Genomic DNA, 55,730 nt, shown 5'->3' with positions numbered 1-55,730 from the left:
CGGAACGACGACGTGGGCGCCCGCCTTGGTGAGCGCGCGGGTGGTCTCCAGGCCGAGCCCCGAGTACCCGCCGGTGACGATCGCGAGCTTCCCGGTCAGGTCGACGCCTTGGAGGACGTCGTCGGCGGTGCTGTGGGCGCCGAACCCCGAGCCGATCTTGTGCTGTGCAGTGGTCATGTTCCGACGCTACGGATTGGAGAGCACTCGAAGTCAAGCGGAGGCGGCCGCCCACGGCGGGGGCGGCAGGGCAGGGCGGCAGCGCACGGCGGGCCGGGCCTGGCGCCGGACATGAAAAGGCCCCGACCGGACGGGGGAATCTCGGTCGGGGCCGTCTGTGGTGGGCACGGATGGCGGTCACCTCTCGGCGAGAGGCTCCACAGGGCTTCAGCCGAACGATCGTCCCTGTGGGCAAAAGGTGAGGCCCGGGGACACTGTCCCATCCACACCCACGGTTGGTTTAACGGGGAACTACCGAGGGGTGTTCCCGCGTGACCTGGGCAGGAGCGGTGATCTGCGTCACCCGGAGGGGGTCAGGGGGCGGACGGTTCTCGGGTCGCCGTGCGCGTCACGTCTCGGCTCGCCGTACGACTTCACGCGTCCGGGGGCTCGGGCGCGGGTTTGCTCTCGCCGTCCAGCCTACGCCCGTCAGGTGCTGGTCACACGGGTCGGCGCCGTCCGCGATTGGGTCCAGGCCAGCAGCTCGTCCTCGCTCCAGGTGGTGATCACGCGCTCGGCGGGCACCCCGCACTCCTCGGCCCGCGCGCAGCCGTGGATCTGCCAGTCGAGCTGGCCGGGGGCGTGCGCGTCGGTGTCGATCGAGAAGAGCACGCCCGCGTCGAGCGCCCGGCGCAGCAGCGGGCGCGGTGGGTCGAGACGTTCCGGGCGGCAGTTGATCTCCACGGCGGTACCGGACTCCGCGCAGGCGGCGAAGACCGCGTCCGCGTCGAACTCCGACTCGGGCCGCCGCCGCTCGGTGAGCAGCCGGCCGGTGCAGTGCCCGAGCACGTCCGCGTGCGGATTGCGTACGGCGGTGCCCATACGGCGGGTCATCGACCTGGCGTCCATGCGCAGCTTGGAGTGCACCGACACCACCACGACGTCCAGCGACTCCAGCAACTCCGGCTCCTGGTCGAGCGATCCGTCGTCGAGGATGTCGCACTCGATGCCGGTGAGCAGCCTGAAGGGGGCCCACCGGCGGTTGAGCTCCGCCACCACCGCCAACTGCTCGCGCAGCCGCTCGGGGGACAGGCCCCGTGCCACGGTCAGCCGCGGCGAGTGGTCCGTGAGCACCGCCCACTCGTGCCCGAGGCGCGCGGCGGTCCGGCCCATCTTCTCGATCGGGCTGCCGCCGTCCGACCAGTCGGAGTGCAGATGGCAGTCGCCGCGCAGCAGCGCCCGCAGGGGTGCACCGCCCTCGGCGAGGGGGCCCGCGGCCTCCTGTTCCAGCGTCTCGAGATAGCCGGGCGGCTGACCGGCCACCGCCTCGCGCACGACGTGCGCCGTCTTCGGTCCGATGCCCTTCAGCGACTCCAGGGTTCCGGCGGCGACGTGCCGTTCGACCTCCCCGGCGGGCAGCGCGGCCAGCACGGCCTCCGCGGTGCGGAAGGCCCGTACGCGATACGTGGGGGCCTGGGTGCGCTCCAGCAGGAACGCGATCCGGTCCAGGGCCTCGACGGGATCCACCGGCACCACCTTCCGTGAGCTTTTCGCCCCTTTCAAGCCCTTCAAGCCTTGTCCAGCCGCCGTCGGTCCGCACGGCGGAGTGTCACTCGCCTGGACCCGCTCGCGGGAATCGATCTACGTTCTAGTACGCTCTAGACATGACCGAAATCTCGAGCCCCCACATCACCTACCCGCGGGTCATGGTGCTCGGGGTGCAGCCGTCCGACCCGCCCTTTCGGATCGTGGAGATCGACGGGGAAATGGTCGGCGAGGCGAAGTCGATCACCGATGTCCTGACGTTCGCCGGCTCCCAAGGGATCCATATCCACGATCTCGACGACCCGGACGTGGTGCGCTGGGTGGGCGGCGACAAGTTCACCTGGGCGGCGCGCCAGGGTCTGTCCGGCGGATCAGGGCACTAGCCGGTCCGGCGGATCAGGGCGCCAGAGCCGGTCCGGCGGATCAGGCCGCGGCGCCGGACGGCACGGCCGAGGCGCGGGGAGCGCGCGGACCTCGGGGTTCGCGCCGGTGTGAGCTGTCGCGGGAGGAATGACCCCGCACCCCAGGAAAGATCGGCAAAGGGCGGGAACCCGGCATGGGCCGATGCCCGCGAGGGCACGGTTGATCTTGCCGGGTGATCGCGACCGCCCCGGCGCCCCCTCTTCCCTCCGGGAGTCGTCATGCCCCGTGGCTTCGCCGTGCCCGCCGCCGCCCTCCTCGCCTCGACCGGTCTGCTGGCCTCGACCGCCCTCCTCGCCGCCGTACCGGCGAGCGCGGCGACGCACGGCGCGTCGCGGGCCGGAGACGTGTGCTTCTGGACCGCCTCCGGACAGCACGGCTCGTCGTGGTGCTACACCCCACCGGGCTATACGGACGTCCCGGAGTTCCTGCACGACAAGGCCGCATCCTTCAGGTCCAACGCCGATTCCGCCGTGTACGCCATCGACTGGGGCCGCGGCACCTGCTACGCCCGGCTGATCCGGGCGCACGACCTGGCCGACAACTGGCCCTGGGGCGCCCGGCTCGACGGCGTCGCCGACACCATGATGGGGTGCGAGGTCGGCTGACCCGTGCGACTCCTTCGCGCGTTCGCCGCCGCCGCGCTCGCGGTGCTGGCGTTGGCGGGGTGCTCCACGGCGACGGCGCAGCGGGCCGTGCCCCCGCTGCCCAGGACCGAGCGCGACCGCGACGACCTCATCGACGCCGCCCAGCAGGTGCTCGTCGACCGCTGTCTGGCCAGGCAGGGACTGACCCTCCCGAACGCCTCGGCCCCGCAGGACCACAGCGCCTCGGCCCCGCAGGACCGCCGACTGCAGGGCGCCCTCTTCGGCCGCGGCCACCCCGAGCTCTCCGTCACCCTCGCCACCGGCTACACCGTCACCGCGCACACGGACGGCTGTCTCGCCGCCGCCGAGCGCGATCTCTACGGCGACCAGCGGCTCTGGTTCCGTACTCGGGTCGTGGTGAACAACCTGCGGGCCGAGGCTCAGCAGCGCATGAAGCGCGACCCCGACTACCGCGCCGCGACCGCCCGCTGGACCCGCTGTGTCACCCCGGCGCACGGGGCCCGACCCGGCCGCCCCGACCCCGCCGTCTCCTCGCGCTGTGCACGTGAGAGCGGCCTCACCCGGCTGCGGGCGCGGCTGGAACCGGCCCTGCTGGCCCGGGTCCGCGCCGAGCGGCACGGACAACTGACCACCTACCGGCAGCTGCGCACCCGTGCACTGCGCCGCGCGGCGGACCTGTACGCCGAGCGGACCGTCCAGGCAACCATGAAGAAAGGCAGTGACCCTTCGTGATCACCCAGCGTCTCGCCCTCTCCGCCGCAGCGGCCCTGCTCGCCCTCACCGGCGGTCTCGCCCTGGCCACCCCCTCCGGCGCGGCCGACTGTCCCAGCGGCAACTTCTGCGTCTGGGAGAACGCCAACTTCGACGGCCAGCGGGCCAACTGGTCGGGGGACGACGGGTGGTGGGAGAGCTGGATCGCCGACACCGACTCCTCCTGGGCCAACCACGGCATCTCGGGCCCCGGCGTCAAGGACCACGTGAAGGTCTACGAGGACGCCTGGCAGGGCGGCGCCATGACCATCTGTCTCGGACCGGGGGAGGAGGTCGGCTACAACGCCGTGGCGAACGACCGCGGTGACTCGCACACCTGGTCCATGGGCTGCTGAGAGGCCGCCCCCAGTCGATCGCCCCCAGTCTCGACTCCGGCCGATCAACGCCGTCCGCCCGCGGTGGGGGCCGCGGGCGGACGGTCGTGGCGTGCGGTCCCTCATGCCTTCGGGGCCCCGCGCCGATTGCGCCGGCCCTGCCGACGGCGCTTGGGATGCACCGCCCGGCCGATCCGCCGCCCCAGCAGCAGATAACCCACCAGCGCTCCGGACGTGTTGAGGATGACATCGTCGATGTCGAAGGCGCGTCCGGTGATCAGCGTGCCCTGGACCAACTCGACCAGCAGCATCACCACCGCGGTGAGCAGCAGAACGCGCAGGATCCCCCGGGCCTTGGGAATCAGCACGGGTACCAGCACGCCGAACGGCACACCGAGCACGACGTTCCCGCCGATCTGCTTCACGGCGTCGCGCAGCGCCGGCTGGTCGAGATAGGCCCGCAGAGAACTGCCGGGGTGCAGATTGGTGTGGATCAGCGCCTTCGACGCCGGTGACGGCTCCAGCGTCAGGCGGGCCAGCGCGACCGCGAACGCCACCATGGCCACGAAGGCCAGCAGCATCACGAGCAGCCGCACGGGCAGCGGGAGCGCCTTGCGCTCCTGCGCGGGTACCGATGACCGTCGACCGGATTTCGCTGTACCGGTGGTGCGCAGGGTGCTCATGAGTGACGCCGTACGGACCATTCGATTCTCCCGGTTTCAACTGTTCTGCAGGTAAGGGCGGTTACCCGCGAAGCGCCCTTCGATGCCGAGCCCGTCCTGTTACGGAACGGTCTTCTCCGGGCCCTGTGGGGCGACGGCCTCGCCCCACCGGACCCTCGCCGGAGTACGGCCCGGCTCAGGCGCCGTAGCTCACGCTCACCTCCTTGAAGCCGAGGGAGCGCAGCAGACCGTCGAGCATGCCGGTGGTGTTCGCCTCGGCCCGCGTGGTGAGCTCGCTGTCCTTCGCCGCGTCGCCGATGTGCTTGACCGCGAGCTTCTGCACGGCCTGTTCGCTGTCCGGGTTGTCTGAGAAGAAGTCGCCGAGCCGGTCGAGCAGACCTCGCTGTTTGGAGACGGCGTACGAACGGTTGGGGTCGAGTGCGGGCTTGCCGAGGAACGCGTGCGGCAGCCGCAGGGTGGCCGTGGTGCGGTCGGCGTCGACCGTCACGTCCTTCTTGGCGAGCGAACCGAGGTCGACATACGCCTCGACCGTGCCGGCCCCCACGTACAGCGTGCGGGTGCCGCGGATCGCGTCGGGCAGGTACTTGGCGTCCTTCTCCAGGTCCACCACCACCTGGAAGTTGCCCGAGGCGGCGTCGTAACGGCTCATGTCCTGGATCGACTTGAGGAGGGCTGGTCCGGAGCGGTCGTGCGTCTGGGTGCCGAACAGGTCGCGCAGCCCAGGCAGAACGGCCAGGCGCAGCCCGGCGAACAGCACCACGAGCACCAGCACGACGGCAGTGATCGCCTTGGCCCACGCGGGCATGCGCTTGGGCAGGCGCTTGATGGACGTCGTCATTCGACGGTCCTCCTTCCTGCTCACCGGATGCCCCCCAAATCACCTACTAGGCCGCCCTGTTGGCGGATTGACGTCGCTGACGGGGAGTGCGGGCGGGAGCGCGTCCACTCCGGCGGCACCGGTCACCACACATCGCCGTATGCCGAGTGAGTGCAGCGTCCGCCGGCCGTACCGCATCCGCCGCACTACACGCGGCGGTCCCCCGACGGGCGGGACCACCAGACCCCTTCGCCGTGGGTGAGCCCCGGCAGCCGCAGCTCGACCTCCCGTACCTGCCGGGCCGGCAGCTCGCCGGTGACGAGCCAGCAGGTCCGGCCGCCGGTCGTCTCCCCGAACCGTGCGCCGTGCGCGGCGAGCCGAGCCGTGACCGGGGCCAGCGCATCGAGCGGGAGCTCCACCTCGAAGGCGTGGTACGGCTCGTACACCCGCGTGCCCGCCCGCTCCAGCGCGCGGCGCAGCACGACCGGGGTGAGGCCGCGGAAGTCGGCGGCCGTGCTGAGCGGCGCGACGAATCCGGAACGGACGAGCGTCACCCGGTAGTCGGTGACCGGCCGGCCGTGCCGACCGGAGAGCAGGGTCGCGTGGACCGTGTCCTCGATCGCCTGGTGGAAGGCCCGGGGCAGGGCGCCGAGCTCGGTCTCGTACGTGAAGACGCCGCCGGAACCGTGTGGTCCGGGCTCGATCCGCAGCCCGATCGTGGCCCAGAATCCGGCGTGCCCGTGCCGCTGGATCTCCTCGCAGGCCTCGCCGGTGCCGTCCGGCCGTTCCAGGAACCGCACCCGGCTCGGCTCGAACTCCGCCTCGATGCCGAAGTCCTGGGCGAGCGTGGCCGCCAGGACCTCCTTCTGCACCTCGCCGTAGAGGAGGAGCGCGGTGCTGCCGGACGCGGCGGGCCTGGCGTGCATCAGCGGGTCCTGGTCGGCCAGCGCGAGGAGGGCCGAGCGCAGCGGGGCCGCCTGGTCGGGGTGCCGGGCCCGGACGAGGGTCTCCAGGGTCGGCGCCGCGAACTGCGGCGCACGGCCGGTGACCTCACCGAGCCGATCGCCGACGCGGATGCCGACGACGCCCCGGAGCGCGGCGATGTTGCCCGCGGTCAGGGCGGCGGCCCCCGGCCGCCCCACGACCTCCAGTTCCCGGGCCCGGCCAGGGACCTGTGTGGTGCGCCCGTCGGCCTCGCGCCGGGTGAACACGAGCCGCTGACGATGCGTCACTTCACCGCCGTACAACCGCAGATACGCCGTGCGCTCGCCGCCGGGTCCGGGGCGCACGGCGAAGACCGTGCCCCGTGGCTCGGCCGAGGCGGAGGCCGTCGGGCGCGGGACGAGCCGGCTCAGCCCCTCGACCAGCTCGGTGACCCCTTGCCCACCCAGGGCGGACCCGAAGAAGACCGGGTGGAGGGAGCCGTCGGCGGTGCGCGCGACGAGCGCGGCCGCCAGGTCGTCCGGGGTCGGCGCGGGGCCGTCCACGACCGCGGCGAGGACGTCCGTGTCCACCTCCGCGAGTGTGCCGGCCGCCGTCTCGTCCAGCGGACGCGGGACGAGACGGGCACGCGCGGTGCCGAGGCCGCGCACACCGACGAGCGGGACGACGTACGGCGTGAGGCGGCGCCGGATGTCGTCGAGGAGCCCCGCCTCCCGCGCACCCGCCCGGTCGATCTTGTTGACGAAGATCAGGGTGGGCAGCCCGAGCCGTCGCAGGGTCTTCATCAGGACGCGGGTCTGTGCCTGTACGCCCTCCACGGCGGACAGGAGCAGCACGGCGCCGTCGAGGACCTCCAGGGCGCGCTCGACCTCGGCGATGAAGTCGGCGTGCCCGGGGGTGTCGATGAGGTTGATCTGGACGTCGCCGGCGGTGAAGGCGGCGACGGCCGAGCGGATGGTGATCCCGCGCCGGCGCTCGATCTCCCCGTCGTCCGTGCGGGTGTCACCGGCGTCGACGCTGCCGAGCCGGTCGATGGCGCCGGCGTCGAAGAGCAGCCGCTCGGTGAGGCTGGTCTTACCCGCGTCGACGTGGGCCAGAATGCCGATGTTCAGAGTGTCCATGCGTGGTCGAGTCCTCGGGAACAGTCGTCCGGTGGGGGCGCTGAGAAGTTCCGAGGAATCGGCGCATGTCGTTCTCCCATGGGTGGGGGGCGCTGGCGGGACCATCCTGGCGTATGCCCCGTGACCGTGCGCAACCGAATTTCCCCCGGTGGGAGTACCTGGGCTGGGCCCAGTAGCATGAGGCACGCATCCCGGGTCGATCATGCCAACCGGCGGCGCACCCGGATCGATCTTGCGAGGAGCGGTCGTGCGTGACATCGCCGTGTTCAGCGGTAGTGCCCATCCCGAGCTGGCGGCAGAGGTCTGCGCCCATCTCGGCGTGCCCCTCAGCCCGACCCGGGTCAGCCGGTTCGCCAACGACTGCCTGGAGGTCCAGCTCCAGGCCAACTGTCGCGAGCGCGATGTGTTCCTCGTGCAGCCGCTGGTCACCCCCGTGCAGGAGCACCTCGTCGAACTGCTGATGATGTGCGACGCGGCGCGTGGTGCCTCCGCAGGGCGGATCACCGTGGTCATGCCCCATTATTCGTATGCCCGTTCGGATAAGAAGGACATGCCGCGGATCTCCATGGGCGGTCGGCTGGTCGCCGACCTGCTGGTGGCGGCCGGGGCCAGCCGCGTCCTCGCGATGACGCTGCACTCCCCGCAGGTCCACGGGTTCTTCTCGGTGCCGGTCGACCATCTGCACGCCCTGCGGGAGCTCGCCGCGCACTTCCGCGGTCACGATCTGTCGCGTACGACGGTCGTGTCGCCGGACCTGGGCAACGCCAAGGAGGCCGCGGCCTTCGCCCGGCTGATCGGCGCCCAGGTGGCGGCCGGTGCCAAGCAGCGGTTCGCCGACGACCGGGTGAGCATCAGCTCCGTCATCGGTGAGATCACCGGGCGCGATGTCATCGTCCTCGACGACGAGATCGCCAAAGGCAGTACCGTCCTCGAACTCCTGGAGCGGCTGCGGGAGTTGGGGCCGCGGTCCATCCGGGTCGCCTGCACCCACGGGCTGTTCGCGGCAGGCGCGCTCAAGCGGCTGAGCGAACAGGAGGACGTCCTGGAGATCGTGTGCACCAACACCGTGCCGGTGCCGGACGAGGAGCACACCGAGAAGCTGCGGATCCTGTCCATCGCCCCGGCGCTCGCCGAGGCCGTGCGCCGCATTCACAACGGTGAGTCCGTCAGCGCCCTGTTCGACGCGCCCCCGAGCGAATAAACAGGAAGAGCGACCCTTCCTGACCTCGTTCAGCGTTCGGTACCTCGCTCGCCCCCCGCCAGGAAGCGGCGCAGCAACGCTCGGCGTCACCCAGGCGATCAGGAGGGCTCGCAGTGGCGAAGGCGAAGTTCGAGCGGACCAAGCCGCATGTCAACATCGGCACCATCGGGCACATCGACCACGGGAAGACGACACTCACGGCGGCCGTGACGAAGGTTCTGCACGACCGGTTTCCCGACCTGAACCCCTTCACGCCGTTCGACCAGATCGACAAGGCGCCGGAGGAACGCCAGCGCGGCATCACCATCTCGATCGCCCATGTCGAGTACCAGACGGAAGCCCGGCACTACGCGCACGTCGACTGTCCGGGGCACGCCGACTACATCAAGAACATGATCACCGGGGCCGCGCAGATGGACGGCGCGATCCTGGTGGTCGCGGCGACGGACGGGCCGATGCCGCAGACCAAGGAGCATGTGCTGCTCGCCCGACAGGTCGGCGTCCCGTACATCGTCGTCGCCCTCAACAAGACGGACATGGTCGACGACGAGGAGATCCTGGAACTCGTCGAGCTCGAGGTGCGTGAGCTGCTCACCGAGTACGAGTTCCCCGGCGACGACGTTCCGGTCGTCCAGGTCTCCGCGCTCAAGGCGCTGGAGGGCGACCCGAAGTGGAGTGCCTCCGTTCTCGAACTGCTCGCGGCCGTCGACGAGTTCGTGCCCGAGCCGGTCCGGGACGTCGACCGGCCCTTCCTGATGCCGATCGAGGACGTCTTCACCATCACGGGTCGCGGCACGGTCGTCACCGGCCGGATCGAGCGCGGGGTGCTGAAGGTCCACAACGAGGTCGAGATCATCGGCATCCACGAGCAGAAGACGAGGACGACCGTCACGGGCATCGAGATGTTCCGCAAACTCCTCGACGAGGGCCGGGCGGGGGAGAACGTCGGCCTGCTGCTGCGCGGGGTCAGGCGCGACGACGTGGAGCGGGGGCAGGTCGTGATCAGGCCGGGTTCGGTCACCCCGCACACGCAGTTCGAGGCGCGGGCGTACATCCTGTCGAAGGACGAGGGCGGACGGCACACGCCCTTCTTCGACAACTACCGGCCGCAGTTCTACTTCCGCACGACGGACGTGACGGGTGTCGTGACTCTTCCCAGGGGCACGGAGATGGTCATGCCGGGCGACAACACCACCATGAACGTGCAGCTCATCCAGCCCATCGCCATGGAGGAAGGCCTGAAGTTCGCCATCCGGGAGGGCGGCAGGACGGTAGGGGCGGGGCAGGTGACCAAGATCCTGAAGTGAGCGAGGGGGAACCGGCCGAGGTCACACCGTCCGGTCGGCAGGGGTTATAACGTGCCCGACGTGGCTTCCGGCTGACCCAGGGCCGCGTCCAGCGACGCCGAGGGCGGCAGGAGCTTGGCCAGGCCGGTCACCTTGAGGACGCGCAGTGTCAGCGGCCGGGTGCAGACCAGGTGCAGCCGGCCGCCCCGGTCGAGAACGCGGCTCCTGGCGCGGTAGAGCAGGCGCAGCCCGGAGCAGTCGAAGAATTCCACGGGCCGCAGGTCGATCACGATCTGCGGCTCCGGATGACCCGTCAGGGCGTCCAGGTACGGCGTGATCTCCAGCGCCGCGACGATGTCGATCTCCCCCTGGAACTCCAGCACCGTGTGACCCCGGTCCAGGCGGACGCGCAGATGGCGGGTGGGCGGTGCGGGGTCGTACGTCACGGCGACATCGCCTCCAACCGGCTGCTGACCCACTCCTGGTGGCAGGGCCCGCAAAACCGTTCCCTGCTCTGCAAGTTACCCTCGTTGGAGTGAATTCCAGCATGTTCGATTGACATATGTCTGCGATTTGGAGGGTGAGTCGCCCCTCGGGTCGGCCACGCGGATCACGACAGAGCGTGCCACGCCTTGGACAGAGCCTGGCGGAACTGATCCGTCTGGTGTGCGCTGAGCTCGCGCACCATGCGTTCCTCCAGCTCACGTACCGCGTCGGTGTACCGCGCGAGGAGCTCGCGCCCCTCGTCGGTGAGCAGGATCAGCAGCTCGCGCCGGTTGTGCGGATTGCGCTCGCGGCGGATCAGTCCGCGGTTCTCCAGTGAGCGCACCAGGTCGGCCATCGACTGTGCGGTCACGAAGGAGTCCCGCGCGAGCTGTGCCGCCGAGAGGCCGTCGTGTCGTTCCAGCACGGTGAGCGACGTGTACTGCAGTGCGGTGATCCCCGCCGGCTTCACCAGTTCGTCGAGGTGGGAGCGCACGACGAGCTCCACCTGCTTGACCATGTAGAGCAGGGATGGAGGTGCCTTCGTTACCTGGGTGCCGACCATGGGTTCAGCCTAAGGCATTGACAGGAAACCTGTCCGTAATGAGACTGCGAACCAACAGGAATCCTGTTGGTTGAAATCTTGCCGATCAAGGCTGAGGAGTGGGCAATGACGACCACCTTCGAGAGCGGGCCCGGGCGGCTGTTCATCGGCGGACAGTGGCGCGAGGCGGCCGACGGAGCGCGTACGGACGTGATCGACCCGTCCACCGGCCAGGTGGTCACGACGGTCGCCGAGGCGGGTGCGGCGGACGTGGACGCCGCCGTACGCGCCGCACGGGAGGCCTTCGATCACGGCCCCTGGGCCGGTCTGAGCGGACGGGAGCGGGGCAGGGTGCTGCACCGCGTCTCGGAGCTCATCCGCGAGAACGCCGACGAGCTCGCCGCCCTGGAGAGTCTGGACGTCGGCAAGCCCATATCCCTGTGCCGCCCCGTCGACGTGCTCACGGCGGCCGACGAGTACGAGTACTGTGCCGCACTCGCCCAGACCCTGGACGGCGCCACCCGCGACACCCCGCTGGGCGCCCTCGCGTACACGCGCCGGGGACCGCTCGGCGTGGTCGCCGCGATCACGCCCTTCAACTTCCCGCTGATCCTCTCCAGTTCGAAGCTCGCCCCGGCTCTCGCGGCCGGGAACACCGTGGTGCACAAGCCCGCCGACGAGACCCCGCTCAGCGCCCTGTACATGGCCCGCCTGCTCCAGGAGGCCGGGGTCCCGGACGGTGTGGTGAACGTCGTCACCGGCACCGGACCGGTCGCGGGCGAGGCCCTGCTGCGCAACCCCGGCATCGACAAGCTCGCCTTCACCGGTTCGACCGCCGTCGGCCGGCACGCCGCGAGCGTCGCGGGCGAGGCGCTCAAGCCGGTCACCATGGAACTGGGCGGCAACGCGGCCCACGTCGTCTTCGAGGACGCCGACCTGGAGAAGGCGGTCGGCGCGGTCATCAAGGGATTCGTCTTCAATACCGGACAGTTCTGCATGGGCGGCCCGCGGCTGCTGGTGGCACGTTCGGTGTACAGCACCCTGCTGAACATCCTCGCCGACGCCGTCCCCGGCGTCCCGGTCGGCGACCCCCGCGCCCCCGAGACCGTCGTCGGTCCGATGGCGGGGGAGAGGCACCTCCGGAAGGTCGAGGAGTACGTCGAACTGGCCCGCAAGGAGGGCGCCCGCATCGTCTGCGGCGGTGAGCGGCTCGACCTGAACGGCGGCTACTACTACAAGCCCACGGTCCTCGCGGGCCTGCCGAACGACTCCCGCGTGATCCAGGAGGAGATCTTCGGCCCGGTCCTCACCGTCCAGCCCTTCGACAGCGAGGACGAGGCCGTCGAACTTGCCAACTCCACCCCGTACGGCCTGGCTTCGGGCATCCAGACCACCGACCTCACCCGCGCGCACCGCGTCGCCGACCGGCTCCAGGCGGGCATCGTCTGGATCAACGACTGGGCGATGCTCGACCCCGCGGTCCCCTTCGGCGGGGTCAAGGACTCCGGTTTCGGCCGGGAGTACGGGCCCGAGGCCCTCGCCTCCTACACCAAGGTCAAGTCCGTCGTCGTCTCGCTCGGCTGAACCGCGCACCATCACCAAAGGGAGTTCGTACGATGTCCACCCCCACCCGCGCGGCCGTGGTCGAGTCCTCAGGCGCGCCGTTCACGCTCGCCGATGTCCACCTCGACGAGCCCGGCTCCGGTGAAGTCCTCGTCCGTATGGTGGCGACCGGCCTGTGCCACACCGACCTCGGTGTGGCGAGCGGCGGTCTGCCCTTCCCCCTGCCCGGCGTCCTCGGCCACGAGGGAGCGGGCGTCGTCGAGGCCGTCGGACCGGACGTCACCGGCGTCGCCCCGGGCGACCATGCCGTCCTGTCCTTCACCTCCTGCGGCGGCTGCCACAACTGCCGTGACGGACACCCCGCCTACTGCGCCACCTGGCTGCCGCTGAACCTCATCGGTGGCCGGCGCGCCGACGGCACCAGCACGATCAGCCGCGCCGGGACCCCGCTCGGCGGACACTTCTTCGGGCAGTCCTCCTTCGCCGAGCGGGCGCTGGTCGACGCGCGCAGCCTGGTGAAGGTCGACCCCGATGTGCCGCTGGAGTCCATCGCCCCCCTGGGCTGCGGGGTGCAGACCGGGGTCGGTGCGGTCTGGAACGTGCTGAAGCCCAGGCTCGGCGACGCCCTCGTCGTGCTGGGCGCCGGTGCGGTCGGCCTGTCCGCGGTGATGGCCGCCGCCCTGACCCCCGCCACAAGGATCATCGCGGTCGACCGGGTCGCCGAACGCCTCACCCTGGCAAAGGAGTTGGGTGCGACGCACACGATCGACGCGGGTGAGGCCGACCTCGGCGAGGCCGTCGCGCTGCTGACGGACGGTCACGGCGCCGACGGTGTTGTCGAGACCACCGGCAGCGTCGCCGTACTGCGCCAGGGCGCCGACGCGCTCGCCGCGCGCGGCACCCTGGTCGTGGTCGGCGCCCCGCCCTTCGGTACCGAAGTCGCCCTGGACGTCAACGGGTTGATCCCCGGCAGGCGGATCGTCGGCCTCACCCTCGGGGACGGCGAGACCCAGACCTTCATCCCCGCGCTGGTCCAGCTCGTGAAGGAGGGGCGGCTCCCGCTGCACCGCCTGATCAGCCCCTATCCGTTCGCGGACATCGAGCAGGCGGTGCGGGACATGAAGGCGGGCAAGACGATCAAGCCCGTACTGACCTTCTAGCCGACGACCTGTAGTTGCCTTCTGGTCGACGACCCGTACTCGCCTTCTAGTCGACCGTGAGCACGAGCTTCCCCGTGGTCCTGCCGGTGTCGCCGAGCGCGTGTGCCTCGGCGGCATCGGCCAGCGGGAACGTCCCGGCGATCGTCGCGCGCAGCTTGCCCGCGTCGACGAGGTCCGCGACCGCCCGCATGCCCGCGTGGTCCGCCTCCACCAGCATCCGCGCCGCCCGCACACCGAGCGCCGCGGCTTCCTTGTAGAGCTCCTCCGACCCCATCGGCAGGATCGACACCACGATCCCGCCCTCGCGCAGTACCCGCAGCGAACGGAAGGTGTTCTCCTCGCCGATCGTGTCCAGGACGACATCGACGTCGCGGACCGCCTCGGTGAAGTCGGTCTCCCGGTAGTCGATCAGCTCGTCGGCGCCGAGGCCGCGCAGGAACTCGTGCTTGCCCGCGCTCGCCGTGCCGATCACATATGCGCCGCGCGCCTTGGCGATCTGCACGGCCACATGCCCGACGCCGCCGGCCGCGGCGTGGATCAGCACCCGCTGCCCCGGCCGCAGATCGGCCGTGTCGACCAGCGCCTGCCAGGCGGTCAGCGAGACCAGCGGCAGGGCGCCCGCCTCCGTGTGGTCGATCCCGGCCGGCTTGGGCGCGAAGGAGCGGGCGGGCGCGGTGACGTACTCGGCGTGCGAGCCGTGCCCGAACGGGTAGGGCAGCATGCCGAAGACCTCGTCGCCGGGCTCGTACAGGGTGACGCCGACGCCGACGGCCTCCACCACTCCGGAGACGTCCCAGCCCAGGACGAAGGGCGGCTGTCCCAGGAACCCGCCCGTCGCCCGGTGCTTCCAGTCGGTCGGGTTGACCCCGGCCGCCCGCACCCGCACCAGTACCTCGCTCGGCCCGGGGGTCGGCCGCTCCGTCTCCACTTCCTTGAGTACCTCGGGCCCGCCGAGGACGTCCTGACTGATCGCGCGCATCGTGTTCGTAGTGCTCATGAACACAGCGTGCCGGGCCGGCGCGCTCCGCGAAATGGCAAGATTGCCAACCTTCGATAGGATCGTGCCATGAGTCGAGTGGAGCGTGTGGAGCGCGTGGCCGTCCTGGCACTGGACGGCGTCTACCCCTTCGAGCTGGGCATCCCCAGCCGGATCTTCGGCGCCGCGGACGGCCGGTACGAGGTGCTGACCTGCACCGTCGACGGTCGCCCGGTGCGCTGCAACGCGGACTTCTCGGTCACCGTCGAGCACGGCCCCGAGGTGTTGGGCACGGCGGACACGGTGGTGATCCCCGCCATCGACCCGGCCGCCGTGACCGTGGAGCTCTCCGCCGAGGTCACCGCGGCGCTCGCGCTCATCCGCCCGGGCACCCGCATCGTCTCCATCTGCACGGGCGCTTTCGTGCTGGCGGCGGCCGGTCTCCTGGACGGGCGACGGGCGACCACGCACTGGCAGGTGGCCGACGAGTTCCGGCGCCTGTTCCCGGGGGTGCTCCTGGACGCGGACGTGCTCTTCGTGGACGACGGCACGATCCTCACCTCCGCCGGTGCCGCCTCCGGCGTCGACGTCTGTCTGCACATCCTGCGCAATGACCACGGCAGTGAGCTCGCCAACAAGGTGGCCCGGCGCTGTGTGGTGCCGCCCTGGCGCGACGGCGGTCAGGCCCAGTACATCGAGCAGCCCGTGCCGGACGCGGCGGCGACCAGCACGGCGGCGACCCGTGGGTGGGCCCTCGCCCGACTGGGTGACCCGCTGACCCTGGCCGATCTCGCCGGACACGCCCGCATGAGCCTGCGCACCTTCGCCCGCCGCTTCAACGACGAGGTGGGCATGAGCCCCGGACGCTGGCTCATCCAGCAGCGCGTCGTCAGGGCCCGCCATCTGCTGGAGTCCAGCGACCTCTCGGTGGACCAGATCGCCGGCGAGGTCGGTTTCGCGACGGGCACCTCGCTCCGTCAGCACCTGCACGCGGCGATCGGCGTCTCGCCGGGGGCCTACCGGCGCACGTTCCAGGCGGCTCGCTGAGCGACGAGCGCCCACCGTCCCTCGTAGGAGCGCTCACCGTCCCTCGTACGAACGATCAGGCTCCCTCGTGCGTCGGAGGAGGGACAGCGGGTGTGCGTCGAACAGGGGGCGGGATGCGCAGAGGGATCGTGGCGGCGGTGGCGCTGGTGGGGCTGGCGGCGGTGGGGTGCGACGACGACGGGGTGCGCGAGGACCTCGTCGTCACCGGTACGCCCCCGGCCACGCCGTACGCGGGGCGGCTGGACCTGCCGTTCAGGCAGAGCGCGGACGGCAGTGCCCGAGAACTCGAGGAGAGCTCGGGCGCGGCCGGCCGGGCGTTGGAGTGCGACGGCGCGATCTACTCGGGCGGTGGGGGCGACGGGTGGGCCGAGCGTGACGGCGGCTCGACGCCGGAGGAGGGCCTGAACGCGTACTTCGACATGGACCAGCCCGAACTGCCCGATCACGGCTACCGGGTGGAGCGCAGAGCGACGGGCCGCGTCCTGTTCTCGTACGACGTCGACGGCAGGACCAAGGTCGCCGTTGTCGTCGCCAAGGACCAGCCGCACCGCCCCGGTTGGGGCCCGGAGACCTACGCCTCCTGCGACCCGGCCGAACTCCCCGCGAGTTTCACGGACAACAGGTTCGAGATCTGGACCGACCGGGACGGCCGTCGCCTGCCCACCACGACGGTGAGCAGCTCGACGGGGCAGGAGCACTGCGACTGGGAGAGCGTCCACTTCCTCGCGCTGGGCGGGCGCAAGGACGTCAGGCAATACGCCCGCGATCCACGGGGGGTGCTCGGGAGCCACCTGCTCACAGCGGCGTACAGGGGGGACGTCCGCATGCCCGCCCTCGCGCACGACACCGGATACCGCTTCCAAGGCTGGGCGCTCTGGCTGACGGACGACAAGGCCACGGCGTACGTACGCACGAACCACGGGGTGGAGGCATGGCCCGCCACGAAGGAGCAGGCGGCCTGCAGGTGAGAGTTCAGCGGCTCATGTGCAGGGCGACCAGCAACTGCCATACCTGGTCGGCGACTTCGTCCGGGGTGCCCTCAAGGAGTCCGTGCAGCCAGTCGGCGAGCACCCCCGCGAACGTGGCGGCGACCGCGGAGGCCACCAGCGGGGCGTCCGCGGCGCCCGCGAGGGTGCGCTCGGCCAGGCTGCGGGCGCGAAGGTCGCGATGGAGGACGTGCCCGAGCGGGCCGCCCCCGCCCGGGCTGAGCAGCGCGCGGTAGAGACCGGCGTGCGGGGCGAGGTCGGCGAAGAACGCGAGCAGGGCGGGCGGTGCGGACACCGGGTCGGGTCGCCCGCGCCACGCGTGCAGCGCCTCCACGGCCTCCCGTACGACATCGGCGCAGGCGTCGACGGCCAGTGCCTCCAGGTCGGCGTAGTGCACATAGAAGGTGGCCCGGCCGACCCCGGCCCGCCGCACCAGCGCGGCGACGCCGACCTCCTCCAGCGGGTGCTCGGCGCACTCCGCGAGGAGCGCCCGGCGCAGCTTGTCGCGGGTGCGGGCGGCCCGCGGGTCCTCGGGCGTCACCGCGCGAGCAGGACGGCGGCCAGGGCGAGCGCGCCGGGCAGGGCCTGCGCGAAGAGGATGCGGCGGTTGGCGGTGAGCGCCCCGTACACCCCGGCGACCACGACGCACACCAGGAAGAAGACCTGGACGCGGAACCCGGTCGGATCGGCGGCGATCAGCCCCCACACCAGGCCCGCCGCGAGAAACCCGTTGTAGAGCCCCTGGTTGGCGGCCATCGGCGCGGTCGCCCGGGCCATCTCCGGGTCGAAGCCGTGCAGACCGCGCCCCGGCTTCTTCTCCCACAGGAACATCTCCATCACGAGTATGTACGCGTGCAGCGCGGCCACCAGGCCCACCAGCACGTTCGCGACCGTCTCCATCGTCAGCAAGCTCCCTCGTACACGGCTGTCCACGGTGTTCCTGGACAGATGTCTCCTGGACAGATGTCCACTATAGCTGGACGACTGTCCAGGAAGTCACGCGGCGCTTCAGGTTGCCCCGTGCGCTCCTTGGGGTAGCGATGCCGCGTTTTCCGTCGGTCCGGGCGTCGGTGGTGCGCCGGCTGCTGCTCGCACCGCCGCCCGCCGAACCGGGCCACCTGCCGAGGCTCAGGCTCAGGGACGTACGGATCACCGGGCGACTCGACCTGGCCGAGGCGGTCGTCGCGGGGACGCTACGGCTGCGCTCCTGCCGTTTCGAGCAGGTCCCCCGCCTCGACGGCGCCTCCTTGGGGGCGCTGGAGCTCCGCGACTGCGAGCTGCCCGGGCTCTCCGCGGTCGGCGTCACGATCGGCCGGCAGTGCGAACTCACCCGGTGCCGGGTGGCGGGTCCCATCGATCTCTACGGCGCCTCGATCGGCGGCACCCTGCACCTGGAGGCCTGCGCGTCGACGGCTGCACCGACCTGCGGGACACCTCCGTACTGGGCAGTGTCGTGCCCAAGCGCGCCGAGCTGCGCAACCCGTCCGGGATGGCGCTGAAGGCCAACCGGCTGCACATAGGGGGCGACCTGAACTGCCGCGGCGGCCTCGTCGCCGAAGGCACGGTCGATCTGTGCGACGCCCGGGTGGGTGGCGGCGCGCTGTTCGAGGACGCCTCGCTGACCGCGGAGCACGGGCCCGCGCTGCGCGCCCACGGCATAGACGTCGGCGCCGAGTTCAACCTCTGCGACGGCTTCACCGCGCGCGGCCGGCTCTCGATGAGCAGCGTCACCGTACGCAGCCGGTTCTGCTTCAAGGACGGACTCGTCGACGCCCCCGTCGGACAGCCCGCCCTCCTCAGCCGCCGCTCCACCGCCTCCGAACTCGACATGCGCTTTCGCGCACCCGTACGCGGCACGGTCGACCTCAGCCACACCCGCGTCACCGTCCTGAGCGGCACCCCCGAGAGCTGGCCCACGGCGCTGCGCAGGGAGGGCGTGGTCTACGACAGCCTGCTGTCCCCCGAGGGCTTCACCCCACAGCTCTACGAGCAGTTGGCCGCCGCCTACCGCCGGCACGGGCACGACGGCGACGCCCGTACGGTCCTGCTCGCCAAGCAGCAGCGGCTGCGCACCACCCTGCCGTGGCCGGGGCGGGTGTGGAGCGGCCTCCAGGACATCACCGTCGGCTACGGCTATCTGCCGATGCGCGCCGTCTGGTGGCTGTGCGCGATCGTGCTGAGCGGGATCCTGCTGTTCACCCGCTGGCCCCCGCAGCCCGTCGACCCGGGCAAGCCGCCCCGCTTCCAGGCCGCCATCTACACCTTCGACCTGGTACTGCCGCTCGTCGACTTCGGACAGGAACAGGCGTTCAGCCCACGCGGCGGCCTCCAGTGGGCGGCCGCGGTCCTGGTCTGCCTCGGCTGGCTGCTCGCGACGACGGCCGCCGCGGGCGCCAACCGCACACTCCGCAGGGCGTGACCGTCACCGGGCCCCGGCGGCCCGCCGCAGCGCCAGCGCCCGCAGCGCGAGCTGCATCTCGAACTGGGCCGTCGGATCGTGGAGCCGCTCGCCGAACAACTCGTCCAGCTGCCGCATCCGATAGCGGACCGTCTGCGGGTGCACGGCGAGCCGCGCCGCCACCTCACTCGCGTTGTGGCCGCTCTGCAGCCAGGTCAGCAGCGTCTCGGCGAGCCGCTCCCGCTGCGGCGAGCGCATCCGGTCCAGCGGGCTCAGCCGGCGTTCGGCCATCGCGTCCACCAACGCCTCGTCCCGGAAGAGCAGGAGCGTGGCCAGGTGCTCCTGGCAGCGCACCATCTCAGTGTCGGGCAGGATGCCCCGCCGCACCAGCTCCAGCGCCTCGGCCGCCCAGCGCAGTGACCGGGCGCCCTCGTGCAGCGCCACGGTGGGCCCCATCGCCGTACGCAACCCGTGCAGCGCCCCGCAGACCGCCCGCGACCGCCCCGGCCCCTCCGGATCGGGCACGACGAGGACGGCCGGCTGGACGTCGAACCGGGCGAGGAACTCCGGCGGCACGATGGGCCGGCCCGCCGCCGTGGGCCGCGGGCCACGGTCGATCGCGACCACCGCCAGCGCCCTCGGCACCGGCCACCCCGCGGTGTGCGCGAGTTCGCTGATCGCCTCGGCCGACGCCGGCGGATCGGCGGTGAGCAGATCGAGGAGACGGGCCCGCCGCTGCTGCAACTCGCCCGCCCGGTGCAGCCGTGCCTCCGTGTAGCCCGCGGTCGTCGCGGCCGCCATCTCGTCCAGATGCAGGAACAGCGCCTCGCCGAAGGCGGCCAGCACATGGCGCGGCAGCAGTTCGGCGTCGACCAGCGCGTTGATCCGACGCCACGTCACCCGCGCGCCGAGCCGCAGCGCGGACTGGAACGAGTCGAGACTGCGCCCCTCGTCCGCCTCGCCCCGGCCGATGCGCCGATAGGTCTCCTTCACCGGCTCCCAGTCGGTGTCCGGCTGCGCCATCCGCTCCAGGAACCCCTGCAGGGCGTGCTCGACACCCCGCTGGACGACCTGCATGTACGTGTCGTCCGTCGGGCGCGCGTACTCGGGGATCTCGGTCCTGATCGCCCGTACGACCTCTTCCCTGATGTCGGTGAAGAACGGCCGGAGATGGTGGTGCAGGCCCGAAGGGATCGCCTTGAAGGGGCCGTTGGGCTCGTCGCCCGTCTCCTGGGCGGCCCCCGCGTCCGTCGCGTCCACCACGGAGTCTGTCGCCTCGACGGCTCCGCGGTCCGCGTCCTCGCTCTTTGAGGTGGGGAATCCGTTCATCGCTGCGGCTCCCTTCTGCGGGCGCGGTCGGGGGCTCGGAGACGATACCGGCAAGTAACGAGCCGCGCCCCGTCAACGGCGGACAGACGTGGGTGTGTGGATTGTCACTCGGCGACAACGGGGACCCGACGGCACGGACGGTCGACGGCCCGGAGCCCCCGTGACATGGCCCCGGACGCCGCATTGAGGCCCGGTCTTTGTCAGCCGACTGACAGAAGCCGGGTGACGAACTGTCAATACGTCGTCTAACCCGACCGGCACCCCTCGGCGGACGCTGGGCCCGTCCCCCTTGCCTGCCAACCCGCCGGGCAACAGCCCCACGGCCCACACGAGTTGGAGCCACCCCATGACCCCCGCCCGGCCGCCCGCCGACGCACCACTGACGGACCACCTGCGGCACTGGGCCCGCCACCGCCCACAGCAACGCGCCTTCAGCCACGTCGACTTCCCCGACACGGCGTCCCCGGGACAGCACCGCACCCTCGGCTGGCGGGCCCTGGACGCCCGCGCCCGCGCCGTCGCCGACCGGCTCGTGACACTCGTCGCCCCCGGCGACCGGGCCGCACTGCTCATGCCCCAAGGACTCGACTACGTGGCGGCCTTCCTCGGCTGCCTCTACGCACGCGTGATCGCCGTACCGCTCTTCAGCCCCCGGCTCCCCGGTCACGCGGGCGGACTGGCGGCCGTCCTCACCGACTGCGAACCCGGCTGCGTGCTCACCGACTCGGCCACCGTCACCGCGGTCGACGCCTTCGTCCTGGACCACGCGCTGCCCGTCGTACCGGTCGTCCCCGTCGACCGGCTCCCCCTCCAGCGCTTCGCCTTCGACGAGGTCGAGTCCGCGCCGGTCCCCGACGACATCGCCTATCTCCAGTACACCTCGGGCTCCACCCGGGACCCCGCGGGCGTGATCATCAGCCACGCCAACGTCGTCGCCAACGCCCGCCAGGCCATCGACGCCTTCGCGGGCGACCTCGACGATCCCGGCGCCACCACGACCGTCGGCTGGCTGCCCCTCTTCCACGACATGGGCCTGGTCCTCAGCGTGGCCGCGCCCGTCCTCGGCGGCTTCCCCTCCGTCCTGATGGACCCGGCGGCCTTCCTGGAGAACCCCTCACGCTGGCTGCGCCTGCTGAGCGCGTACGACGGCACGATCAGCGCCGCCCCCAACTTCGCGTACGACTACTGCGTGGCCCGCACCGACCCCACCGTGGCCGACGAGCTGCGCCTCGACCGCGTACGCGCGCTGATCAACGGCGGCGAGCCGGTGCGGCCGGGCACCATCGACCGCTTCCGTGCCGCCTTCGCACCCGCGGGCCTCGACCCGGCGGCGCACTGTCCCGCGTACGGACTGGCCGAGGCCACCGTGTTCGTGACGACGGACGCGCCCGCGGCGGAGCCCACGACGGTGGCGTGCGACGCGGGCGCGCTCGCCGAGGGGCGGATCGAGAGCGCACAGGACCTGGCGGGCGCGGCGGCCGTGCTCGTGTCCTGCGGCGCGCCCGTCGGCCAGGAGGTGCGGATCGTCGACGCCGAGGGCGCCGCGCTGCCGCAGGGGCGAGTCGGCGAGATCGAGCTGCGCGGACCCAACATCGGGCGCGGCTACTGGAGGCGCGCCGATCGGACCTTGCGCGACCCCGGGGGTTGGCTGCGCACGGGCGACTACGGCGCTCTGCTCGACGGACGGCTGCTGGTCACCGGCCGCCTCAAGGACGTGATCATCGTGGACGGACGCAACCACTACCCCCAGGACATCGAGGAGACCGTCCAGAGCGCGATGCACCTCGTCCGCAGGGACCGGCTGGCCGCCTTCGGTGTGACCCGCGCCGACGACACGGGCGAGGAACTCGTCGTGGTCGCCGAGCACCGCCACGAGATCGACCCCACCGAGGAAGAGACCCGCGCGAGGGAACGCGACGTACGCGCCGCGATCTTCGCCCGCCACGGACTGCGGCTCGCCGCACTGCTGCTCGTCCCGCCCGGCTCCGTGCCCCGCACCAGCAGCGGCAAGGTGGCCCGCGCGGCCTGCCGGGCCCGCTTCCTCGACGGCGGGTTCGATCCCTGGTGAGCCCCAGGCGTACGGCGTACGGCCCGGAGACCGGACCGCACTCGTACTGCCGCAAGGGGCGTCAGGCTCCCGGCGCCGTGTGGACGCGCTCACCCCCCACATAGGTCAGGGCGACCTTCGCGGACGCGATCTCCTCCGGCGGACCGGCGTACGGGTCACGGTCCAGCACCACGAGATCGGCCAGCGCCCCGGCCCGTACGCTCCCGGTGTCGTCGAGGTGGTTGGCGTACGCCGAGCCCGCCGTGTACGCCATGAGGGCGGCCGTCAGGTCGATGCGCTCGGCCGGCAGGAACACCGGCCCGGTCCCGTCCGGGGCCACCCGGTTGACCGCGACGTGGATGCCCTGAAGCGGGTCGGCGCTGCTGACCGGCCAGTCGCTGCCCGCGGCGAGCCTCGCCCCGGACCGCAGCAGCGCCCCGAACGGGTACTGCCAGGAGGCCCGTTCCGGCCCGAGGAAGGGCAGGGTCAGCTCGTCCATCTGCGGTTCGTGCGCCGCCCACAGGGGCTGGATGTTGGCCGTGGCACCGAGACGCGCGAAGCGGGGTACGTCGTCGGGGTGCACCACCTGGAGATGGGCGAGGTGCGGACGCGTGTCGCTTCGCCCGTTGGCCCTCCGCGCCGCTTCCACGGCGTCCAGGGCGTCGCGTACGGCCCGGTCGCCCAGCGCGTGGAAGTGACACTGGAAGCCGAGCGCGTCCAGCTCGGTGACATAGGACGGAAGCCGAGCCGGATCGATGAAGCTCTTCCCCCGATTCGCGGTGGCGCAGCCGCACCGGTCCAGATAGGGGTCGAGCAGTGCGGCCGTGCCGTTCTCGGCGACCCCGTCCAGCATCAGCTTGACGCTGTCTGCGCGGAACCGGCCCTGGCTCAACGCGGCCCGCCGTTCGACGAGTTCGGGTATCTGCTCGGCCCCACGCTCCCGGTCCCACCACAGCGCGCCGACGACTCGTGCGGTCAGCGAACCGTCGCGGGCGGCCGTCAGATAGGCGTCCGACGGGTCCTCCATCCCCACGAACGCGCCGACCAGCGCGTCCTGCCAGGCGGTGATGCCGAGCGCGTGCAGCTCCCGCTGGGCACGCAGCAGCGCGGCGAGCCGGTCCGCGGCAGTGACCCGGGGAGTGTGCCGGCCGACGTGGTGCATGGCCCCTTCCTGGAGCATCCCGTTCGGCTCGCCCGAGGCGTCCCGCTCGAAGCGCCCGTCGGCCGGGTCGGGCGTGTCGCGGGTGACGCCCGCGAGCTCGAGGGCGCGGCTGTTGACCCAGGCGCCGTGGTGATCCCGGTTCGGCAGATACACCGGCCGGTCCGGCACGACCGCGTCCAGCAGCTCCTTGGTCGGCGTACCGCCCGCGAAGGCCTCCATGGACCAGCCGCCGCCCGTGATCCACTCCCGTTCCGGGTGCGCGTCGGCGTAGGCCCGTACGGCGGCGAGCGTCTCCTCGGCGGTCTTCGCCCCCGTGAGGTCGCACTGGCTGAGCTCCAGCCCCGCAGGGATCGGGTGGACGTGGGCGTCCTGGAAGCCCGGCAGGAGCAGCCGTCCCGCCAGGTCGACCACCTCCGTCTTCGGGCCGACCAGGTCGTGGACCTCGGAGTTTCCGACGGCGGTGATCCGGTCGCCGGTGACGGCGACGGCTGTCGCGCCGCGGCCTTCGGGGCGCCCGGGACCCTCGTGGTTCCCGGGGGTGAGGACCGGGCCGCCGGTGAAGAGGAGATCGGCGTGCATGTGCATCTTTCCTTAGTTGGATGTGGCCAGCAGTTGGGGCGCGTCGGCGTCGGTGCCGTGTCCCGTACGGAAGTAGGGGGACTTACGGACCCACTTCGCCCACGCGGCGGCCAGGAAACCGGAGGCGATCATCAGGGCGGGGGTGAGCAGCAGGAACCAGCCGTTGTCCGCGCTGACTTCGAAGTGGTCGGTGGAGGTGTAGAAGGACCAGGCGAGATAGCCGCCGAGCGCGAGCAGGGCCGCCGCGCTCAAGGAGGGCAGGACCACGGCCCGTATCCCCTGCCGCCAGTCCTCCCGCAACAGGCCCCGGAAGCGGGCGGCGGCCGCGAGGGCGGTGAGCGCGTAGGACAGCGCGACGACGATCCCGACCGCGTTCACCGTCGCCATGATCATGTCGGCGAGACGGGGAATCACCAGGGCGAGGGCGGCGACCACCGTGGCCAGCGCGCCGATCAGCAGCGTTCCGATCGCCGGAGTCCCGTACCGCACGCTGACCTTGGACCACACCGGTCCGAGCGTACGGTCCCGGCTCATCGCGAACATCCCGCGAGCCGTCGGGATCACCCCGGCCTGCAGCGAGGCGACGGCCGAGAACATCAGGGCCACCAGCGGCAACGCGGCCAGCGGCTGGGAAGCGAGCCGGTCACCGAAGAACGCCAGCCCCTGCGCGCCGTGCCCGGCCAACTCCTGCTCGGACAGCACGCGTTGGAAGGCGATCGAGCCGAGGAGGAACAGACCCAGCATGGTGACCAGCGTGATGAGCCCGGCCCGTGAGGCGTCACGCGGATCGCGCACCTCCTCGTTCACGGTGAACGCCGCCTCGAAGCCCCAGTAGCAGAACACCGACAGCAGCAGCCCCTGCGCCAGCGCCGACGCCGAGGGAATCGCGAACGGGTCGAACCAGCTCAGCCGGAACGGGTGCGGACCGTTGACGATGCCGTAGCCGCAGAAGCCCAGCAGCACGACGTACTCGAAGACGAGCAGCCCGCTCTGCAGCCGGGCCGCGGTCCTGACCCCGGTGACCGCGGTGAGGGTGACGGCGACGAGGACCACGATGCCCACCGCGGTCGTCTGGGCGGTGGAACCCGGGTCCAGCGCCAGCCCCGCCACCGTGTGCAGCCCGGCCTCACCGGCCAGTTGGAGCATCGCCGAGCCGGTCACGGCCGTGGTGTACGCGAGGAACGCCACCGTGGCCACGATGTTCACCCAGCCGACGAGGAAGCCGAGCCAGGGGGTGAGCGAACGGCCCACCCACACATAGCCGTTGCCCGCGTTCGGCTCGACCCGGTTCAGCCGGCTGTAGGCGCCCGCGATCCCGAGGATCGGCAGGAACGCCAGCAGCATGATGGCGGGCAGATGCAGCCCGACCACGCCGGCCGTCACGCCCAGCCCGATGCCGATGCTGGTGGTCGCCGCCGTGCTGGAGGCGGCGATGGCGACGCCGTCCACGACGCCGAGCGATTTGCGCAGGGACGGGGGGTCCTCACCGTAGGGCTGCTGCGTCATGGCCTGCTCCGATCGCACCCAGGGGGCCTGATTCCGGCCCGATGACCGGAAATGAAACTGCCCGAGGCCTTAACAGGTCAACGCTGTTGACATAAGGTGCCCGCACCGGAGGGAGAGTCCATGACGTCCATGAACGACCGCGTCGTTCCGCCCGCCGCCCGGCGGCGCAGGCGCCCCACCAAGACCGGAGTCGTGCTCTCCGAGGACCTGATCGTCGAGACCGCGCTGCGGCTGCTCAAGGAGCACGGCGCCGACGCCCTCACCGTCCGCCGCCTCGGCCTCGCCCTCGGCGCCGACCCGACCGCCCTGTACCGGTACTTCCGTGACACCGACGACCTGCTCCTCGCCATCGCCGACGAACTCATCGGCCGCACCCTGCGCACCTGGCGCCCCGCCGGGTACTGGCGCGCCGACCTGCGGGATCTCGGTCTGCGGATGCACGCCGGGGCGCTGTCGCATCCGCAGGCCGCGGTGCTCAGCTCCTACCGCGTCACCGGCCGGGTCCACGAGATCGAGGCCGTCGAGACCATCCTCGGCGTACTGCGCCGAGCCGGTTTCCCGGACCCGGACGCGGTGCGGATCTACCACGCCTTCGTCGACCAGTCCCTGGCCTTCGCCGCCCTCGACGCGGCGAGCCTGGCGCTTCCGCGCGCCGCCCGCGACGCGGAGGCGGGCGTGTGGCGGGCGACGTACGCCCGGCTGCCCGCCGACACCCACCCGCACATCGCGGCGACCGCCCGCCATCTCCTGCTGGACATGCGCCGCAGCGCCTATCCGGTGGCGCTGGACATGCTGCTGACCGCGGCGGCGGCCCGCCTCGAAGAGGTCACCGAGCGCGCCGGTCACGCTGGTCCCTCCCCCGCCCTAGCAGAAGATCAGGAGTCCGCCCGCCCATGAACCCGCCCGCCCGCTCCCCGAAGCAACGCAAGCACGACACCCTCCACCGGCTGGAGAACGACGTCGACTGCTGGGTGTCCACGGCCGACGGCGCCGGGGAAACGCCGTACCTGATCCCGCTGTCCTTCCTCTGGGACGGCACGACCCTGCTGCTCGCCACCCCCGCCGCCAGTCCGACCGGCCGCAACCTGCGCGCGACCGGCAAGGTGCGCCTGGGCATCGGCCCGACCCGCGACGTGGTGCTCGTCGAGGGAACCGCCGAGACGCTGGAACCCGCCGCGCTTGCGGGCGGAGCCGGCGACGCCTTCGCCGAGAAGACCGGCTTCGACCCGCGCGGACTCGCCACGGCGTACCTCTACTTCCGTGTCACCCCGCGGCGCGTGCAGGCCTGGCGCGAGGCCGACGAACTCACCGGGCGCGACCTCATGCGCGACGGGGAGTGGCTCGTGGCGGACTGAATCCGTTCTACGGGGTAACCGGGAACACGGCGGGCGGCCGCCGCCCGCGCCCGGAACCCGTACGGAGGACACATGGCACTGGTCACCGCAGGCGTCGTGGTGCTGGACTGCGCCGAGCCCGAGAAGCTCGCCGCCTTCTACAGCGAGCTGATCGAGGCCGAGGAGACGGACGCGACCGCGAACCGGGTGGAGATCAGGGGCGTCGACGGCATCCGGATGGCGTTCCGCCGCGACGTGACGGCGACACCGCCCAGCTGGCCGCGTCCCGAGAACTCCCTCCAGGTACACCTGGACTTCCAGGTGGCCGACCTGGACGAGGCGGAACGCCGGATCGTCGGCCTCGGCGGGCGCCCGATCGAGACCAAGGACCCGTCCGGTCCGTTCGAGGAACGCGGTTACGCCGACCCGTCAGGACACTCCTTCACCCTGCGCCTCGTGCCGTCGACCACACCCAAACAGGGCTGACCGCCCGACCCGCGCCAGGCCGCTCCCGCGCGGGTCGGGCGGTCCTCAGTCCCGCCCGTCCTTGTCCGAGGACGGCCAGACCCCCGTCGAGCGTTCAACGGCCTTCGCGCCCGTACGGTCCGCGGCGCTGCGCGCCACCGCGAACAAGGCGCCCTGAAGAGCCGCGGCGAGCAGCACCTCGCCCCAGCCGCGGTCCTTGTCCAGGGCGTCGGGCGCGTCCTCCTCGTGACGGATCGCCTTCCAGGTCGCCCGGAAGGCGATCCCGGCCAGCGCGCCGCTCGCCCAGCCCAGCGCGAAGCCGAGGGGCTTGTAGGCGAGGGGGAGTTTGAGTTTCCTCGGCTTCTTGGACACCTTCTTGGACACCTGGTCCTCCTTCTTGGTCGAGGCCGACGGTGCCACCGAATCCGGGTGCGGGGTAGAGGGCGTGGGGGTACGCCGAAGTGTGAGGCGGGCACCCCGGGGAAACCGGCCGAGGTGAACCGGAAACCGAACAAGTCGGACCACAGGACACGCCTCACCGTGCTGGTCGCCCTGGGCGCCAACCTGTTGATCGCCGTGGCCAAGGCGGTGGGCGGCCTCCTCGCGGGCTCACCCGCGCTCCTCTCCGAGGCGGCTCACTCCGTCGCCGACAGCATGAACGAGGTGTTCCTCCTCGCCGCGCTGCGCCGCAGCCGCCGCCCCGCCGACCACCGACACCCCTTCGGCTACGGCAAGGAACGGTTCTTCTGGTCGCTGCTCGCGGCCGTCGGCATCTTCGTGATGGGCGGCTGCTTCTCCTTCCTCCAGGGCGTCGAAGCGCTGCGGAACGGCGCCGAGGAGTCCTTCCACGGCTATGTGGCCGGACTGGCGGTCCTGGGAGTCGCCCTGCTTGCCGAGGGAGCTTCCCTGCTCAGGGCGCTGCACCAGGTGCGCACGCAGGGCGGCGGCGCGGGCGGGATGCGCGACCCCGCCCTGCGTACGGTGGTTGCCGAGGACGGCACCGCCGTGATCGGTGTCCTGCTCGCGATCACCGGCATGGTGCTGCACATGGTCACCGGCCAGGTCGTGTGGGAGGCCTGTGCCTCCCTCGCCATCGGGGCGCTCCTCGTGGGCGTCGCCTTCTGGCTCGGCCGGGACGCGCGCGACCAGCTCATCGGGCGGGCCGCCGACGAGGAGGCGAGCCGTCGGATCCGGGCCCTGCTGGAGGCGCAGCCCGAGATCGACAGCGTGGAGGCGCTGCTCACCATGCAGCTCGGCCTCGACTCGACCCTGGTCGCCGCCCGGATCGACCTCGTGCCGGGCCTGGACAGCGAGGAGGTCGAGGAGGTCGCCGTCCGCATCAAACACTCCGTCGCCCACACCGTCCCGGAGGCCGACCAGATCTTCCTGGACGTCACCGACGCGGGCGCGGCACAGGCCACGGGGCGCGGGAACGTGGCAGCGGAAAGCCCCGCCGCGACGGGGGAGCGCGGCGGGGCCTGAGGCACGGGTGCCCGGCGCGCGACGGATCATGCGCACCGGTTTCCACGGAATGCCCGTCCGCGTCGGTCGGACGGAACCTCTGCCCGGGCCGGTCGGACGGATCTTCCGTGAGGGTCGGTCAGTCCGTCGGCTCCAGCACGAAGACGGGGATCTCGCGGTCCGTCTTCTTCTGGTAGTCGGCGTACGGCGGGTACGCGGCGACCGCGCGCTCCCACCACTGGGCCTTCTCCTCACCCGTGACCTCACGCGCCGTCATGTCCTGGCGCTCGGCGCCGTCCTGGAGCTCCACGTGCGGATCGGACTGCACGTTGAAGTACCAGACCGGATGCTTGGGGGCGCCACCCAGCGAGGCGACCGCCGCGTAACGTCCGTCGTGCTCGACCCGCATCAGCGGGGTCTTGCGGATCTTGCCGCTCTTGGCGCCCAGGGTCGTGAGAATGATGACCGGCAGTCCCGTGTCCATCAGCGTGGTTCCCTTGGTGCCGCCGGAGCCCTCGTACAGCTCCACCTGGTCACGCACCCACTGCGTCGGGCTGGGTTCGTACTCACCCTCAAGAGGCATGACTTCCGTCCCATCGTCGCTCGTGCTGATCCTGTCTCGGCATGATTCAACACCAGCGCGGACGCGAATCATCCGCACCGGGCCCGCAGACGCGCGAGCTCCCCTCCTCATGGTGCGACGAGCATCCGTACCGCCAGCACCACGATCACGGCACTCGACGCGAGCGCCGTGACCAGCCGCCCCCGTCGTCCCGTCAGCGCCCGGCCGAGCAGCGCGCCACCGCCGGCGAGCAGGAGTTGCCAGCTCGCGGACGCGACGAACGCGGCGAGCACGAACACCCCCTGCTCCAGGGGGCGCACCGCCTCGGCCGTCCGGCTGCCGAGGACCAGGGCGGCGAAGTAGATCACGGTGGTGGGATTGAGGAGGGTGATCCCGAGCAGGGCCAGGTACGCCCGCGCCGGGCGCACCGGGTCCCGTACGGAGCGGGCCGCGAGCCGCTGTTCGCGGTACTGGCGCACCGCGCCGACCGCGCCCCGGACGGCCATGGCGAGCAGCACCAGACCGGAGGCCCAGCGCAACGGCACGAGTACCGGTTGCAGCGCGGCGGCGAGGGCGGCGCCCCCGAGGGCGGCGACCAGGGCGTACAGCCCGTCGGCGGTCGCGACGCCCAGCGCGGCGCACCCGCCGGTTCTCAGGGACGTACGCGCGGTGAGGGAGACGAGATAGGTCGCGACCGCTCCGACGGGGATGGCGATGCCATAGCCCGCGAGAAGCCCCGCGACGAGCGCGGCGGTCACGACCGGGGAAGCGAGGGCCTCCGCGGACCGCCGGGCTGCTGCTGGACCCGCACCGGACGAGCGGCGGCGGAGGTCGGCGGCAGGAGGGCTTCGATCGTGGGCATGGGCAGATCCTGGGGCTGTCGAGCCACCCGTGCAAGTGAATTACGTGAGGACGTCACCGAGCCACCGAAGACGGGTGTGTACCGTGGAGGTAGCGGTTGGATCGAGCCATACACGCGCCGTACGTACGGCACCCGGGCGGCGACCGAGGCCCGTGGGAGCCCGGCGGCCGCCCCGACCGGCGACGGTGATCGGCCAGATGGTCCGTCCGGGGCATCTGGCCGAACTTTGCGTGGCTCCTATAGGTGCCTGGGGCATCTAATGAAGATCGGCAAGAGGGAACCATCGCTTGCGAGGTCACTCATGACAGAACCCGTTGCCTTCCCCCAGGACCGTACGTGTCCCTACCACCCGCCCACCGCCTACGACGCCCTGCGCGAGGCGCACCCCCTGTCGCGCGTCTCCCTGTTCGACGGGCGCAACGTGTGGGTCGTCACCGGGCACGGCACCGCCCGTGAACTGCTCACCGATCCCCGACTCTCCTCCGACCGCACCCGCCCCGCGTTCCCGATGCCCACGGAGCGGTTCGCCCAGTCCCGCAACCGGCGGGTCGCGCTGCTCGGGCTCGACGATCCCGCCCACCACACCCAGCGCCGCATGCTCGTGCCGAGCTTCACCCTGAAACGGACCGCGGCCCTGCGCCCGCGCATCCAGGAAACCGTCGACCGGCTGCTGGACGCCGTGGAGCGGCAGGGCCCGCCCGTCGAACTGGTCAGCGCCTTCGCGCTGCCGGTGCCCTCGATGGTGATCTGCGCGCTGCTCGGCGTCCCGTACGCCGACCACGACTTCTTCGAGGAGCAGTCCCGCAGGCTGCTGCGCGGCCCGGCCGCCGCGGACACCCAGGACGCGCGCGACCAGCTGGAGGCCTACTTCGGGGCACTGATCGACCGCAAGTGGAAGGACCCGGAGGACGGGCTCCTCGACGAACTCATCCACGAACAGCTGCGCGAGGGGAAGGTGGACCGCGAGGAGCTGATCAGCCTGGCGACGATCCTGCTGGTCGCCGGGCACGAGACGACCGCGAACATGATCTCGCTCGGTACGTTCACCCTGCTGCACCACCCCGAGCAGCTGGCGGAACTGCGCGCCGAGCCGACGCTCATGCCCGCCGCCGTGGAGGAACTGTTGCGCTTCCTGTCCATCGCCGACGGGCTGCTGCGGGTGGCGACCGAGGACATCGAGGTGGCAGGGGCGACGATCCGCGCCGACGAGGGGGTCGTCTTCTCGACCTCCGTCATCAACCGTGACGCGGGCACCTTCCCCGAGCCGGACGCCCTGGACTGGCACCGTTCGGCCCGTCATCACGTCGCGTTCGGCTTCGGCATCCACCAGTGCCTCGGCCAGAACCTCGCCCGCGCCGAGATGGAGATCGCCCTGCTGTCGCTCTTCGACCGGTTGTCCGGACTGCGTCTGGCCGTGCCGGCGGACGAGATTCCCTTCAAAGCGGGAGACACGATCCAGGGGATGCTGGAACTCCCCGTGACCTGGTAAGAGGCTGGCGGCCATGAGTATCGAGATCGCCATCGACAAGGACGTCTGCATCGGCGCGGGGCAGTGCGCGCTGACCGCGCCGAGCGTCTTCACCCAGGACGACGACGGCTTCAGCGCGCTGTTGCCCGGACGTGAGGACGGCGGCGGCGACCCGCTGGTCAGGGAGGCCGCGCGGGCCTGCCCGGTGGGCGCCATCACCGTCTCCGAGAGCTGAGGACCACACGCCGAGACCTGGGAACGACTCGACGAGCGCCGAGGACCACTCGGTGAACGCCGAGACCACTCGGCGGGGACGGCCGGCGCGCGCCGGCCGTCCCCGCCGGGCGTCGGCCCTATCGCCGCTGGGCCTCGACGAGTACCCGTGCCGCGCCGCCCGCCTGCCCGGCCGGCTCCGTGCTCCGTGTGATGCCCGCGGTGACCATGGCGCCCTCGGCCAGCAGGAACAGCTGGTCGGTGAGGGCGCCGGGAAGTCCCGCGGCGGCCACGAGGCCGCCCAGGTAGTCCTTGAACGCTCCCTTGTGGCCGCGGACCTGGGCGACCACGCGTGGTGACGTCGCGCCGAGTTCGCCGTAGGAGTTGATCCAGGCGCACCCGCGGAAGTCGGGCTCGGCGAACCATTGCCCCAGCCATTCGAACACCGCCAGGATCCGCCGCCCGGGCTCCTCGTACCCGTCGACGTGTTCGGCCAGCCGCTGCCGCCAGCGCACGTCGCGCCGCTGGAGATACGCCTCGACCAAGAGCTCCTTCGCGGGGAACAGCTGGTAGAGCCGCTTGAGGGAGACCCCCGAGGCGCCGCGGATGTCGTCCATGCCGACGGTCTGGATGCCACGGGCGTAGAAGAGTTCCTCCGCGGCGTCCAACGCCTGTTCCCTGGCGGCGGCGAGGGCCTGTTCGCGGGCGGTTGTGCTGTCCATGCGGGGCTGCTCCTTGACGCGAGAACCAACGTTCTCTACGTTAGCAGTCGTGAGAGAGAACGAGCGTTCTCGGCTCATGTGATGCGCGTGAACCAGATGCGCGCGTACCTGAAAGGACACCCCCATGAACGACCGCCCGCCCCTCCCGCCCTTCACCCGTGAGACCGCGGTCCAGAAGGTCCAGGCAGCCGAGGACGCCTGGAACACCCGTGATCCCCACAAGGTCGCCCTCGCCTACTCCGAGGACTCGGTCTGGCGCAACCGCGACACCTTCGTGACCGGCCGCGCCGAGATCGTCGAACTCCTTACCGCCAAGTGGGCGCGCGAACACGAGTACGCCCTGCGCAAGGACCTGTGGGCCTTCGACGGCAACCGCATCGCCGTCCGCTTCCAGTACGAGTCGCACGACGCCGACGGGCAGTGGTGGCGGTCGTACGGCAACGAGCTGTGGGAGTTCGACGAGCACGGCCTGATGACCCGGCGCGAGGCCAGCATCAACGACGTACGCATCGAGGAGCACGAGCGCCGCATCTTCGGCCCGCGCCCGGAAGCCGAACACGGGGACACCTTCCCGGTCCACTAGGCACCCCGCGTGTCCACCGGCGATCCCCCATGTTGCCTCCACCGTCGCCTTCAACCGAGGCGTCAGAGACCGCAACGGTCTGCAGAAGGAGGTGTACGCGGACCTGAAGGCGGCCTTCGGGCCAACCTGCGCGCCGGGAATCCCGGGTGTCCGTCGCGCAACGCACCGGTCGTGGGATCGCCGTCGAAGTACTCGACGGGATCCGCGAGCGGGTACGGCTACGCCGCGACCAGCGGGCCACGCTCTCCTCCTGCCCGTTCCACCAGCTCGACAGCACCTCGCCTACAAGGCCCGCCGGGCCGGGGTACCGTTCCTGGAAGTGGATCCGGCCTGCACCTCGCAGCGCTGCCCGCGCTGCGGGCACACGGAACGGGCCAATCGGCCCACCCGGGACCGTCCTGTCGTAGGGGACAGTCGGGAGCGCGACGAGGTGTGAGCAACGCTGAGCCGTACAAGCTCGGCCGTTCACGGCCGAGAAGGGTGACTAGGGTTCCCACGTGACCGAACACGCCGAAAAGCCCTTCCTGTACGTCGTCGTGTGCGCGGCCGGTGTCGCGCGGGACATCAGCAAACTGATCACCACGGCACAGGAACGGAGTTGGGAGGTCGGCGTCATCGCCACCCCGCAGGGGCTCGGCTTCTTCGACGCGCCGGCCGTCGAGGCACAGACCGGTCGCCCGATCAGGTCCGCCTGGCGGGCCCCGGGCGACCCGCGCCCCTTCCCGGCCCCCGACGCGGTGGCCGTCGCCCCGGCCACCTTCAACACCGTCAACAAGTGGGCGGCCGGCATATCCGACACCCTCGCGCTCGGCACGCTGAACGAGGCGTACGGCCTCGACGTCCCGATCGCCGTACTGCCCTGTGTGAGCGACGCGCTGGCGGCACACCCCGCGTACCGGGGGAGTGTCGAGCGGCTGCGCGGGATGGGTGTCCGGTTCGGCGACCGCTACTCCGGGGAGCCGGGGCAGGGCGGTCTGCGCGCGGAGTTCCCCTGGGGAGCGGCCCTGGACCTGCTCGCATCTCGCGCGTGACGCCCCGGGGTCACGCGCGACGGTAGATCGTGATCGAGTGGCCGACGTCGTCGATCGACGTGGCGCCGTGGAGCAGCGCCGCCAGACGGCCGTCGGCCTTCGCGACGGCGGTGTCCGACACGGCGAGCAGTCCGTGCACCTCGCTCGGCGGCACCTTGCGCGGATCGGCCGCCTCGATCCCGTAGTACGAGGGCACACCACTGCCCTTGTAGACCAGCCAGACCCGCTCGCGCGGATACCGCTCGGACAGACGGTCGGCCAGGCGGCCCAGGTCCTGCCCCCAGTCGACGTTCGAGTCGTGCAGCCGCAGACGGGTTTGCGAGGGTCCGCCGAACGCCTCGTTGGAGTACGGCAGGTAGTACGGGAACGCGCGCAGCGAACTGATCGCGACGAAGCCGACCAGCGCCGCCGTGACGAGGTGGGCCCAGCGCCGGCGCAGGGCGACGACCCCGGCCACCGCCACCGCCAGGAACACCGGGACGAAGAGGGCGTATCTGACGCCGAGGTCCCGGGACCCGGTCATGGCCACGGCCAGCAGGACGGCCGGGGGGAGCAGGACGTACGGGGCGGCGGGCCGCAGCCGGGGCACGGCGGCCATCACGCCGAGGCCCATGAGCCAGAGCGCGATCATGCCGAGCGGTGTCTTCACCAGCAGCGCGGCCGGCAGGTAGTACCAGAGCGAGCCGTGGTAGACCCGTCCGAACAGGAAGCCGGTCCACACGTCGTTCTCGAAGCCGAACTGGATCCGCATCCCGTCGCGGTACGGCCGAGGCAGCGGCAGCCAGTCGATGACGAGCCCGCGCAGACCGTGCACGGCCGGGAGGTTCGCGGGAGCCGTCCAGCGCAGCTGCGGGTCGACGAGCAGGTAGGTCGCCCAGACGACGGCGAGCGCCACGAGGGCCGTACCGGCGGCCACCGCCACACCCAGGCCGACGAGCCGCGGTTGCGCTCGCAGGCCCAGGCCCGGCGTGCGGCGTGCCTGCCAGAAGGAGAGGAACACCAGGAGCAGCAGCACCGGCACCGCCGGCAGGGTGCTCATCTTGGTGGCGAGCGCCGCGCCGAGCGCCGCCCCCGCGAGAGCGAGGTGGAGCAGGGGCCGCCGACGCCGGGCCCGCCACGCCAGCCACACCGACGTCAGCACGAAACCGGCCGCCGGTACGTCGAGTGTGGCGAGCGAGCCGTTGGTGATGACGTCGGGCGAGAACGCGTACAGCGCGAGCGCCACCAACCCGCCCACGGCGCCGACGAGTTCACGGGCGAACGCGAGGACGACCAGACCGAACAGCAGCGTCAGCACGATCACCGGCAGCCGCGCCCACAGCATCACCCGCCAGGGATCGTTGCCCGACTCGTACAGCAGCCGCCGCCCGAGCGCCGTCTGATCACCCGTGAAGTGGGCGTCCAGGTGCGGATGGACGAACACCAGTCCGGTCGCGATGATGAGCTTGCCCAGCGGCGGATGTTCGGGGTTGAAGCGCAGGCTGTGTTCCCGCACGTAGGTCTCCGCCGTGCCCACGTACACCGGCTCGTCGATCGTCGGCGTCTGCTGTGCGGCCGCCGTGACCATCGCGACCGCCATCTGGGCCAGCAGGGCGACCACCGCCAGCGCGAGCAGCCACCGCCGGTGCCGCCGGAGCCGATCGAACCGGCCCGGCGGTCTGGCGGTGCTCGTGGGCAGGTGGTCGCCCTGCCTGCTGGCCATGGATGTCGACATGCCCTCTGATACGTCCGCTCCGTGCGCACTCGCTCATCCGGAATCCACCCGGCTTCGGTGCGAGTATGCACGGTGACCTCTCCCGGGTCGGGGCAGCGTCCGTCAGCGCGTCCGGCGGACGTACTCCGCACTGCCCGGCGTCGACACCTGCACATCACGGCGCACGATGCTCAGCCGGTCCCCGTAGCTCGCGAGGGCCTTGCGCAGACCGCTGTCGGTGTACTCGATGTCCACCACCCGGTCGTCGAAGGCCCTCGCGTACGTGCCGCACTCGTCGTACTGGCCGCACTCCTCGGCCACCGCGAAGTCGAGCTTGGTCCTCGACCTGAGCCCGGCCAGCTCCGAGGTGTTCTTCTGTCCGATGGCCAGCCCCCGGGCATGCGCGTGGGCCGAGAGGAGCGTGATGAACGCGGTGGCGTCGTTCGCCGTCAGCAGACGGCCGGAACGGGTGTAGCTGTCGTAGTTGTCAGGCTCGACGGCGTCGAACCCCTTGTCGGCGCATTCGTCGATCGAGCGGTTGACCCGGGCGGCCACCCGCTTGCGCTTGGCCGGCGTGCGGAGGTCGAGGAGCGCCTCGTTCCAGTCGCGGTCCATGACGGCCCTGCCGTGCGCGTCCCGCAGCAGCAGATCGGCCGGCCACGCCTTCGTCTCGTCCGGCTGGGCCTGGAAGGCGTTGACGTAACAGATGTTGTACAGGCCGGGCGCGGGCGAGTCCGAACGGTCGCGGCTGACGATGCGGACGCCGGACGGTGGCGGATAAGCGCCGCCGATCTGGTAGTCGAAGCCCGCGTGGAGCGGGGGGAGTTGTACGGCCTCCGGGCTCGACCCAGAGGCCTTACCCTGCTGGGGTGGCGTCCCCTCGTCCGACCCGGTCGTACAGCTCACCAGCGTCGCGAGCGCCACCAGGGCGGCGGCTGCCCCCAGGCCGGTGACGCGGGAAACACGTTGGGCGGGAATGTCGGCTCCATCGATCGCGGGTACGACCCCGCCTCGGACGCTCCCGCGGTCCTGGCGACTTTGGCCGGACTCGAACGGTGTCCGCTACCGGCTGGGCGTACCTCTGCGTGCCCGGCGCGGCGCCTCGGCACCTCAGGATCAAATCGCCTGGACGGCGCCCGCGTCAAGGCGGCCCCCGCGGCACCCGCGCGGGTCGCGGACCCGGTCCAGTCACATGACAGAAGCGCCGCTGTGACCTGCGGCGTGATGCTGGCAGTCACCCTCTTGTCGTAGCCGCGGAACTCAAGGAGGAGGACACCTCATGCCCATCGGAATCATCGGTGCCGGAGCCATCGGCCAGGCCCTCGCCTATCGGTTCGTGGCGGCGGGCGAGCAGGTCGTCATCAGCAACAGCCGGGGCCCGCAGTCACTGCGGGACCTCGCCGCCTCGATCGGCCCGGCCCTGACGCCCGCCACCGTCGCGGAGTCGGCCAAGGAGGAGATCGTCGTCCTCGCCGTGCCGTGGCGACGGCTGAGCGAGGCGGTGGCCGCCGCGGACGTCCTCGACTGGCAGGAGCGGATCGTCATCGACACCACCAACCCACTCGGACCGCCCGACTTCAAGGTCGCCGACCTCGACGGCCGCACCTCCAGCGAGGTCGTCGCCGAACTCGTCCCCGGAGCACGCCTGGTGAAGGCGTTCAACACCCTGACGCCGGCGGTGCTCGGCTCCGATCCGCGCACTTTTGTCGGACGGCGGGTGATTTTCCTCTCGGGAAACCACCCCGGGGCGAACGAGCGCGTCACGCGGCTGGCGGACCGGGTGGGGTGGGCGGTCATCAATCTGGGCCCACTGGCGTCCGGCGGACGGCTGCAACAGTTCCCGGGCGGTCCCCTGCCGACGCTCAATCTGCTCCTGGAGCCCTGACCCACGCCGTATTGTCAGGACATGACCGGAGACCGCATCGAACTGGCCGTACACGACCACGGTGGTGACGGCCCACCCCTGCTTCTCATGCACGGAGCCAGGCGGACGCTCGCCGACTGGGCCGCCGTTGCCCCCCTGCTCGTCCCCCGGCACCGGGTGCTCGCCGTGGACCTGCGCGGACACGGTCTCTCACCGTCGGGGACCTGGAGTCTTCCCCGGGTACTGGACGACATCGAGGCGGTGCTCGAGCGGTACGACCTGCCCGGCGCGCTGCCCGTCGGGCACTCGCTCGGCGGGATGATCGCCGTGCGGTACGCGCTGGAGCATCCGGACGTCACGCCCGGCGCGGTGAACCTGGACGGATACGGCTGGGGCCGCCCCGACCAGTACGTGGGCCTCGACCCGGCGTACGTCGAGGAGCGCCTCACCCAGGTGCGGGAGTCGGCGACCGCGAGGGTGTCCGGCGGACCGCTTCCGGCGGACGGTCTCAAGGACCTGCTCGCCGAGCAGCGCGCACTCTCCGACCGACTGGGCATCCCCTACGAGCTGTTGGAGGCCGGTCTGCTGCGTACCGTGCGGCCCGCGCCCGACGGACGGCTGGAGGTGCGCCCCGAACGCGCGCTCGTGCTGGAGATGCTGGCCGCCGTCGACGCACTCGACCTCTTCGACCTCTTCGACGCCTTCGCGCGGACGCGGCGGCCACTGCTGCTCGGACGGGCCGCGCGACCCGTACCGCCCGCCCCCGGCCTGCCCTGGTTCGACGAACTGATGACGGCGTACGGGAAGGGGCTCGCCCGGGACCTCGCCCAACTGGCCGCGCGGCGGGCCACCGTGCGGGTCGTCGGGATCGACGGTACGCACGAGATGCTCCTGGAGAGCCCCGGCGCGGTCGCCCATGCCCTCCTCGCCTTCACCTCCGACGCGTTCCCCGGGTCCGACTCATGACGCCGCTCGGTGACGAGTGGATCGTCGGCCGGGACCACGAACTGGCCCTGCTGTCACGCCTGGTGGACGCTCTCACGACAGGGCGGACCGGAGCCCTGCTGATGACGGGAGGACCCGGCGCGGGCAAGAGCGCCCTCCTCGACGCCGCCGCCCGCATGGCCCGCCGGTCCGGGGTGCGGGTGCTGCGCTGCCGGGGGAGCGAGGGCGAGTCGGGCCTCGCCTTCGCCGGACTGCACCAGCTGCTGCGCCCCTTGCTCGACCTGGCCGAGGGGTTGCCCGCACGCCAGCGGGCCGCGCTGCTCGCGGTGTTCGGACTCGACGACGGCACGCCGATCGTCTCCGACCCCCTGCTGACCTCGCTCGGCGCGCTCACCCTGCTCTCCGACGCCGCGGAGCACGGCCCGCTCCTCCTGGTGATCGACGACACCCACTGGCTGGACCTGGGCACCCTCGACGTCCTGGCCTTCATGGCCCGACGCCTCGAAGGCGAGCCGGTCGCCCTGCTCCTGGCGGCGCGCGACACCGCCGTACCGGCCCAACTCGACCGTCAGGTCAACCGGTTGACGATCGAGCCGCTCGACCCGGCCGCCGCCGGACGGCTCCTCGACCACCAGCCCCGGCCCCCTGCGGGACGGGCCCGCTCCCGCGTCCTCGAACAGGCGGCGGGTGTCCCCCTCGCCCTCGTCGAACTCGCCCGGGCCGTGGCGCGCGACCCGGCCGGCGCCCACGAGGACGCGCTGCCCCTCACCGACCGGCTGGAAGCCATCTTCGCCGCGGACCTTCCCGAACTTCCCCCGGCCACTCGTGAGTTGCTGCTCTGCGCGGCGGCCGCGGAGAGCGTCGAGCTGCCCGTCATCCTCTCGGCCGTCGGGGACCGGGCGACCCCGGACGACTGGCTGCCTGCCGAACGCGCCGGACTCGTCCGCATCGACGCCGACCGCGTCCGCTTCCGCCATCCGCTGATACGTTCCGCGGTCTACCGGGCCGCGACCTACACCGAACGCCACACTGCCCACCGGGCGCTCGCCGACGTCCTCGTCGGGGATCCCGACCGCCGTGCCTGGCACCACGCGGCCGCCGCCTCCGGCGTCGACGAGGAGGCCGCCCGGGAACTCGACGACAGCGCGGCCCGGGCACAGCGCCGCGGCGGCTACGCGGCCGCCGCGACGGCCCTCGAACGGGCGGCCCGGCTCAGCCCCGACCCCACCGTCCGCGCCGGGCGCCTGGTACGCGCCGCGACCATGGCGATGTACGCCGGTCACCCGCGTTGGGTCGGCGAACTCAGCGCCCAGGTCGCCACTCTCACCGACGAACCGGCCCTCCTCGCCGAGGCCTCGCTCCTGGCGGGCTGGGCGCTCGCCGTGACCACCCAGTTCGCGGGCTCGCTCGGCTTCCTGCTGCCGGTCGCCGAGGCCGCCGTCGACGAGAACCCCGTACTGTCCCTCGACGCCCTGGCGACGGCCACCACACCCGCATACAACTCCGGGGCCCCGGAACACCGCGAGAACATCCTGCGGATCGTGGAACGTGTGCCGCCCCAGGACGACGAGACGGGCCGGCTCTGGGCCCTGGCCGGCTGCGATCCGGTACGCAACCGGGCCCAGGCCCTCGATCTGCTCGCGGCCACCTGGACCGCGCCCCTGCCGAAGCCCGGATCAGGCGTCGACATCCCGCTGTCCCGTCTGGTCGTCTCCGGCGGGGCCGCCTGGGTCCTGGACGAGACGGCCGAGGCGATACGGCTGCTCGGCGCGGCCATCGACCATCTGCGCCGCTCCCCGACGTCCGGGGCCAACGCCACCGTGGCCCAGGCCCTCGCGCTGGCCCTCTACGAGAGTGGGTCCTGGACCGAGGCCGGCGCGGCACTCGACGAGGCGTACGGCCTGGCGGCCGAAGGGGGACTGGAGAACGTGGTGGTGGGAGCGCCTGTGCTGCGCGCCACGCTGCTCGCCCTGCGCGGCGACACCGAGGAGGCCCGCGCCGCCGTACAGCGTGCCGTGCATGGCGTCGACCTGCCCAACTGCCGCAGTCTGCAGGTACGCACGCACTACGCGCTGGGCGCCGCGGCACTCGCGGAGGGCGACCACGCGGCGGCCTACGACCGCTTCCGCGCCGTCTACACCCGGCGGCCGGAGCCCGCGCCCCTGCACTTCCACGCCTCCGACTACTACCTGGCCGACCTCGTGGCAGCCGCCGTCCGCACGGGCCGGGCCGAGGACGCACGGCTCGTCCTCGACACGACCAGGCGGCGCCTCGCCGAGGGCGGGCCATCCGCGCGGCTCACCGCGATCGTGCACCGGGCCGAGGCCCTGCTCGCCGAACCGGACGACGCCGAACGGCACTTCACGGCGGCCCTGGCCGATCCGGCGGGCGACCAGTGGCCCTTCGAACGGGCACAGGTCCGCCTCGACTACGCCGAGTGGCTGCGCCGCCGGCGCCGCGCGGTGGAGGCGCGCCCCCAGCTCGCCGCCGCGCTGGAGGTCTTCGAACGGCTGGGCACCCGCCCCTGGACGGACCGCACCCGCGCCGAACTGCGCGCCGCGGGCGTCACCCAGGCGAGCACACCCGCCGGCTCCCCGGACAGCCTCGCCGAACTCACCCCGCAGCAGCTGCAGATCGCCCGCCTCGCCGCCGCGGGCCTGACCAACCGGGAGATCGGCGAACGGATCTTCCTCTCGCCCCGTACGGTCGGCTTCCACCTCTATCGGATCTTCCCCAAGCTCGGCATCACCTCCCGCGCCCAGCTCCGCGACGCGCTCCCCGAGCCGGGGGAATGAGATCAGTGCGGTGCCGCCGGAGCGAACTCCGTGCCGCACGGGCCCGCGCCCTCGCTCTCGGACAGGGCGACGGGCTCACCGCCCATCGTCAGCGTGGGGTAATGGCGGCCGATGTGATGGGTGGAGCGGCCGACGTAATGGCCGATGAAGGAACGGCGGAAGCGGTCGGCGCTGCGGTTCGGTCCGGAGCCGTGCACCAGACTGCCGTTGAAGAACAGCACGTCACCCGGTGCCATGTCGACGGGCGCGACGGCCAGACCGGGCGGCGGCGGGACGTACTCCCGTACGAAGGACAGCTCCGCGTCCGCCTCCTCCGGGCAGAACAGGTCCATGCGGTGCGTGCCCGGCACCACTTCCAGGCCGCCGTTCTCCCGGTCGATCGCGTCGCACGCGATCCAGGCGGCCACGCAGGTGCCCGGTTCGACCCGCAGATAGAAGTTGTCCTGGTGCAGCGCCTGCCCCCGGGCCCCGGGGGGCTTGAAGTAGAACATGCTCTGCGCCGCCAGGACCTCCTCGCCGAGCAGGGTCTCCAGGATCCGCCGCAACCGGGGATCGAGCAGGCGGCGCAGGGACAGCTCGTTGATGCGGTGCGGATGCATGACCCGGGGATGGGTATCCAGCGGATCCGCCGGACCGCCGGTCCCGGTGGCGCGGGGTTCGAAGTGCCCCGGGACCGGCCCGGCGGCGTGCAGGGCCGCGAACTCCGCGCACAGCTCGTCGATCTCGGCGCCGGTGAACAGGCCGCGCACCACCACGAACCCGTTCTCCTCGAAGTCCGACCACCGCGGCCCACCCATGTCCGTGACTGTCATCCGCCCGTCCCTTCCTACCGGAGTCCCAGGTGCCTCACGCTAGGTCGACGAGCCCCCCGGGAGGATGCCCGTGCGTGCTGAGGACTTGCCCGAGCCTGCTGCCCCGTCCCCGCCGCCGGGCCTGGTGACCGTCGGTCGCTTCGACCAGGGACCGGGATACCGCGTCAACCGGCCCCGGGGCAGCGACAGTTGGCTGTTCACCTGGACGACGGGCGGACGGGGACGGCTCCGGCAGGGAGCGGCCCGGACGGCGGCCGGCGCAGGAGACCTGGTGGTCCTGGGGCCCGGCGTGCCGCAGGACTACGCCGTCGAACCCGGCGCCGGACACTGGGCGTTCTGGTGGGCGCACTGCCAGGCCCGCCCGTCCTGGACCGGCTGGCTGCGGCCCCACGCCCTCGACGACGGCCTGTACGCCGTCGGACCCGCGCCCGCCCGGGAACGTATCGAAGCGGCGTTCCGCCGGATGCTCACCGACGCCCGCTGGACGGGGGACGGCCTGCCGCCCGAGGGCGCGGAACCCGCCCCGGGCGAGGTCGCGGTGGCGCACGGCACCGCCGCCCGGGAGCTGGCCCTGTGCTCCCTGGAGGAGATCGTGCTGCTCGCCGCCGCCCGCGCGGAGCGCCGCCGCCCCGATCTCGACGCCCGGGTCCGCCATGCGGAGGCGGTGATCGCCGCGGACCCGGGCGCGCCCCACACCGTCCGCTCGCTGGCCGGCACGGTCGCGCTCTCACCGTCCCGGTTCGCCCACCTGTTCACCGAGCAACTCGGCCGCTCCCCGATGCGGGCGCTGCGCGAGGCCCGGCTGCTGCACGCGGCCCGGCTCCTGGAAGCCACCGAGCTCCCGGTGGAACGGGTGGCCGCGGCCTCCGGATTCACCAGCGCGTTCCACTTCAGCCGGGTCTTCCGGCAGCGCTACGGGACTCCACCGGGCGCCTATCGGAAGGGCATCGCTAGGAGTGCGGGGGGCGCGGGTGATGTGGGGGATCCGGAGCATGCGGGGGAGGCGGCGGGATCGTCGTGACGGCAGGCGTGGCCTCGGGCCAGATCAGCAGCACCGGGCACGGCGCGTGGTCGACGACGAACCGCCCGGCCCTGCCCAGGCTGTGCGGCCCGAGCCGGGCCCGGTCGCCGTCCCGGGCCACCACGAGCAGATCGGCGCCTTCGGCGGCGGCGACCACCTCATGCTCCGTGCGCCCGGTGCTTTCCTGGCGGGTGCAGGGGCGGCCGAGGCGCTCGGCCGCCGCGTCGAGCAGCCGCGCCGCCGACCGGGCGCCGAGGGCCTCCAGCCGGTTCCCGGGATCGCGCTCGGCGTGCCCCCGGCCGAGCAGCCCGGCGAAGGCGCCGTGCGCCAGTCCGGGCACCCCGGGTTCGCTGACATGCAGCAGCACGACCTCGGTCGCCTGCGGCGCGTGCGTGCGCACGGCGTCCACGCAGGCCGGCCAGGTCCCCTCGACGAGCCAGACGACCACCCGCATGAGCATCAGCCTCCGGCCCTCACTTGTGCGATGGTTCAGCCCCCGATGAAGCGGAGCGAGAACCACAGTGCCAGTACGGCGGGAACCAGCGCCGCCGGCACGGCGATCAGACCCAGCCGGGTGAACTCCCGCAGATCGACGCCGTGGTCGTGCTCCTGCACGATACGCCGCCACAACAAGGTCGCCAGGGAACCGGCGTAGGTGAGGTTGGGGCCGATGTTGACCCCCAGGAGTACGGCCAGCACCGCGCCGGAGCCGGAGGTGGCGGCCAGCGGCAGCAGCACCAGGACCGCGGGCAGGTTGTTGATGAGATTGGCCAGTACGGCGGCGAGCGCCGCGATCCCGAGCAGCGCGGGCAGCCCGCTGCCGTGCGGGAGGAGATGCCCGAGGGCGTCGGAGAGTCCGTTGTCGACCACGGCACGGACGACGATGCCCAGCGCGAGCACGAACACGAGGAAGGCCGGAGAGGCGGCCCTCAGTACGGTGAGCGGGGTGGCGCGCCCGCGCAGCAGGGCTCGGGCGGCCAGCACCAGCGCCCCCGCCGCGGCGGACCAGGCGGGGTCCACGCCCAGCGCGGAGGCGACGACGAACCCCGCCAGGGTGCAGCCCACGGTGACCAGCGCGAACAGGGGCAGCTCCGGCGGCTCCCCGGTCGTCGGCTCGGGCACGGCCGCTGCCAGGTCGCCGGCGAAGAAGCGCCGGAAGACCACGTACTCGGCCCCGATGGCCACCAGCCACGGCAGCACCATCAGCGCCGCGAACCGGGTGAAGCTGAGACCGCTCGCGGTGAAGGCGAGCAGATTGGTGAGGTTGGAGACCGGCAGCAGCAGCGAGGCCGTGTTCGACAGATGGGTGCAGGCGTACACGTGCGGCTTCGGGCGGGCGCCCATCCGGGCGGCGGTGGCGAACACCACCGGGGTCAGCAGCACGATGGTGGCGTCCAGGCTGAGCACCGCGGTGATCGCCGAGGCGAGCGCGAAGACCGCGGTCAGCAGGCGCCCCGGCCGCCCCGCCGCCCAGCGGGCCATCCATGCGCCGCAGGCGTGGAAGAGCCCCTCGTCGTCGCAGAACTTGGCGAGTACCAGTACCGCCGCCAGGAAACCGATCACCGGCCCGAGGTGACCCGCTTCCGCGCCTGCGTGGTCCCAGGAGATCGCGCCGGTGGCGATCACCAGCAGGGCGGCCGGGGCCGCGACGACCGCCTCCGGCCAGCCGAAGGGGCGGACCACCGCGCAGACTAGGACGGCGACGAGCAGGACGACGGACAGGGATTCAGCGAGCGGGGTGTTCAGGGTTCGGTCCTCCGGGACACAAGTCGTGGTGCCCGACCATCAGATCAGACGCCGCGCCTCGCCCCGCTCACCGACCCTTCGGACCTGCGTCGATGTCGTCAGAACTCCCCGAGGAGCGTCAGCTCCGCCCAGATCGTCTTGCCGTCGGCCGTGTGGCGGCTGCCCCAGCGCTGGGTGAGCTGGGCGACCAGCAGCAGCCCGCGCCCGCCCTCGTCGTAGGTCTTGGCCCGGCGCAGATGCGGCGCGGTGTGGCTGCTGTCGGAGACCTCGCAGATCAGGGTCTCGGCGTCGTGGATGAGCCGCAGCCGGATGGGCGGCTCGCCGTAGCGGATGGCGTTGGTGACCAGTTCGCTCACCACGAGCTCGGCCGTGAACGTCGCGGCGCTCAGCTCCCAGGCGGCGAGCTGGTCGACGACCTGCTTGCGGATCGGCGCGACCAGGGCGGGGTCGGCGGGAATGTCCCAGGTCGCCACCTGGGAGGGCGCGAGCCCGTGGGTCCGGGCGAGCAGCAGCGCCACGTCGTCCTGGGCCCCGCCCACCGGAAGCAGGGTCCGCAGAATGTCGTGGCAGGCGCCTTCCAGGGAGTCCGCGGACTCCGCCAGGGCATGGCACAGCAGCTCGTGGTTGGCCTCGACGTCCCGCTCGCGGTTCTCGATCAGGCCGTCGGTGAACAGCGCGAGCACCGTGCCCTCGGGGAGGGCGAGTTCGACGGACTCGAAGGGCAGTCCGCCCAGGCCCAGCGGCGGACCGGCCGGCAGCTCGATCTGCCGGGGCGGTCCCCCGGGTGGGAGCATGACCGGCGGCGGATGGCCGGCCCGGGCGAGGGCGCAGCGCCGTGAGACCGGGTCGTAGACCGCGTACAGGCAGGTCGCGCCGACCTCGCCGGTGGTGCCCTCGGCGCCGGCCTCCGTGGAGAGCCGTAGGACGAGGTCGTCGAGGTGGGTGAGCAGTTCGTCGGGGGCGAGGTCGATGTCGGCGAGCGTACGGACGGCGGTGCGCAGCCGTCCCATGGTGGCGGAGGCCGCGATGCCGTGGCCGACGACATCGCCGACGACCATGGCGACCCGCATCCCCGACAGCGGGATCACGTCGAACCAGTCGCCGCCCACTCCGGCCCGTGCGGCGGGCAGATAGCGGGAGGCCGCCTCCACGGCGGCCGTCCGGGGCAGTGACTGGGGGAGCAGACTGCGCTGGAGGGCGAGGGCGGTCTCCCGTTCCCGGGAGAAGCGCCGGGCGTTGTCGATGCAGACGCCGGCCCTGGCCGTCACCTCCTCGGCCAGCAGTACGTCGTCGGGGGTGAAGGGATCGGGGCGCCGGAACCGGGTGAGGACGGCGACCCCGAGGGTCTGGCCCCGCGCCTTGATCGGCACCGACATGCTGGTGTGCAGGCCGTACTCGGCGATGCGGGCGCCGCGTACCTCGTCCCAGGAGAGCCACTCCGCCAGCGTGGCGGTGTCGTCGGGGGCGACGATGGTCCGGGAGGCCGTGAGGGAGTCCGCCTGCGGTGAGTGGACGGGGTAGACATCGACCTGGCCGGGTTTGACGACCGCCTCCGGGCAGCCCGGGTTCACCGACTGGTGGGCGGCGCGGCGCAGCCTGATCGGCACGGTCGGCGGCTCCGGGTGGGGTTCGCCCCCGTGCTCCGGCGGGTCCAGCAGGTCGACGCTGACGAAGTCGCCCAGGGCGGGCACACAGACGTCGGCGAGCTCCTGGGCCGTTCGGGTGACGTCGAGGGTGGTGCCGATGCGCACGCTGGCCTCGTTGACGAGCTGCAGCCGCTCCCGGGCGTTGTACTGCTCGGTGAAGTCGTGCGCGGCCAGGCACACTCCACGTACCTGGCCTTGGGCGTCGGTGAGCGGGGCGATCCGGGCGAGCCAGGCGTGCGCGTGGTACTCGCCGCCGGTCTGCATGAACGTCTCCACGTCCCGACCGGTTCCGGTGACGAGGACCTCGTGCAGCTGTGATTCGAGGGCTTCGCTCTCCTCCTTGCCGCCGATCTCGGAGAACCTCAGGCCCTGGATGCGGGACTCGGGGAGGCCGATCACGTCGGCCATCGCGTCGTTCACCCCGAAGAGGCGCAGCCGGTCGTCGTAGACGGCCATCGGGCACGGGGACTGCGCCAGCACCGCCGTCGTCAGCGGGTCGTCCGGCGCGCGCGGGCCGCGGGCCTCGAGCGGGGTGACCACCAGCCAGGTGGCCGGGCCGCCGTCCCGCGGCTGCCTGCGGTGGGCGAGCAGCCACACGGAGACGGTGTGTCCGTCGCGGTGGCGCAGATCGAGGCTGCCGTTCCAGCGGTTACCGGTCGGTACGGCCGGTACGGGTGTGTCCGTGGCCAGCAGATCGGCGGCGGGCCGCCCCTCGACCTCCTCCGGGGCATGGCCCAGTAGACGGCGGGCCCCTTCGCTCCATCGGAGGAGGGTGCCGTTCCCGTCGATGACCGCCCGTGCCGTGGCAGCCTCGTCGAGTGGGTGGACCGGGCTCATCGTCGCCACTCCATTGCGGACACTCACAGTGAACAGGCGCGTCACTCGGGTTCCAGCCTAGTGCGTACGCGCGTTCCGCACCCGGCACACGGGCGGCCCCAGGGGGACATCGGTACGACGGATTCCGGCCGATGTGATGCGAGGGGCGGAAGTGGGTGCCGCACCCTTGACGGGGCTGTGTGTCACCCCGTCAGAATCTGTTTGTTCACGATCAGTTGTGATGACTTATGGGCCCTTGAGTAGGGAGAGCCGCCATGTCGGTCACTCGAAGATCGGTATTGATCGCAGGAACCGCCGCACCCGCGGCCGGATCGCTCCTGGGCGCCGCCGACGCCTGGGCGGACTCGCCGGGGCGCGCCGCGGGCCGCCGCTCGGTCGAGCTGCGCGACGGCTGGCGCTTCGCGCTGGTCAACCCGGGTGGGATCACCGACCCCACCGGCGCGTACGAGGGCGCCGCGCAGCCCGGCTACGACGACTCGGCCTGGCGCGAAGTGTCCGTTCCGCACGACTGGAGCATCGAACAGACCCCCACCACGGAACACGGCACCACCAGTGGCACCGGCTTCTTCCCGGGCGGCCTCGGCTGGTATCGCACCACCTTCACGCTGCCGCCCGCCCTCGCCGGCCGGCGGATCTCCGTGGAGTTCGACGGCGTCTACATGGACTCGCACGTGTACTGCAACGGCGAGGAGGTCGGCCACCACCCCTACGGGTACACGGGGTTCGCCTTCGACCTCACCGGTCTGCTGCACACGGACGGCACCACCGAGAACGTCATCGCGGTGAAGGTGCAGAACCAACTGCCCAGCAGCCGCTGGTACTCGGGCAGTGGCATCTATCGCGAGGCCCGGCTCACGGTCACCGAACCGGTGCACGTCCAGCGCTGGGGCACGTATGTCACCACGCCGGACATCACGGCGGAGCGGGCGGTCGTACGGGTGCGGACGACCGTCGTCAACGAGTCCGGTGCCGCCGCCGAGGTCCAGGTGATCTCGCGGATCGTCGACCCCGACGGCCGTACGGCGGCCCGTACGTCGAGCATGGTCGCGGTCGCCGACCACGCCGACGAGACCCATGAACTCACCGTCGCCAGGCCCCGGTTGTGGGACTTCGCGACTCCGGGCCACCGCTACACCCTGGAGACCGAACTGCGGGTCGGTGACGCGAGGGTCGACACCTGCCGCACTCCCTTCGGCATCCGCACCTTCCGCTTCGACCCGGACGAGGGCTTCCACCTCAACGGCGTCCACGCCAAGATCAAGGGCGTCGACCTGCACCACGACCAGGGCGCGCTGGGCGCCGCGATCAGCGTCGACGCCGTACGCCGGCAGATGACGATCATGAAGTCGATGGGCGTCAACGCCTTCCGCACCTCGCACAACCCGCCCTCGCCGCAGATGATCCAGGTCTGCGAGGAACTGGGCATCGTGATGATGGTGGAGGCGTTCGACTGCTGGCGGACCGGCAAGACGAGATACGACTACGGCCGGTTCTTCGACGAGTGGTGCGAGCGGGATGCCACCGAGATGGTCCTCGCGGCCCGCAACTCGCCCGCCGTGGTCCTGTGGTCCATCGGCAACGAGATCCCCGACTCCACCTCCACCCCGGGCCTCGCGATGGCGGACCGGATCATCGCCGCGATCAAGGCGGCGGACGACACCAGGCCGCTGGTCATCGGCTCGAACAAATACCACCGCGTGCCCACGAAGGGCTCCGCTGCCGACCTCATGCTCGCCAAGCTGGACGGGCTCGGTCTGAACTACAACACCGCCCAGTCGGTGGACGCCCTGCACGCCGCCTATCCGCACCTCTTCCTCTTCGAGTCGGAGTCGTCGTCCGAGACCTCGACCCGCTCCGCCTATCAGGAGCCGGAGCACCTCAACACCGGCGAGAACCACACCCCGGGACGGCGCGCGGTCTCCTCGTACGACAACAACCTCGCGTCCTGGACGATGAGCGGCGAGTACGGGCACAAGAAGGACCGGGACCGCAAGTGGTTCGCGGGGGAGTTCCTGTGGTCGGGCATCGACTACATCGGGGAACCCACGCCGTACGACGTGTTCCCGGTGAAGGCGTCCTTCTTCGGCGCGGTCGACACCGCGGGCTTCCCCAAGGACATGTACCACCTGTTCAGGAGCCAGTGGGTGAGCGAGCCCATGGTCCATCTGGTGCCCATGACGTGGAACCACGAGGCCGGCGACACCGTCGAGGTCTGGGCGTACGCGAACGTCGACACCGTGGAGCTCTTCCTCAACGGGAAGTCCCTCGGCACACGGAGGTTCGACACCAAGACGACCACCGACGGCCGTACCTATCTGGAGACCACCGAGGCGACCGGCGACGACAAGACCATCACCTCGGGCCCCTACCCGGGCAGTTACACCAGCCCGAACGGCAGCGCGGGCAAGCTCCACCTCACCTGGAAAGTGCCCTACGCGCCGGGTGAGTTGAAGGCGGTGGCCCGCCGCGACGGCCGTACGGTCGCCACGGACGTCCTGCGCACCGCCGGGGCGCCGCACGCGATACGCCTCACGCCGGACCGCACATCGCTCGCCGCCGACGGCCGGTCCCTGCTCTTCGTGACGGCCGAGGTCGTCGACGCCCGTGGTGCGGTCGTGCCCGACGCGGAGCATCTGATCGCCTTCGACATCGGCGGCGGCTCGCTCGCCGGGCTCGACAACGGCCGGGAGGAGAGCGCCGAGCGCTATCAGGCGAGCACCCGAACGGCCTTCCACGGCAAGGCACTCGCGATCGTACGATCCGGCACGCGGCCGGGCTCGCTCAGGGTGACGGCACGCTCCGAGGGAGTACGCGGCGCCACCCTCACCGTACGCACCACCCCGGCACGCGCGAAGGCGACCACCTCGCCCGCGGTCTTCCGGCCGGACCCGGGTCCCGGCGCCCCGAACGAGCCGTTCGCGGACGCCAGTTACTCCGGCCGTCCGGACACCTTGCCCGCCGCCATGCTCGACGGCGACGCGGCGACGGGGTGGTCCAACGCCTTCTACAAGTCGGCTACGGCTCTGCTGCCCGCCTTCAGCGGGGCCCGCCCCGAGGACTGGGTCTCGGTCGCCTGGGCCCGTCCCCGCGCGGTCGACCGCGTCGAGGTCTCCTTCACCGTCGACGCGACGCACACACGGCCCGCGTCGGTCGAGGTCGCGGTGTGGGACGGCAGGCGGTATGTGCCGGTGGAGGGAACGGCCGTCGACTGGGCCACCGCGTCCGACGCGCCGACCGTGATCACCTTCGACCGGGTGCGCGGCTCACGGCTGCGGCTCCTCATGGCGAGCGGGCACCCGGGCGCCGTCGAGGGCGGGCTGCGGGTCAGCCGTCTGGAGATCCCGGTGGTCTGACCGGTCCCGGTGCTCGTGCTCGGTCAGCGTGTGGAGTTCGGCCGGGCCGAGCGGGCGGTGCACCTCGACGTACTCGCCGTGCGGCAGGCGTTTGACGACGCCGGTCGCACGGCCGTGCGCCACCAGTTCCCGGTCCCGCAGCTGCAACCCCAGGCAGACGCGGCGGGTGACCACGAAGACGACGACCGGGACGACGAACAGGGAGATCCGCACCGCCCAGGTGACGGTGTTGATCGACAGATGGAAGCGCGTCGCCACGACGTCGTTGCCGCCACCCGCGAGCAGGACCAGATAGAGGCTGATCCAGGCCGCTCCGATCGACGTACGCACCGGCCGGTTGCGCGGGCGGTCGAGGAGATGGTGCTCACGCCGGTCTCCCGTGACCCACGACTCGATGAACGGGTACACGCCGATGGCGACCAGAAGCAGCGGGAAGACGACGATGGGTATCAGCACACCGAGCACCAGCGTGTGCCCCGCCACGCTGATCTCCCAGCCCGGCATGACGCGCACCAGGCCCTCGGCGAAGCCCAGGTACCAGTCCGGCTGGGCGCCCGTCGACACCTGGTCGGCACGGTAAGGACCGTACGACCAGACCGGGTTGATGGTCGCCACCGCCGAGATCAGCGCGAGGACACCGAACACCAGGAAGAAGAAGCCGCCCGCCTTCGCCAGGTAGACCGGCAGGAACGGGGTGCCCACGACGTTGCGTTCGGTCTTCCCCGGGCCCGCGAACTGGGTGTGCTTGTGGTACACGACGAGGATCAGATGGGCGACGACAAGTGCCGCCATGATCCCCGGAATCAGCAGGATGTGCAGGGAGTAGAACCGGGCCACGATGTCGTGGCCGGGGAACTCCCCGCCGAACAGGAAGAACGACAGATACGTGCCGACCACCGGTACCGACAGGATCGCCCCGTCCACGAACCTGAGCCCCGTCCCGGACAGCAGGTCGTCCGGCAGCGAGTAGCCGAAGAGGCCCTCGAACAGACCGAGGAGCAGCAGCGTCCAGCCGAAAACCCAGTTCACCTCGCGGGGCTTGCGGAACGAGCCCGTGAAGAAGTGCCGCATCATGTGCGTCAGCATCGCGGCGAGGAAGACCAGCGCGGCCCAGTGGTGCAGCTGCCGGACCAGCAGTCCGCCGCGCACGTCGAAGCTGATGTGGAGCGTCGAGGCGTACGCCTCCGACATCCGGATGCCGTTCAGGGGGACGTAAGCGCCGTGGTACGTCACCTCGTTCATGGAGGGGTGGAAGAACAGGGTCAGGTACACCCCGGTGAGGATCAGCACGACGAAGCTGTACAGGCAGATCTCGCCGAGGAGGAAGGACCAGTGGTCCGGGAAGACCTTGCGCAGATAGCGCCTGCCGAGGGCGTACACACCGAGCCGGCCGTCGAACCAGTCGGCGACGCGTTCGCCGGAGGACGCCCTCGCGGGCCGGTGGTCCGTGGCGGTCATGCGTGCTCCCCCTCCTCGACGCCGATCTCGTCGTCACCGGTCTCCTGGTTCTCGTCGTCGCGCCGCACATGTGCGAGCTTCTCGGGATTGGTGACGATGTAGACGCCCGACACCTGCTCGCCGTCCGCGGTGAGGTCCATGACCATGACCGCGTACGGCGACTCGCCCTCGAAGAGCACGGCGGAGTCGTCGCCGTTGACGCGCCGGTAGCGCAGGTCGAAGCCGGTGCTGCGCCGGGTCGCGTAACCGGCGAACAGCCGCGCCGCCTTGTCCCGGCCGTGCACCGGACGCAGCCCGCCCGAGGCCTTCCCGCCGCCGTCCGTCCACACCGTGACGTCCGGTGCCAGGATCTCCATCAGCGCCGCGATGTCCCCGCCGAGCGCGGCCTCGACGAAGCGCTCGGTCGCCTGCCGGCGGACGCGCGGATGGGCCTGGTAGCGCGGCCGACGGGCGTGCACGTGTTCCCGCGCGCGGTGCGCGAGCTGGCGTACCGCCGCGGGGCTGCGGTCGATGACCTCCGCGATCTCGGTGTGCGCGTAGCCGAACACCTCGTTGAGGACGAAGACCGCGCGCTCCAGCGGGGTGAGGGACTCGAGGACCACGAGCATCGCCAGCGACACCGACTCCGAGCGCAGGGCCCGGTCGTCGGCCGAGTCCTCGGGGGCGGGCTCGTCGAGCAGCGGCTCCGGCAGCCAGGGGCCCACATACGTCTCGCGGCGGCGGCTGATCGCGGCGCGCCGCGCGAGCGCGTGGTTCACGGCGATGCGTACGAGATAGGCGCGCGGGTTGGTGATGCCCTCCAGCGGGGTGCGGTGGGCGCGGCCCGTCCAGGACAGCCAGGTCTCCTGGAGGACGTCGTCGGTGTCGGCGACGCTGCCGAGGATGTTGTAGACGATCGCGAAGAGCAGTTCGCGGTGGTCGACGAACACCTGCGTCGCGCCGTCGGCCGTCCCGGCCGCGGGGCTTTCGGACATGCCTTGCCTCCCTTGGTGCGCTCACTACTGCGAGGGGAGAAGCGGGCCCGAATGTGACGTCCGGAGGGTGAAATGTGACGTACGTCTCACGGGGCCTGCCGGGCGTCACACCGGTCGGAGCCCACGCCCTCTTGAACGCGAGTCCGATGCCTCGACACAAGGAGAAAGACACCGTGTTCAAGAAGTGGCACGACAAGTGGCACGGCAACCCATGGGCGATCCTTGTCACGCTCTCCCTGGGCTTCTTCATGACCCTGCTCGACCTGACGATCGTGAACATCGCGATCCCCGACATGGGCCAGGACCTCGACGCCTCCCTCGACGAGATCCTGTGGGTCGTCAACGCCTACACCCTCGCCCTGGCCGTCCTGATGATCACCGCGGGCCGCCTGGGCGACCTGCGCGGCAAACGCAACCTGTTCCTCGCGGGCGTCGCCGTCTTCACCCTCGCCAGCCTTGCCTGCGGCCTCGCGCAGAATCCGGCGCAGCTGATCGCGTTCCGCGCGGTCCAGGGCCTGGGCGCGGCGCTGCTCATGCCGCAGACCCTGTCGATCATCGCGGAGGTGTTCCCGGCCGACCGGCGGGGTGCCGCGATGGGCATCTGGGGCGTGGTCGCGGGCGTCTCCGGCGCCCTCGGCCCGATCATCGGCGGCGCGCTGATCACCCACCTCGACTGGCGGTGGATCTTCTTCGTGAACCTGCCGCTCGGGGTCGTGGTGCTGGGCCTGGCCGCGGCGGTCATCCCCGGTTCACGGCGCACCGTACGCCACCGCTTCGACACCCTGGGCGTGCTGCTCGCCTCGGGAACCCTGTTCTGCCTGGCCTTCGGCCTGACGGAGGGGCAGCGCTACGACTGGAACACCTGGATCTGGTCGCTGTTCGGCGCGGCGGCACTCCTCTTCGCCGCCTTCCTCGGCCATGAGCGCGGCCAGCAGGGCCACGACCCGCTCGTCCCCTTCTCACTCTTCAAGGACCGCAACTTCACCCTCATCAACTTCGTGGGCGTCACCGTGTCCTTCGGCATCGTCGGGATGTTCCTGCCGCTGACGATCTATCTGCAGTCCGTCCTGGGCTTCAGCGCGCTCAAGTCCGGGCTCGTACTGCTGCCTCTCGCGCTCGGCTCGTTCGTGATGGCCGGGCCCGCCGGAGTCCTCGCGGACAAGATCGGCGGCAAGTTCATCCTGATGACCGGGCTGCTCGCGTGGACGGCGGCCCTGGTGTGGATCGTGGCCGCGGCCGACGTCGGGTCGAGCTGGACCGCGGTCGCCTTCCCCCTCTTCCTCGCGGGTCTGGGCGCGGGCTGCACCTTCGCACCGATGGCCACGGAGGTCATGCGCAACGTACCGGCGAAGCTCTCCGGAGCGGCATCCGGCGTCAACAACGCGCTGCGGCAGGTCGGTTCGGTGCTCGCGGGCGCCGTCGTCGGCGCCGTGCTCCAGGCCCAGCTCGCCTCCTCGCTCACCGACCAGGCCCGACAGCGCGCCGGACAACTGCCCGCCGCCTACCGCGACGGCTTCGTCGGCGGCTTCTCCCAGGCGGGGACCGATGTGAACGCGCGCCAGGCGGCACGGCTGCCGGAGGGCGTACCGCACGACATCGCGGAGCGCATGCGCGCGCTGGGCGCCCAGGTCTTCGGCCACGGCTTCGTGCACGCCATGGATCCCGCCGTCCTGGTCTCGGCCGCCGTCCTGCTGACCGGCGCGCTCACCTGCCTCGCCGTACGCGGTCACCGCGGCCCGTCGGCCAACCCGCACGCCCTGCCCGTCTACGCACCCGAACTGGAGGAAGCGACCTCATGACCACCGAAGCCGCGGCCGGCACTGTCGACCTCACCGTCATGTACGCAGCCCACGACGCCTTCCGCCGCGACCTGGAACGCCTCGGCGACGCGGCGGCCCACGGCACCGCCTTCACCCCCGAGGTCCGCGCGGGCTGGGACAACTTCAGGCATCAGCTGCACATCCACCACACCGCCGAGGACAGCGATCTGTGGCCGCGCGTGGAGCGCAAGGTCGCGGGCCGTCCCCGGGACGTCGCCCTCCTCGCCGAGATGGAGGCGGAGCACGCCCTCCTCGACCCGCGGCTCACCGCCGTCGACGCGGCCCTGAAGGACCGGTCGGCCGAACTCCCCGCCCTGGTCCGCACGTTGGCATTGGCCCTCGACGACCACCTCGCCCACGAGGAGGAGAGTGCTCTGCCGCTCATCCGGGAGGTGCTGACGCTCGCGGACTGGGGCGCGTT

At 71.7% G+C, this 55,730-nt stretch carries 53 protein-coding genes and 1 pseudogene (2 of these 54 cut by a window edge); 29 read left to right on the top strand and 25 right to left on the bottom strand.

Translation table 11 applies throughout. The features are described from left to right. Together ACZ7M2_RS22715 and ACZ7M2_RS22710 are read right to left on the bottom strand one after the other, a co-directional pair. Positions 1-177, bottom strand: partial view of an SDR family NAD(P)-dependent oxidoreductase gene (locus ACZ7M2_RS22715; RefSeq protein WP_352045099.1) — the 5' end (the start) only. 783 nt of this gene lie to the left of the window's left edge; 177 of the gene's 960 nt are visible here — the first part of the coding sequence; the start codon lies at positions 175-177; its stop codon lies beyond the left edge, outside the window. Between the two features lie 468 nt (positions 178-645). Continuing rightward, complete coding sequence (locus ACZ7M2_RS22710) at positions 646-1,683, bottom strand: PHP domain-containing protein (protein WP_471596780.1); 1,038 nt, start codon at positions 1,681-1,683, stop codon at positions 646-648. Between the two features lie 137 nt (positions 1,684-1,820). On the opposite strand from ACZ7M2_RS22710, the gene ACZ7M2_RS22705 reads away from it, so the two are divergent. From ACZ7M2_RS22705 to ACZ7M2_RS22690, 4 genes are all read left to right on the top strand, one after another. Next, positions 1,821-2,084 (top strand): hypothetical protein, encoded by a 264-nt coding sequence (locus ACZ7M2_RS22705; RefSeq protein WP_352045101.1) that lies wholly within the window; start codon positions 1,821-1,823, stop codon positions 2,082-2,084. 258 nt (positions 2,085-2,342) lie between these two features. Continuing rightward, the gene (locus ACZ7M2_RS22700) at positions 2,343-2,729 is read left to right on the top strand and encodes a hypothetical protein (RefSeq protein WP_471596779.1); all 387 of its coding nucleotides are present in this window, start codon (positions 2,343-2,345) and stop codon (positions 2,727-2,729) included. 3 nt (positions 2,730-2,732) lie between these two features. Continuing rightward, positions 2,733-3,461, top strand: a complete 729-nt coding sequence (locus tag ACZ7M2_RS22695) for a hypothetical protein (protein WP_471596778.1) — start codon at positions 2,733-2,735, stop codon at positions 3,459-3,461. Then, on the top strand, positions 3,458-3,835 hold the full coding sequence (locus tag ACZ7M2_RS22690) for a peptidase inhibitor family I36 protein (protein ID WP_067360281.1): 378 nt from the start codon (positions 3,458-3,460) through the stop codon (positions 3,833-3,835). The genes ACZ7M2_RS22695 and ACZ7M2_RS22690 overlap by 4 nt, the downstream gene beginning before the upstream one ends. Before the next feature lie 101 nt (positions 3,836-3,936). On the opposite strand, the gene ACZ7M2_RS22685 is transcribed toward ACZ7M2_RS22690, so the two are convergent. The 3 genes from ACZ7M2_RS22685 to otr(A) form a co-directional block, all read right to left on the bottom strand. Then, on the bottom strand, positions 3,937-4,497 hold the full coding sequence (locus ACZ7M2_RS22685) for a VanZ family protein (RefSeq protein WP_471596777.1): 561 nt from the start codon (positions 4,495-4,497) through the stop codon (positions 3,937-3,939). A gap of 175 nt (positions 4,498-4,672) precedes the next feature. Then, positions 4,673-5,335: a DUF4230 domain-containing protein gene (locus ACZ7M2_RS22680; protein WP_352045105.1), complete on the bottom strand. Its 663-nt coding sequence runs from the start codon at positions 5,333-5,335 to the stop codon at positions 4,673-4,675. Positions 5,336-5,520: 185 nt separating this feature from the next. Further along, positions 5,521-7,377, bottom strand: a complete 1,857-nt coding sequence (gene otr(A) / locus ACZ7M2_RS22675; RefSeq protein ID WP_471596776.1) for a tetracycline resistance ribosomal protection protein Otr(A) — start codon at positions 7,375-7,377, stop codon at positions 5,521-5,523. Between the two features lie 247 nt (positions 7,378-7,624). On the opposite strand from otr(A), the gene ACZ7M2_RS22670 reads away from it, so the two are divergent. Continuing rightward, positions 7,625-8,578 carry a ribose-phosphate diphosphokinase gene (locus ACZ7M2_RS22670; RefSeq protein WP_266418006.1) on the top strand — a complete coding sequence of 318 codons (954 nt, stop codon included), beginning with the start codon at positions 7,625-7,627 and terminating at the stop codon, positions 8,576-8,578. A 113-nt stretch (positions 8,579-8,691) separates the two neighbouring features. After that, positions 8,692-9,885: an elongation factor Tu gene (tuf, locus tag ACZ7M2_RS22665; protein WP_403701446.1), complete on the top strand. Its 1,194-nt coding sequence runs from the start codon at positions 8,692-8,694 to the stop codon at positions 9,883-9,885. Between the two features lie 44 nt (positions 9,886-9,929). On the opposite strand, the gene ACZ7M2_RS22660 is transcribed toward tuf, so the two are convergent. After that, a complete protein-coding gene (locus tag ACZ7M2_RS22660) occupies positions 9,930-10,310 on the bottom strand; it encodes an anti-sigma factor antagonist (protein WP_352045109.1) in 381 nt (126 codons plus the stop codon). Between the two features lie 164 nt (positions 10,311-10,474). Beyond that, on the bottom strand, positions 10,475-10,912 hold the full coding sequence (locus tag ACZ7M2_RS22655; RefSeq protein WP_099919104.1) for a MarR family winged helix-turn-helix transcriptional regulator: 438 nt from the start codon (positions 10,910-10,912) through the stop codon (positions 10,475-10,477). Between the two features lie 105 nt (positions 10,913-11,017). Between ACZ7M2_RS22655 and ACZ7M2_RS22650 the strand changes: the two genes are divergently transcribed. Both ACZ7M2_RS22650 and ACZ7M2_RS22645 read left to right on the top strand, forming a co-directional pair. Next, positions 11,018-12,475, top strand: coding sequence for an aldehyde dehydrogenase family protein (locus ACZ7M2_RS22650; protein ID WP_471596775.1), 1,458 nt, complete (start codon positions 11,018-11,020; stop codon positions 12,473-12,475). Positions 12,476-12,507: 32 nt separating this feature from the next. Continuing rightward, positions 12,508-13,614 (top strand): NAD(P)-dependent alcohol dehydrogenase, encoded by a 1,107-nt coding sequence (locus ACZ7M2_RS22645; RefSeq protein ID WP_471596774.1) that lies wholly within the window; start codon positions 12,508-12,510, stop codon positions 13,612-13,614. A 46-nt stretch (positions 13,615-13,660) separates the two neighbouring features. Here the strand turns inward: ACZ7M2_RS22645 and ACZ7M2_RS22640 are convergent, their stop codons facing one another. After that, positions 13,661-14,611: an NADP-dependent oxidoreductase gene (locus ACZ7M2_RS22640; RefSeq protein ID WP_471596773.1), complete on the bottom strand. Its 951-nt coding sequence runs from the start codon at positions 14,609-14,611 to the stop codon at positions 13,661-13,663. 69 nt (positions 14,612-14,680) lie between these two features. On the opposite strand from ACZ7M2_RS22640, the gene ACZ7M2_RS22635 reads away from it, so the two are divergent. Together ACZ7M2_RS22635 and ACZ7M2_RS22630 are read left to right on the top strand one after the other, a co-directional pair. Then, positions 14,681-15,637, top strand: coding sequence for a GlxA family transcriptional regulator (locus ACZ7M2_RS22635; RefSeq protein WP_471596772.1), 957 nt, complete (start codon positions 14,681-14,683; stop codon positions 15,635-15,637). Positions 15,638-15,750: 113 nt separating this feature from the next. Continuing rightward, a complete protein-coding gene (locus ACZ7M2_RS22630) occupies positions 15,751-16,605 on the top strand; it encodes a hypothetical protein (protein ID WP_471596771.1) in 855 nt (284 codons plus the stop codon). Between the two features lie 4 nt (positions 16,606-16,609). On the opposite strand, the gene ACZ7M2_RS22625 is transcribed toward ACZ7M2_RS22630, so the two are convergent. Both ACZ7M2_RS22625 and ACZ7M2_RS22620 read right to left on the bottom strand, forming a co-directional pair. Further along, positions 16,610-17,164 (bottom strand): TetR/AcrR family transcriptional regulator, encoded by a 555-nt coding sequence (locus tag ACZ7M2_RS22625; RefSeq protein WP_471596770.1) that lies wholly within the window; start codon positions 17,162-17,164, stop codon positions 16,610-16,612. Further along, a complete protein-coding gene (locus ACZ7M2_RS22620) occupies positions 17,161-17,523 on the bottom strand; it encodes a DUF1304 domain-containing protein (RefSeq protein WP_054234260.1) in 363 nt (120 codons plus the stop codon). The genes ACZ7M2_RS22625 and ACZ7M2_RS22620 overlap by 4 nt, the downstream gene beginning before the upstream one ends. Positions 17,524-17,663: 140 nt before the next feature. Between ACZ7M2_RS22620 and ACZ7M2_RS22615 the strand changes: the two genes are divergently transcribed. Beyond that, positions 17,664-18,122 (top strand): hypothetical protein, encoded by a 459-nt coding sequence (locus ACZ7M2_RS22615; RefSeq protein WP_471596769.1) that lies wholly within the window; start codon positions 17,664-17,666, stop codon positions 18,120-18,122. Beyond that, positions 18,077-19,042, top strand: a complete 966-nt coding sequence (locus ACZ7M2_RS22610) for a hypothetical protein (RefSeq protein ID WP_471596768.1) — start codon at positions 18,077-18,079, stop codon at positions 19,040-19,042. The genes ACZ7M2_RS22615 and ACZ7M2_RS22610 overlap by 46 nt, the downstream gene beginning before the upstream one ends. 3 nt (positions 19,043-19,045) lie before the next feature. On the opposite strand, the gene ACZ7M2_RS22605 is transcribed toward ACZ7M2_RS22610, so the two are convergent. Further along, positions 19,046-20,350 carry a PucR family transcriptional regulator gene (locus tag ACZ7M2_RS22605; protein ID WP_471596767.1) on the bottom strand — a complete coding sequence of 435 codons (1,305 nt, stop codon included), beginning with the start codon at positions 20,348-20,350 and terminating at the stop codon, positions 19,046-19,048. Positions 20,351-20,696: 346 nt separating this feature from the next. Here ACZ7M2_RS22605 and ACZ7M2_RS22600 point away from each other — a divergent pair, with 346 nt between their 5' ends. After that, the gene (locus ACZ7M2_RS22600; RefSeq protein WP_471596766.1) at positions 20,697-22,418 is read left to right on the top strand and encodes a fatty acyl-AMP ligase; all 1,722 of its coding nucleotides are present in this window, start codon (positions 20,697-20,699) and stop codon (positions 22,416-22,418) included. Between the two features lie 61 nt (positions 22,419-22,479). Here ACZ7M2_RS22600 and ACZ7M2_RS22595 read toward each other — a convergent pair whose 3' ends face one another. After that, positions 22,480-24,138 carry an amidohydrolase gene (locus ACZ7M2_RS22595; RefSeq protein ID WP_471596765.1) on the bottom strand — a complete coding sequence of 553 codons (1,659 nt, stop codon included), beginning with the start codon at positions 24,136-24,138 and terminating at the stop codon, positions 22,480-22,482. A gap of 12 nt (positions 24,139-24,150) precedes the next feature. Continuing rightward, positions 24,151-25,644: an APC family permease gene (locus ACZ7M2_RS22590; protein WP_471596764.1), complete on the bottom strand. Its 1,494-nt coding sequence runs from the start codon at positions 25,642-25,644 to the stop codon at positions 24,151-24,153. 129 nt (positions 25,645-25,773) lie between these two features. Between ACZ7M2_RS22590 and ACZ7M2_RS22585 the strand changes: the two genes are divergently transcribed. The 3 genes from ACZ7M2_RS22585 (at position 25,774) to ACZ7M2_RS22575 (ending at position 27,464) form a co-directional block, all read left to right on the top strand. Next, a complete protein-coding gene (locus ACZ7M2_RS22585) occupies positions 25,774-26,541 on the top strand; it encodes a TetR/AcrR family transcriptional regulator (RefSeq protein WP_471597016.1) in 768 nt (255 codons plus the stop codon). After that, complete coding sequence (locus ACZ7M2_RS22580; protein WP_471596763.1) at positions 26,538-26,999, top strand: pyridoxamine 5'-phosphate oxidase family protein; 462 nt, start codon at positions 26,538-26,540, stop codon at positions 26,997-26,999. The genes ACZ7M2_RS22585 and ACZ7M2_RS22580 overlap by 4 nt, the downstream gene beginning before the upstream one ends. A 72-nt stretch (positions 27,000-27,071) precedes the next feature. Next, positions 27,072-27,464: a VOC family protein gene (locus ACZ7M2_RS22575; RefSeq protein ID WP_352045122.1), complete on the top strand. Its 393-nt coding sequence runs from the start codon at positions 27,072-27,074 to the stop codon at positions 27,462-27,464. 45 nt (positions 27,465-27,509) lie between these two features. Here the strand turns inward: ACZ7M2_RS22575 and ACZ7M2_RS22570 are convergent, their stop codons facing one another. Continuing rightward, positions 27,510-27,827, bottom strand: coding sequence for a DUF4235 domain-containing protein (locus tag ACZ7M2_RS22570; protein ID WP_471596762.1), 318 nt, complete (start codon positions 27,825-27,827; stop codon positions 27,510-27,512). A 111-nt stretch (positions 27,828-27,938) separates the two neighbouring features. Between ACZ7M2_RS22570 and ACZ7M2_RS22565 the strand changes: the two genes are divergently transcribed. Then, positions 27,939-28,925, top strand: coding sequence for a cation diffusion facilitator family transporter (locus ACZ7M2_RS22565; protein WP_471596761.1), 987 nt, complete (start codon positions 27,939-27,941; stop codon positions 28,923-28,925). 118 nt (positions 28,926-29,043) lie between these two features. Here ACZ7M2_RS22565 and ACZ7M2_RS22560 read toward each other — a convergent pair whose 3' ends face one another. Together ACZ7M2_RS22560 and ACZ7M2_RS22555 are read right to left on the bottom strand one after the other, a co-directional pair. Next, entirely contained in the window at positions 29,044-29,487 is a 444-nt protein-coding gene (locus ACZ7M2_RS22560) for a nitroreductase family deazaflavin-dependent oxidoreductase (RefSeq protein ID WP_352045125.1), read from the bottom strand. A gap of 107 nt (positions 29,488-29,594) precedes the next feature. Further along, entirely contained in the window at positions 29,595-30,224 is a 630-nt protein-coding gene (locus ACZ7M2_RS22555) for a LysE family transporter (RefSeq protein WP_471596760.1), read from the bottom strand. 405 nt (positions 30,225-30,629) lie between these two features. Here ACZ7M2_RS22555 and ACZ7M2_RS22550 point away from each other — a divergent pair, with 405 nt between their 5' ends. Together ACZ7M2_RS22550 and ACZ7M2_RS22545 are read left to right on the top strand one after the other, a co-directional pair. Further along, positions 30,630-31,817 (top strand): cytochrome P450, encoded by a 1,188-nt coding sequence (locus ACZ7M2_RS22550; protein ID WP_352045126.1) that lies wholly within the window; start codon positions 30,630-30,632, stop codon positions 31,815-31,817. 19 nt (positions 31,818-31,836) lie between these two features. After that, a complete protein-coding gene (locus ACZ7M2_RS22545) occupies positions 31,837-32,031 on the top strand; it encodes a ferredoxin (RefSeq protein WP_471597015.1) in 195 nt (64 codons plus the stop codon). Positions 32,032-32,149: 118 nt separating this feature from the next. On the opposite strand, the gene ACZ7M2_RS22540 is transcribed toward ACZ7M2_RS22545, so the two are convergent. After that, a complete protein-coding gene (locus ACZ7M2_RS22540) occupies positions 32,150-32,731 on the bottom strand; it encodes a TetR/AcrR family transcriptional regulator (protein WP_471596759.1) in 582 nt (193 codons plus the stop codon). 124 nt (positions 32,732-32,855) lie between these two features. On the opposite strand from ACZ7M2_RS22540, the gene ACZ7M2_RS22535 reads away from it, so the two are divergent. The 3 genes and pseudogenes from ACZ7M2_RS22535 to ACZ7M2_RS22525 all read left to right on the top strand — a co-directional run bounded on the left by ACZ7M2_RS22535 (position 32,856) and on the right by ACZ7M2_RS22525 (position 34,345). Beyond that, positions 32,856-33,314 (top strand): nuclear transport factor 2 family protein, encoded by a 459-nt coding sequence (locus ACZ7M2_RS22535; RefSeq protein WP_471596758.1) that lies wholly within the window; start codon positions 32,856-32,858, stop codon positions 33,312-33,314. A 146-nt stretch (positions 33,315-33,460) separates the two neighbouring features. Then, a pseudogene (locus tag ACZ7M2_RS22530) lies at positions 33,461-33,708 on the top strand (zinc ribbon domain-containing protein); the annotation flags it as partial. A gap of 103 nt (positions 33,709-33,811) precedes the next feature. Then, on the top strand, positions 33,812-34,345 hold the full coding sequence (locus ACZ7M2_RS22525) for a flavoprotein (protein WP_471596757.1): 534 nt from the start codon (positions 33,812-33,814) through the stop codon (positions 34,343-34,345). 10 nt (positions 34,346-34,355) lie between these two features. Here the strand turns inward: ACZ7M2_RS22525 and ACZ7M2_RS22520 are convergent, their stop codons facing one another. Both ACZ7M2_RS22520 and ACZ7M2_RS22515 read right to left on the bottom strand, forming a co-directional pair. After that, a complete protein-coding gene (locus ACZ7M2_RS22520; RefSeq protein WP_471596756.1) occupies positions 34,356-36,047 on the bottom strand; it encodes a phospholipid carrier-dependent glycosyltransferase in 1,692 nt (563 codons plus the stop codon). Positions 36,048-36,161: 114 nt separating this feature from the next. Beyond that, positions 36,162-36,962, bottom strand: coding sequence for an endo alpha-1,4 polygalactosaminidase (locus ACZ7M2_RS22515; RefSeq protein ID WP_471596755.1), 801 nt, complete (start codon positions 36,960-36,962; stop codon positions 36,162-36,164). A gap of 355 nt (positions 36,963-37,317) precedes the next feature. Between ACZ7M2_RS22515 and ACZ7M2_RS22510 the strand changes: the two genes are divergently transcribed. From ACZ7M2_RS22510 to ACZ7M2_RS22500, 3 genes are read left to right on the top strand one after another with little or no spacing between them, the layout of a single operon-like run. After that, positions 37,318-37,923, top strand: a complete 606-nt coding sequence (locus ACZ7M2_RS22510; RefSeq protein WP_097287878.1) for an NADPH-dependent F420 reductase — start codon at positions 37,318-37,320, stop codon at positions 37,921-37,923. Between the two features lie 21 nt (positions 37,924-37,944). Beyond that, positions 37,945-38,868, top strand: a complete 924-nt coding sequence (locus tag ACZ7M2_RS22505) for an alpha/beta fold hydrolase (protein ID WP_471596754.1) — start codon at positions 37,945-37,947, stop codon at positions 38,866-38,868. Next, positions 38,865-41,642, top strand: coding sequence for a helix-turn-helix transcriptional regulator (locus tag ACZ7M2_RS22500; protein WP_471596753.1), 2,778 nt, complete (start codon positions 38,865-38,867; stop codon positions 41,640-41,642). The genes ACZ7M2_RS22505 and ACZ7M2_RS22500 overlap by 4 nt, the downstream gene beginning before the upstream one ends. Before the next feature lie 2 nt (positions 41,643-41,644). On the opposite strand, the gene ACZ7M2_RS22495 is transcribed toward ACZ7M2_RS22500, so the two are convergent. Next, positions 41,645-42,454, bottom strand: a complete 810-nt coding sequence (locus ACZ7M2_RS22495) for a phytanoyl-CoA dioxygenase family protein (RefSeq protein WP_471596752.1) — start codon at positions 42,452-42,454, stop codon at positions 41,645-41,647. Between the two features lie 64 nt (positions 42,455-42,518). On the opposite strand from ACZ7M2_RS22495, the gene ACZ7M2_RS22490 reads away from it, so the two are divergent. Then, positions 42,519-43,475 carry a helix-turn-helix domain-containing protein gene (locus tag ACZ7M2_RS22490; RefSeq protein WP_471596751.1) on the top strand — a complete coding sequence of 319 codons (957 nt, stop codon included), beginning with the start codon at positions 42,519-42,521 and terminating at the stop codon, positions 43,473-43,475. On the opposite strand, the gene ACZ7M2_RS22485 is transcribed toward ACZ7M2_RS22490, so the two are convergent. From ACZ7M2_RS22485 to ACZ7M2_RS22475, 3 genes are all read right to left on the bottom strand, one after another. Further along, positions 43,405-43,929, bottom strand: a complete 525-nt coding sequence (locus ACZ7M2_RS22485) for a universal stress protein (protein ID WP_471596750.1) — start codon at positions 43,927-43,929, stop codon at positions 43,405-43,407. The genes ACZ7M2_RS22490 and ACZ7M2_RS22485 overlap by 71 nt on opposite strands. A gap of 35 nt (positions 43,930-43,964) precedes the next feature. Then, positions 43,965-45,221: an arsenic transporter gene (locus tag ACZ7M2_RS22480; protein WP_471597014.1), complete on the bottom strand. Its 1,257-nt coding sequence runs from the start codon at positions 45,219-45,221 to the stop codon at positions 43,965-43,967. Between the two features lie 98 nt (positions 45,222-45,319). Further along, complete coding sequence (locus ACZ7M2_RS22475) at positions 45,320-47,704, bottom strand: SpoIIE family protein phosphatase (RefSeq protein WP_471596749.1); 2,385 nt, start codon at positions 47,702-47,704, stop codon at positions 45,320-45,322. A gap of 254 nt (positions 47,705-47,958) precedes the next feature. Between ACZ7M2_RS22475 and ACZ7M2_RS22470 the strand changes: the two genes are divergently transcribed. Then, positions 47,959-51,057: a glycoside hydrolase family 2 TIM barrel-domain containing protein gene (locus ACZ7M2_RS22470; protein ID WP_471596748.1), complete on the top strand. Its 3,099-nt coding sequence runs from the start codon at positions 47,959-47,961 to the stop codon at positions 51,055-51,057. On the opposite strand, the gene qcrB is transcribed toward ACZ7M2_RS22470, so the two are convergent. Both qcrB and sigJ read right to left on the bottom strand, forming a co-directional pair. Further along, on the bottom strand, positions 50,968-52,515 hold the full coding sequence (gene qcrB / locus ACZ7M2_RS22465) for a cytochrome bc1 complex cytochrome b subunit (RefSeq protein ID WP_471596747.1): 1,548 nt from the start codon (positions 52,513-52,515) through the stop codon (positions 50,968-50,970). The genes ACZ7M2_RS22470 and qcrB overlap by 90 nt on opposite strands. Beyond that, complete coding sequence (gene sigJ, locus ACZ7M2_RS22460; RefSeq protein ID WP_471596746.1) at positions 52,512-53,489, bottom strand: RNA polymerase sigma factor SigJ; 978 nt, start codon at positions 53,487-53,489, stop codon at positions 52,512-52,514. Before sigJ ends, qcrB begins: the two co-directional genes overlap by 4 nt. Positions 53,490-53,662: 173 nt before the next feature. Here sigJ and ACZ7M2_RS22455 point away from each other — a divergent pair, with 173 nt between their 5' ends. Together ACZ7M2_RS22455 and ACZ7M2_RS22450 are read left to right on the top strand one after the other, a co-directional pair. Beyond that, on the top strand, positions 53,663-55,288 hold the full coding sequence (locus ACZ7M2_RS22455) for an MFS transporter (RefSeq protein ID WP_471596745.1): 1,626 nt from the start codon (positions 53,663-53,665) through the stop codon (positions 55,286-55,288). Next, a protein-coding gene (locus tag ACZ7M2_RS22450; protein ID WP_471596744.1) for a hemerythrin domain-containing protein crosses the window boundary here: on the top strand, positions 55,285-55,730 show its 5' portion. Its footprint extends 184 nt past the window's final position; the window shows 446 of its 630 coding nt (coding positions 1-446); the start codon lies at positions 55,285-55,287; the stop codon falls past the right edge of the window. Before ACZ7M2_RS22455 ends, ACZ7M2_RS22450 begins: the two co-directional genes overlap by 4 nt.

This window comes from Streptomyces sp. NPDC111507 (assembly GCF_055638955.1).
Note: the sequence above shows the minus strand (reverse complement) of the source record. Positions and strands in the feature narration are given on the sequence as shown.

Bases quoted from the DNA above. Each gene is read 5' to 3' on its own strand.
- ACZ7M2_RS22705 (WP_352045101.1), top strand. From the start codon at position 1,821: ATGACCGAAATCTCGAGCCCCCACATCACCTACCCGCGGGTCATGGTG.
- ACZ7M2_RS22700 (WP_471596779.1), top strand. From the start codon at position 2,343: ATGCCCCGTGGCTTCGCCGTGCCCGCCGCCGCCCTCCTCGCCTCGACC.
- ACZ7M2_RS22685 (WP_471596777.1), bottom strand. From the start codon at position 4,497: ATGAGCACCCTGCGCACCACCGGTACAGCGAAATCCGGTCGACGGTCA.
- ACZ7M2_RS22680 (WP_352045105.1), bottom strand. From the start codon at position 5,335: ATGACGACGTCCATCAAGCGCCTGCCCAAGCGCATGCCCGCGTGGGCC.
- ACZ7M2_RS22655 (WP_099919104.1), bottom strand. From the start codon at position 10,912: ATGGTCGGCACCCAGGTAACGAAGGCACCTCCATCCCTGCTCTACATG.
- ACZ7M2_RS22650 (WP_471596775.1), top strand. From the start codon at position 11,018: ATGACGACCACCTTCGAGAGCGGGCCCGGGCGGCTGTTCATCGGCGGA.
- ACZ7M2_RS22645 (WP_471596774.1), top strand. From the start codon at position 12,508: ATGTCCACCCCCACCCGCGCGGCCGTGGTCGAGTCCTCAGGCGCGCCG.
- ACZ7M2_RS22640 (WP_471596773.1), bottom strand. From the start codon at position 14,611: ATGAGCACTACGAACACGATGCGCGCGATCAGTCAGGACGTCCTCGGC.
- ACZ7M2_RS22635 (WP_471596772.1), top strand. From the start codon at position 14,681: ATGAGTCGAGTGGAGCGTGTGGAGCGCGTGGCCGTCCTGGCACTGGAC.
- ACZ7M2_RS22630 (WP_471596771.1), top strand. From the start codon at position 15,751: ATGCGCAGAGGGATCGTGGCGGCGGTGGCGCTGGTGGGGCTGGCGGCG.
- ACZ7M2_RS22620 (WP_054234260.1), bottom strand. From the start codon at position 17,523: ATGGAGACGGTCGCGAACGTGCTGGTGGGCCTGGTGGCCGCGCTGCAC.
- ACZ7M2_RS22615 (WP_471596769.1), top strand. From the start codon at position 17,664: ATGCCGCGTTTTCCGTCGGTCCGGGCGTCGGTGGTGCGCCGGCTGCTG.
- ACZ7M2_RS22605 (WP_471596767.1), bottom strand. From the start codon at position 20,350: ATGAACGGATTCCCCACCTCAAAGAGCGAGGACGCGGACCGCGGAGCC.
- ACZ7M2_RS22600 (WP_471596766.1), top strand. From the start codon at position 20,697: ATGACCCCCGCCCGGCCGCCCGCCGACGCACCACTGACGGACCACCTG.
- ACZ7M2_RS22595 (WP_471596765.1), bottom strand. From the start codon at position 24,138: ATGCACGCCGATCTCCTCTTCACCGGCGGCCCGGTCCTCACCCCCGGG.
- ACZ7M2_RS22590 (WP_471596764.1), bottom strand. From the start codon at position 25,644: ATGACGCAGCAGCCCTACGGTGAGGACCCCCCGTCCCTGCGCAAATCG.
- ACZ7M2_RS22585 (WP_471597016.1), top strand. From the start codon at position 25,774: ATGAACGACCGCGTCGTTCCGCCCGCCGCCCGGCGGCGCAGGCGCCCC.
- ACZ7M2_RS22580 (WP_471596763.1), top strand. From the start codon at position 26,538: ATGAACCCGCCCGCCCGCTCCCCGAAGCAACGCAAGCACGACACCCTC.
- ACZ7M2_RS22575 (WP_352045122.1), top strand. From the start codon at position 27,072: ATGGCACTGGTCACCGCAGGCGTCGTGGTGCTGGACTGCGCCGAGCCC.
- ACZ7M2_RS22560 (WP_352045125.1), bottom strand. From the start codon at position 29,487: ATGCCTCTTGAGGGTGAGTACGAACCCAGCCCGACGCAGTGGGTGCGT.
- ACZ7M2_RS22550 (WP_352045126.1), top strand. From the start codon at position 30,630: ATGACAGAACCCGTTGCCTTCCCCCAGGACCGTACGTGTCCCTACCAC.
- ACZ7M2_RS22540 (WP_471596759.1), bottom strand. From the start codon at position 32,731: ATGGACAGCACAACCGCCCGCGAACAGGCCCTCGCCGCCGCCAGGGAA.
- ACZ7M2_RS22535 (WP_471596758.1), top strand. From the start codon at position 32,856: ATGAACGACCGCCCGCCCCTCCCGCCCTTCACCCGTGAGACCGCGGTC.
- ACZ7M2_RS22520 (WP_471596756.1), bottom strand. From the start codon at position 36,047: ATGGCCAGCAGGCAGGGCGACCACCTGCCCACGAGCACCGCCAGACCG.
- ACZ7M2_RS22510 (WP_097287878.1), top strand. From the start codon at position 37,318: ATGCCCATCGGAATCATCGGTGCCGGAGCCATCGGCCAGGCCCTCGCC.
- ACZ7M2_RS22505 (WP_471596754.1), top strand. From the start codon at position 37,945: ATGACCGGAGACCGCATCGAACTGGCCGTACACGACCACGGTGGTGAC.
- ACZ7M2_RS22500 (WP_471596753.1), top strand. From the start codon at position 38,865: ATGACGCCGCTCGGTGACGAGTGGATCGTCGGCCGGGACCACGAACTG.
- ACZ7M2_RS22495 (WP_471596752.1), bottom strand. From the start codon at position 42,454: ATGACAGTCACGGACATGGGTGGGCCGCGGTGGTCGGACTTCGAGGAG.
- ACZ7M2_RS22490 (WP_471596751.1), top strand. From the start codon at position 42,519: ATGCCCGTGCGTGCTGAGGACTTGCCCGAGCCTGCTGCCCCGTCCCCG.
- ACZ7M2_RS22485 (WP_471596750.1), bottom strand. From the start codon at position 43,929: ATGCGGGTGGTCGTCTGGCTCGTCGAGGGGACCTGGCCGGCCTGCGTG.
- ACZ7M2_RS22475 (WP_471596749.1), bottom strand. From the start codon at position 47,704: ATGAGCCCGGTCCACCCACTCGACGAGGCTGCCACGGCACGGGCGGTC.
- ACZ7M2_RS22470 (WP_471596748.1), top strand. From the start codon at position 47,959: ATGTCGGTCACTCGAAGATCGGTATTGATCGCAGGAACCGCCGCACCC.
- qcrB (WP_471596747.1), bottom strand. From the start codon at position 52,515: ATGACCGCCACGGACCACCGGCCCGCGAGGGCGTCCTCCGGCGAACGC.
- sigJ (WP_471596746.1), bottom strand. From the start codon at position 53,489: ATGTCCGAAAGCCCCGCGGCCGGGACGGCCGACGGCGCGACGCAGGTG.